Annotated in this window: 56 protein-coding genes, 3 tRNA genes and 1 pseudogene (2 of these 60 cut by a window edge); 27 read left to right on the forward strand and 33 right to left on the reverse strand. The window is 67.2% G+C overall.

Annotated elements, in window-relative coordinates:
- Window positions 1-182, forward strand: the final stretch of a protein-coding gene (gene mtgA / locus PYV00_RS13220) for a monofunctional biosynthetic peptidoglycan transglycosylase (RefSeq protein WP_275228842.1). 484 nt of this gene lie to the left of the window's left edge; 182 of the gene's 666 nt are visible here — the last part of the coding sequence; the start codon falls outside the window, past its left edge; the stop codon is at window positions 180-182.
- Window positions 183-230: 48 nt separating this feature from the next.
- Here mtgA and PYV00_RS13225 read toward each other — a convergent pair whose 3' ends face one another.
- Together PYV00_RS13225 and PYV00_RS13230 are read right to left on the reverse strand one after the other, a co-directional pair.
- Window positions 231-839, reverse strand: a complete 609-nt coding sequence (locus tag PYV00_RS13225; protein ID WP_275228738.1) for a carboxymuconolactone decarboxylase family protein — start codon at window positions 837-839, stop codon at window positions 231-233.
- Window positions 840-1035: 196 nt separating this feature from the next.
- A complete protein-coding gene (locus tag PYV00_RS13230; protein ID WP_275228739.1) occupies window positions 1036-3570 on the reverse strand; it encodes a TonB-dependent receptor in 2535 nt (844 codons plus the stop codon).
- A gap of 27 nt (window positions 3571-3597) precedes the next feature.
- Here PYV00_RS13230 and PYV00_RS13235 point away from each other — a divergent pair, with 27 nt between their 5' ends.
- Window positions 3598-3777 (forward strand): hypothetical protein, encoded by a 180-nt coding sequence (locus PYV00_RS13235; protein WP_275228740.1) that lies wholly within the window; start codon window positions 3598-3600, stop codon window positions 3775-3777.
- Window positions 3778-3932: 155 nt separating this feature from the next.
- Entirely contained in the window at window positions 3933-4859 is a 927-nt protein-coding gene (locus PYV00_RS13240; RefSeq protein ID WP_275228741.1) for a cation diffusion facilitator family transporter, read from the forward strand.
- A gap of 157 nt (window positions 4860-5016) precedes the next feature.
- On the opposite strand, the gene PYV00_RS13245 is transcribed toward PYV00_RS13240, so the two are convergent.
- Window positions 5017-5874: a VOC family protein gene (locus tag PYV00_RS13245; protein WP_275228742.1), complete on the reverse strand. Its 858-nt coding sequence runs from the start codon at window positions 5872-5874 to the stop codon at window positions 5017-5019.
- A gap of 152 nt (window positions 5875-6026) precedes the next feature.
- On the opposite strand from PYV00_RS13245, the gene PYV00_RS13250 reads away from it, so the two are divergent.
- Window positions 6027-6644, forward strand: a complete 618-nt coding sequence (locus tag PYV00_RS13250) for a nuclear transport factor 2 family protein (protein WP_275228743.1) — start codon at window positions 6027-6029, stop codon at window positions 6642-6644.
- Between the two features lie 99 nt (window positions 6645-6743).
- Here PYV00_RS13250 and clpX read toward each other — a convergent pair whose 3' ends face one another.
- Window positions 6744-8006, reverse strand: a complete 1263-nt coding sequence (gene clpX / locus PYV00_RS13255; protein ID WP_275228744.1) for an ATP-dependent Clp protease ATP-binding subunit ClpX — start codon at window positions 8004-8006, stop codon at window positions 6744-6746.
- 111 nt (window positions 8007-8117) lie between these two features.
- A complete protein-coding gene (gene clpP / locus PYV00_RS13260) occupies window positions 8118-8807 on the reverse strand; it encodes an ATP-dependent Clp endopeptidase proteolytic subunit ClpP (protein WP_275228745.1) in 690 nt (229 codons plus the stop codon).
- Between the two features lie 220 nt (window positions 8808-9027).
- Here clpP and PYV00_RS13265 point away from each other — a divergent pair, with 220 nt between their 5' ends.
- Window positions 9028-10557 (forward strand): hypothetical protein, encoded by a 1530-nt coding sequence (locus tag PYV00_RS13265; RefSeq protein ID WP_275228746.1) that lies wholly within the window; start codon window positions 9028-9030, stop codon window positions 10555-10557.
- 67 nt (window positions 10558-10624) lie between these two features.
- Here the strand turns inward: PYV00_RS13265 and tig are convergent, their stop codons facing one another.
- Both tig and PYV00_RS13275 read right to left on the reverse strand, forming a co-directional pair.
- Window positions 10625-12205, reverse strand: a complete 1581-nt coding sequence (tig, locus tag PYV00_RS13270) for a trigger factor (protein ID WP_275228843.1) — start codon at window positions 12203-12205, stop codon at window positions 10625-10627.
- Between the two features lie 58 nt (window positions 12206-12263).
- Window positions 12264-12348 (reverse strand) — tRNA-Leu (locus tag PYV00_RS13275).
- A 125-nt stretch (window positions 12349-12473) separates the two neighbouring features.
- Here PYV00_RS13275 and PYV00_RS13280 point away from each other — a divergent pair.
- Window positions 12474-12647 (forward strand): hypothetical protein, encoded by a 174-nt coding sequence (locus PYV00_RS13280; protein WP_275228747.1) that lies wholly within the window; start codon window positions 12474-12476, stop codon window positions 12645-12647.
- On the opposite strand, the gene sppA is transcribed toward PYV00_RS13280, so the two are convergent.
- Window positions 12634-14535: a signal peptide peptidase SppA gene (gene sppA / locus PYV00_RS13285; RefSeq protein ID WP_275228748.1), complete on the reverse strand. Its 1902-nt coding sequence runs from the start codon at window positions 14533-14535 to the stop codon at window positions 12634-12636. The two genes, PYV00_RS13280 and sppA, sit on opposite strands and share 14 nt — an antisense overlap.
- A 123-nt stretch (window positions 14536-14658) precedes the next feature.
- Here sppA and PYV00_RS13290 point away from each other — a divergent pair, with 123 nt between their 5' ends.
- On the forward strand, window positions 14659-15639 hold the full coding sequence (locus tag PYV00_RS13290) for an aspartate carbamoyltransferase catalytic subunit (protein WP_275228749.1): 981 nt from the start codon (window positions 14659-14661) through the stop codon (window positions 15637-15639).
- Entirely contained in the window at window positions 15636-16889 is a 1254-nt protein-coding gene (locus PYV00_RS13295; RefSeq protein ID WP_275228750.1) for a dihydroorotase, read from the forward strand. Before PYV00_RS13290 ends, PYV00_RS13295 begins: the two co-directional genes overlap by 4 nt.
- A gap of 52 nt (window positions 16890-16941) precedes the next feature.
- On the opposite strand, the gene PYV00_RS13300 is transcribed toward PYV00_RS13295, so the two are convergent.
- From PYV00_RS13300 to PYV00_RS13310, 3 genes are read right to left on the reverse strand one after another with little or no spacing between them, the layout of a single operon-like run.
- Window positions 16942-18324: an SPOR domain-containing protein gene (locus PYV00_RS13300; protein ID WP_275228751.1), complete on the reverse strand. Its 1383-nt coding sequence runs from the start codon at window positions 18322-18324 to the stop codon at window positions 16942-16944.
- A gap of 21 nt (window positions 18325-18345) precedes the next feature.
- The gene (locus PYV00_RS13305; RefSeq protein ID WP_275228752.1) at window positions 18346-18867 is read right to left on the reverse strand and encodes a hypothetical protein; all 522 of its coding nucleotides are present in this window, start codon (window positions 18865-18867) and stop codon (window positions 18346-18348) included.
- 13 nt (window positions 18868-18880) lie between these two features.
- Window positions 18881-19600, reverse strand: a complete 720-nt coding sequence (locus PYV00_RS13310; RefSeq protein WP_275228753.1) for a ParA family protein — start codon at window positions 19598-19600, stop codon at window positions 18881-18883.
- A gap of 284 nt (window positions 19601-19884) precedes the next feature.
- Between PYV00_RS13310 and PYV00_RS13315 the strand changes: the two genes are divergently transcribed.
- Both PYV00_RS13315 and PYV00_RS13320 read left to right on the forward strand, forming a co-directional pair.
- Complete coding sequence (locus PYV00_RS13315) at window positions 19885-21054, forward strand: SPOR domain-containing protein (protein WP_342803816.1); 1170 nt, start codon at window positions 19885-19887, stop codon at window positions 21052-21054.
- Between the two features lie 4 nt (window positions 21055-21058).
- Window positions 21059-22288 (forward strand): DUF418 domain-containing protein, encoded by a 1230-nt coding sequence (locus PYV00_RS13320; RefSeq protein ID WP_275228754.1) that lies wholly within the window; start codon window positions 21059-21061, stop codon window positions 22286-22288.
- A 38-nt stretch (window positions 22289-22326) separates the two neighbouring features.
- Here the strand turns inward: PYV00_RS13320 and PYV00_RS24435 are convergent, their stop codons facing one another.
- The gene (locus PYV00_RS24435; protein WP_428981636.1) at window positions 22327-22572 is read right to left on the reverse strand and encodes a hypothetical protein; all 246 of its coding nucleotides are present in this window, start codon (window positions 22570-22572) and stop codon (window positions 22327-22329) included.
- Window positions 22573-22599: 27 nt separating this feature from the next.
- Here PYV00_RS24435 and bfr point away from each other — a divergent pair, with 27 nt between their 5' ends.
- Both bfr and PYV00_RS13335 read left to right on the forward strand, forming a co-directional pair.
- A complete protein-coding gene (gene bfr / locus PYV00_RS13330) occupies window positions 22600-23082 on the forward strand; it encodes a bacterioferritin (RefSeq protein WP_275228756.1) in 483 nt (160 codons plus the stop codon).
- Between the two features lie 83 nt (window positions 23083-23165).
- The gene (locus PYV00_RS13335; RefSeq protein ID WP_275228758.1) at window positions 23166-24284 is read left to right on the forward strand and encodes an AI-2E family transporter; all 1119 of its coding nucleotides are present in this window, start codon (window positions 23166-23168) and stop codon (window positions 24282-24284) included.
- Here PYV00_RS13335 and der read toward each other — a convergent pair.
- The gene (der, locus tag PYV00_RS13340) at window positions 24250-25626 is read right to left on the reverse strand and encodes a ribosome biogenesis GTPase Der (protein ID WP_275228759.1); all 1377 of its coding nucleotides are present in this window, start codon (window positions 25624-25626) and stop codon (window positions 24250-24252) included. The genes PYV00_RS13335 and der overlap by 35 nt on opposite strands.
- Before the next feature lie 138 nt (window positions 25627-25764).
- Between der and PYV00_RS13345 the strand changes: the two genes are divergently transcribed.
- A complete protein-coding gene (locus PYV00_RS13345; protein WP_428981638.1) occupies window positions 25765-26367 on the forward strand; it encodes a CHAP domain-containing protein in 603 nt (200 codons plus the stop codon).
- Window positions 26368-26456: 89 nt separating this feature from the next.
- On the opposite strand, the gene PYV00_RS13350 is transcribed toward PYV00_RS13345, so the two are convergent.
- The 3 genes from PYV00_RS13350 to PYV00_RS13360 all read right to left on the reverse strand — a co-directional run bounded on the left by PYV00_RS13350 (window position 26457) and on the right by PYV00_RS13360 (window position 28824).
- Window positions 26457-27503, reverse strand: a complete 1047-nt coding sequence (locus tag PYV00_RS13350) for an NAD(P)H-dependent amine dehydrogenase family protein (RefSeq protein ID WP_275228761.1) — start codon at window positions 27501-27503, stop codon at window positions 26457-26459.
- 70 nt (window positions 27504-27573) lie between these two features.
- Complete coding sequence (locus tag PYV00_RS13355; RefSeq protein WP_275228762.1) at window positions 27574-28380, reverse strand: SDR family NAD(P)-dependent oxidoreductase; 807 nt, start codon at window positions 28378-28380, stop codon at window positions 27574-27576.
- A gap of 153 nt (window positions 28381-28533) precedes the next feature.
- Window positions 28534-28824, reverse strand: a complete 291-nt coding sequence (locus PYV00_RS13360) for a DUF3297 family protein (protein WP_275228763.1) — start codon at window positions 28822-28824, stop codon at window positions 28534-28536.
- A gap of 78 nt (window positions 28825-28902) precedes the next feature.
- On the opposite strand from PYV00_RS13360, the gene PYV00_RS13365 reads away from it, so the two are divergent.
- From PYV00_RS13365 to PYV00_RS13390, 6 genes are all read left to right on the forward strand, one after another.
- Window positions 28903-28977 (forward strand) — tRNA-Val (locus PYV00_RS13365).
- A gap of 123 nt (window positions 28978-29100) precedes the next feature.
- The gene (locus tag PYV00_RS13370; protein WP_275228764.1) at window positions 29101-29292 is read left to right on the forward strand and encodes a YgaP family membrane protein; all 192 of its coding nucleotides are present in this window, start codon (window positions 29101-29103) and stop codon (window positions 29290-29292) included.
- A 46-nt stretch (window positions 29293-29338) separates the two neighbouring features.
- Window positions 29339-30619: a serine--tRNA ligase gene (gene serS, locus PYV00_RS13375; protein WP_275228765.1), complete on the forward strand. Its 1281-nt coding sequence runs from the start codon at window positions 29339-29341 to the stop codon at window positions 30617-30619.
- Complete coding sequence (surE, locus tag PYV00_RS13380) at window positions 30619-31383, forward strand: 5'/3'-nucleotidase SurE (protein WP_275228766.1); 765 nt, start codon at window positions 30619-30621, stop codon at window positions 31381-31383. Before serS ends, surE begins: the two co-directional genes overlap by 1 nt.
- Window positions 31380-32486 (forward strand): LysM peptidoglycan-binding domain-containing M23 family metallopeptidase, encoded by a 1107-nt coding sequence (locus tag PYV00_RS13385; protein ID WP_275228767.1) that lies wholly within the window; start codon window positions 31380-31382, stop codon window positions 32484-32486. The genes surE and PYV00_RS13385 overlap by 4 nt, the downstream gene beginning before the upstream one ends.
- Window positions 32483-33574: a potassium channel family protein gene (locus PYV00_RS13390; RefSeq protein WP_275228768.1), complete on the forward strand. Its 1092-nt coding sequence runs from the start codon at window positions 32483-32485 to the stop codon at window positions 33572-33574. Before PYV00_RS13385 ends, PYV00_RS13390 begins: the two co-directional genes overlap by 4 nt.
- Here PYV00_RS13390 and PYV00_RS13395 read toward each other — a convergent pair.
- Window positions 33566-33958, reverse strand: coding sequence for a DUF1761 domain-containing protein (locus PYV00_RS13395; protein ID WP_275228769.1), 393 nt, complete (start codon window positions 33956-33958; stop codon window positions 33566-33568). The two genes, PYV00_RS13390 and PYV00_RS13395, sit on opposite strands and share 9 nt — an antisense overlap.
- Window positions 33959-34031: 73 nt before the next feature.
- Between PYV00_RS13395 and rimO the strand changes: the two genes are divergently transcribed.
- Both rimO and PYV00_RS13405 read left to right on the forward strand, forming a co-directional pair.
- On the forward strand, window positions 34032-35402 hold the full coding sequence (gene rimO, locus PYV00_RS13400) for a 30S ribosomal protein S12 methylthiotransferase RimO (RefSeq protein WP_275228770.1): 1371 nt from the start codon (window positions 34032-34034) through the stop codon (window positions 35400-35402).
- Between the two features lie 285 nt (window positions 35403-35687).
- Window positions 35688-36449: a competence/damage-inducible protein A gene (locus tag PYV00_RS13405; protein WP_275228771.1), complete on the forward strand. Its 762-nt coding sequence runs from the start codon at window positions 35688-35690 to the stop codon at window positions 36447-36449.
- Here the strand turns inward: PYV00_RS13405 and PYV00_RS13410 are convergent, their stop codons facing one another.
- The 3 genes from PYV00_RS13410 to rplK all read right to left on the reverse strand — a co-directional run bounded on the left by PYV00_RS13410 (window position 36450) and on the right by rplK (window position 38649).
- On the reverse strand, window positions 36450-37298 hold the full coding sequence (locus tag PYV00_RS13410) for a TauD/TfdA dioxygenase family protein (protein WP_275228772.1): 849 nt from the start codon (window positions 37296-37298) through the stop codon (window positions 36450-36452).
- Window positions 37299-37511: 213 nt separating this feature from the next.
- Complete coding sequence (gene rplA / locus PYV00_RS13415; protein WP_275228773.1) at window positions 37512-38213, reverse strand: 50S ribosomal protein L1; 702 nt, start codon at window positions 38211-38213, stop codon at window positions 37512-37514.
- Between the two features lie 4 nt (window positions 38214-38217).
- Window positions 38218-38649 (reverse strand): 50S ribosomal protein L11, encoded by a 432-nt coding sequence (rplK, locus tag PYV00_RS13420; protein WP_275228774.1) that lies wholly within the window; start codon window positions 38647-38649, stop codon window positions 38218-38220.
- Window positions 38650-38882: 233 nt separating this feature from the next.
- Between rplK and PYV00_RS13425 the strand changes: the two genes are divergently transcribed.
- A complete protein-coding gene (locus PYV00_RS13425) occupies window positions 38883-39395 on the forward strand; it encodes a MarR family winged helix-turn-helix transcriptional regulator (protein WP_275228775.1) in 513 nt (170 codons plus the stop codon).
- Window positions 39392-40081, forward strand: coding sequence for a GNAT family N-acetyltransferase (locus PYV00_RS13430; protein WP_275228776.1), 690 nt, complete (start codon window positions 39392-39394; stop codon window positions 40079-40081). The genes PYV00_RS13425 and PYV00_RS13430 overlap by 4 nt, the downstream gene beginning before the upstream one ends.
- Before the next feature lie 54 nt (window positions 40082-40135).
- Here PYV00_RS13430 and nusG read toward each other — a convergent pair whose 3' ends face one another.
- From nusG to PYV00_RS13450, 4 genes are all read right to left on the reverse strand, one after another.
- Window positions 40136-40672 carry a transcription termination/antitermination protein NusG gene (nusG, locus tag PYV00_RS13435; protein WP_275228777.1) on the reverse strand — a complete coding sequence of 179 codons (537 nt, stop codon included), beginning with the start codon at window positions 40670-40672 and terminating at the stop codon, window positions 40136-40138.
- Between the two features lie 29 nt (window positions 40673-40701).
- Window positions 40702-40896, reverse strand: a complete 195-nt coding sequence (gene secE, locus PYV00_RS13440) for a preprotein translocase subunit SecE (protein ID WP_275228778.1) — start codon at window positions 40894-40896, stop codon at window positions 40702-40704.
- A gap of 170 nt (window positions 40897-41066) precedes the next feature.
- The gene (locus tag PYV00_RS13445; RefSeq protein ID WP_275228779.1) at window positions 41067-42473 is read right to left on the reverse strand and encodes a hypothetical protein; all 1407 of its coding nucleotides are present in this window, start codon (window positions 42471-42473) and stop codon (window positions 41067-41069) included.
- A gap of 113 nt (window positions 42474-42586) precedes the next feature.
- Window positions 42587-42662: transfer RNA gene (locus PYV00_RS13450), tRNA-Trp, on the reverse strand.
- Between the two features lie 126 nt (window positions 42663-42788).
- Here PYV00_RS13450 and aat point away from each other — a divergent pair.
- Window positions 42789-43592, forward strand: a complete 804-nt coding sequence (gene aat, locus PYV00_RS13455) for a leucyl/phenylalanyl-tRNA--protein transferase (RefSeq protein WP_275228845.1) — start codon at window positions 42789-42791, stop codon at window positions 43590-43592.
- Window positions 43593-43627: 35 nt separating this feature from the next.
- On the opposite strand, the pseudogene PYV00_RS13460 reads toward aat, so the two are convergent.
- From PYV00_RS13460 to PYV00_RS13475, 4 genes and pseudogenes are all read right to left on the reverse strand, one after another.
- Window positions 43628-43876: pseudogene (locus PYV00_RS13460) on the reverse strand (DUF2155 domain-containing protein); the annotation flags it as partial.
- A gap of 170 nt (window positions 43877-44046) precedes the next feature.
- Entirely contained in the window at window positions 44047-44448 is a 402-nt protein-coding gene (locus PYV00_RS13465) for an NADH:ubiquinone oxidoreductase subunit NDUFA12 (RefSeq protein ID WP_275228780.1), read from the reverse strand.
- A gap of 13 nt (window positions 44449-44461) precedes the next feature.
- Window positions 44462-45004: a DUF192 domain-containing protein gene (locus PYV00_RS13470; protein ID WP_275228781.1), complete on the reverse strand. Its 543-nt coding sequence runs from the start codon at window positions 45002-45004 to the stop codon at window positions 44462-44464.
- On the reverse strand, window positions 45004-45549 hold the full coding sequence (locus tag PYV00_RS13475; RefSeq protein WP_275228783.1) for a RecX family transcriptional regulator: 546 nt from the start codon (window positions 45547-45549) through the stop codon (window positions 45004-45006). Before PYV00_RS13475 ends, PYV00_RS13470 begins: the two co-directional genes overlap by 1 nt.
- A gap of 147 nt (window positions 45550-45696) precedes the next feature.
- Between PYV00_RS13475 and PYV00_RS13480 the strand changes: the two genes are divergently transcribed.
- Window positions 45697-47457: a fatty acyl-AMP ligase gene (locus PYV00_RS13480; RefSeq protein WP_275228785.1), complete on the forward strand. Its 1761-nt coding sequence runs from the start codon at window positions 45697-45699 to the stop codon at window positions 47455-47457.
- 37 nt (window positions 47458-47494) lie between these two features.
- On the opposite strand, the gene PYV00_RS13485 is transcribed toward PYV00_RS13480, so the two are convergent.
- From PYV00_RS13485 to PYV00_RS13505, 5 genes are all read right to left on the reverse strand, one after another.
- The gene (locus tag PYV00_RS13485; protein WP_275228786.1) at window positions 47495-48757 is read right to left on the reverse strand and encodes an MFS transporter; all 1263 of its coding nucleotides are present in this window, start codon (window positions 48755-48757) and stop codon (window positions 47495-47497) included.
- An 87-nt stretch (window positions 48758-48844) separates the two neighbouring features.
- The gene (locus PYV00_RS13490) at window positions 48845-49285 is read right to left on the reverse strand and encodes a DUF2721 domain-containing protein (protein ID WP_275228787.1); all 441 of its coding nucleotides are present in this window, start codon (window positions 49283-49285) and stop codon (window positions 48845-48847) included.
- 12 nt (window positions 49286-49297) lie between these two features.
- Window positions 49298-50110, reverse strand: a complete 813-nt coding sequence (locus PYV00_RS13495) for a class I mannose-6-phosphate isomerase (protein WP_275228788.1) — start codon at window positions 50108-50110, stop codon at window positions 49298-49300.
- A gap of 10 nt (window positions 50111-50120) precedes the next feature.
- Entirely contained in the window at window positions 50121-51158 is a 1038-nt protein-coding gene (locus PYV00_RS13500) for a mannose-1-phosphate guanylyltransferase (protein ID WP_275228789.1), read from the reverse strand.
- A gap of 51 nt (window positions 51159-51209) precedes the next feature.
- Window positions 51210-51959 carry a TonB family protein gene (locus PYV00_RS13505; RefSeq protein ID WP_275228791.1) on the reverse strand — a complete coding sequence of 250 codons (750 nt, stop codon included), beginning with the start codon at window positions 51957-51959 and terminating at the stop codon, window positions 51210-51212.
- A gap of 107 nt (window positions 51960-52066) precedes the next feature.
- On the opposite strand from PYV00_RS13505, the gene PYV00_RS13510 reads away from it, so the two are divergent.
- A complete protein-coding gene (locus PYV00_RS13510; RefSeq protein ID WP_275228792.1) occupies window positions 52067-52813 on the forward strand; it encodes a dienelactone hydrolase family protein in 747 nt (248 codons plus the stop codon).
- A gap of 301 nt (window positions 52814-53114) precedes the next feature.
- Window positions 53115-55139 carry the 5' portion of a TonB-dependent receptor gene (locus tag PYV00_RS13515; protein WP_275228793.1) on the forward strand. 522 nt of this gene lie beyond the right edge of the window, so the window shows 2025 of its 2547 coding nt (coding positions 1-2025); it begins with the start codon at window positions 53115-53117; its stop codon lies beyond the right edge, outside the window.

Here is a 55139-nt window from a genome sequence, read left to right on the forward strand (position 1 = left end):
TCGACAAGTCGGCGGCGAAGCTTTCGCGGACCGAGGCCGCGCGCATGGCCGCCGCCCTGCCCAGCCCCAAGAAGCGCGGCGTCAGCAACCCGCGCGGCTTCACGCGCCGCTATGGCAACACCATCGCCGCGCGCATCGGCGCGGTGCGGCGTGATGGGCTGGACGCCTGCATCTATGATTGAAAGGCCGCCCGCCTGATAACATGACGGTGCCGGCTGCCCGGATGGGGTTCAGCGCGCGGAGAGCCCCGGATTGTGATCGCTGAGCGGGGTACGCAGCGTATTCTGGACAAAGGCGGTCATGTGATAATGGCCGACGATCAGCAGCAGCTCGATCAGCTGGCGCGCATCGAACCGGGCGGAAAGCCGTGCCCAGTTCGCTTCGCCCACCATCGCGCGCGCGTGCAGTTCCTCGGCCGCGAGCAGCACGGCCCGGTCCTCCTCGTTCCAGCCCTCGGCGGCCGAGCCCAGCGTCACCCGCTCGATCTCCTCGGAGGTAAGCCCCGCGTCCTTGGCCGCGCGCACATGCTCGCCCCACTGGTAAGGCGCGCCGCATAGCCAGCCGGTGCGCAGGATCGCCAACTCGCGCGTGCGCGGCGGCAGCGCGCTGGAGGCGGTGGCGGCCACGCCCAGGCTCATGAACCCGGCGAAGAAATCCGGGCTGTGCGCCAGCACGCCGAAGAACTGTGACAGCGGAATGCCCTCCGGGTAGCCATAGATGATCCGCAAGGTCTCGATCGCGTCGCGATGCCGGTCATCAAGCCGGTCCTCGCCCAGCGGCTCCACGCGCGGCGGCGCGCCCACGATCTCGGCCATGCGCGCGTGCGTATCCTCGGCCATCGCCGCCTTCTCCCTCTGGTTCGCGCCCCTGCGGCGTTGTCCCGGGGCCAAGCCTATGGGCGGGCGGGCTGGCACCGCAAGGGATTTCCCGCGAGAATCCGCTCCCGCGTTGCCCGCGCGCGAACCGCGCGCAAGCGAAAGGGGGAGGAAGCCCGCGCTTCCTCCCCCTCGCATTTTTTCAACCCTGAAGGATCGATCAGAAGCCGAAGCTGATCGAACCGATGAACGTGCGCGGCGCGCCGATCTGGGCGTTCGGGACGCTGCTGGTCGAAGTGCCGGCACCGTCGAAACCGCCGACATAGAGCTTGTCGAACACGTTGATGACGTTGAGCTGCAAGAACGTCTTGTCGCCAAGGCCGATGAAGTCAAGCTTCACGCGCGCGTCGAGATCGACCAGCGTATAGGCCGGCGTACGCTTGCCATAGACCTGCACGCCGCTGGCGACGATCGGCAGGTTCTGGTCGTTCACATAGCGCGGGCCGGTGCGCTTGGCCTGGACCCCCAGTTCGACCGGACCAAGCTCGCCGTTGACGCGCACGCCCAGGGTGTAGACCGGAGCGCCCGCTTCGCGCTTGCCCTTGGTGGCGGCGAGGATCGCGTTGCCCTGCCCGTCCTTGCCGATCTCGATATCTTCCTTGATCTTCGACTTGAGGTACGAACCGAAAGCGTAGATCGAAAGCTGCGGGATCGGGCGGACGGCGACGCTGCCGTCGATGCCGTACTTATCGACGCGACCCAGGTTGCGGTAGATCGTGACGTCGAGGTCACGGTCATACGACGAGGCGAGACGATTGTGGTAGATCGTCCACCAGCCGGAAAGCTGGGCCTGGACGATGCCGGTCGAATAGCGCAGGCCGAAGTCGAAGTTGTCGGTGGTTTCCGGCCCCGGGCTGGCCGACGGATCGTCCAGCGGGAACCAGAACGACTGGTAGAGGTTGTCGGTGCCGGGCACCTGGATGCCCTTCGAGTAGTTCACGAACAGGCCCGTCGTATCGGTCACGTCATAGACGAAACCGGCGCTCGGCAGGATCTTGTTGTAATCGAACACACGGTTCTGCGGCGCCTTGTAGGTCGGGTTGGCCGTGGCGTAGACCGTCTGCGAGGCGGTATCCTCGGTAAAGCAGTCGACGAAGCCCGAATTCGAGGTGGCAAGGCAGTTGTTCGTCAGGTTGCGGCGGAAGAACGGTGCGCGCAGGCCGATATTGACGTGCAGCGTGTCGTTCATCAGGTCGCCGCTGTATTCGCCCGAGACCTGGTGCAGGATCGCGTAGGACAGGCGGTCACGCTTCTGCAGGACATTGCCGTTGACGTCGACCAGCGGATTGTCGACCGGGAACGGACTTGCGCCGAAGCCGTTCGGCTGCAGCAGGCCGGTTTCGCCCGTCTGCTTGTGCCGGCCGCGATCGTACGAATAGGCGATACGGACGCGGTTGTGTTCGTCCAGATCGTAACGCAGCGAAGCGATCACGCCGATGCGGTAGGTCTGCGTCTGGCTGGGCGCGAGAATGCGGACCTGATCGAGCTTGTCACCGTCACCGTTGAGGTCGACGCCGTTGAAGTAGGGCGAACCGCCGATGTAGCCGGCGATCGGCGTGGTGATCGCGCCGCGCGTGGCATTGGCCGTCTGGGTGTAGCCGTATTCCTGCGCCACGACCGAGCCGCCGCCGTTGGCCTTCACGTACTGGAAGCTCGGATCGACGGTCAGCGTCAGCTTGTCGGACAAGGTGAACTTCGAATTGACGCGGATATTGCCCGTGTCCGACGGGTTGTAGCGATATTCGAAGTCCGAGCCGCAGCCGCTGGCCGCATCCTTCACGCCCGAGACGCCGGCCGGGATCTGGCAGCGCGCGACCTTGTAGAAACGCTCGTCCTTGGTCATCGGGAAGCGGTTCGACGACGCGCCGCCGACGACGCGGCTGGGATCAAGGCGCAGCGGCACCGAGCCGAAGAAGTTGTTGCGGTTCTTGTTGAAGTGGCCGGCGATCGAGATGAAATCGCCGTTATCGCCAATCGGCTGATAGATCTTGGCGTTGTACTGCTGCTTGTCGATCTTGCCGATGCCGCCGTAGATCGTATCGTTGTCCGCCTTGCTGGCGGCAAAGAAGGCTCGCGTGCCCCAGGGCGTGAACACGCCGGTATCAAGCTCGCCGAACATGCGGAAATAGTTGAAGTCACCGACCGAGCCGAGCAGGCGCGCGCCGAATTCCTCGCTGGGATTGCGCGTGCGGTAGTTGACGGTCGAACCCGTGGCCGCGGCCGTCGGCGAGTCGACGTCGGTAGTGCCGAGGTTGACGTTCACCTGCTCGATCAGCTCGGGATCGAGCTGCTGGTTGGTGTAGAGCGCGTAGTTGCCGGTGTCGTTCAGCGGAACGCCGTCGAACGTCTGCGAGATGCGGCCGTCATCGAAACCGCGGATGGTCAGCGTGCCGCCAGCCGAACCGAACGGATCGTTGTTCTGGAAGCTGACGCCCGGAACCAGGTTGATGATGTCGTTGATCGTCTGGCCTGGGGCCTGCGACGAGATCACTTCCTGCGTCAGGACCTGCTTGGCCTTGGGCGTATCGGGCAGCCGGACGCCCGCGACATCGCGCGAGACCACGCCGGTGACGACGATTTCCGAGTTCTCGAAGTCGACCGAGCCGGTCGATTGCGCGAAAACCGGCGCGGAAAGAAATGCGATGCCGACCGCGAGCGTGCTGGTCGCAGTTGTCAGAACCGATTGCAATTTCATGGTTTGGCCCCCTGGGTTGTGCCGAACATGGTTGTTGTGGTGCGAAAGGATATCCCGCCGCAAGCTTTGCTGCAGCCGCTAAGAGCAGCGCCTTATGACAATATCCTGACAGTCGGGACTCGAATCAAAACCCTGCGATGCGGTTTTTTTGCCGCGCTCCCGCCAAAACGTGATACTGATCGATATTATCATTTTTTATCAGTATGATGTATCGGAAAAAGCGCAAATTATGTGCGGCAAAAATGTCACGACAACGGATCATTTCCCCGCCGGGCGCCAAATTGTGGATGCATGGACTTCAGACTGTAATGTTACCATGTAGCTTGCTACCCGGCTCCCGCATGTGCGAACGGCTGCTTTCCATGAGTGCCGGTCACGATCATCACCACCATCACCACCACGCGCCGGCCGGTCAGGCGGGGCATGGGAAGGCCTTCGCGCTGGCGGTCGCGCTCAATCTCGGCTTCGTCGCGGCCGAAGTGGCGGCGGGCTTTTTCAGCGGGTCGATGGCGCTGCTGGCCGATGCCGGGCACAATATGTCGGACGTGCTGTCGCTGCTGCTGGCCTGGGCGGCAAACGTGCTGGCCGCGCGCCCGCCTTCGGAGCGCTTCACTTATGGCCTGAAGAGTTCCTCGATCCTGGCCGCCATCGCCAATGCGGCATTGCTGTGGGTGGCCATCGGCGCGATCCTGGTGGAGACGATCCGCCGCTTCGGCGATCCGGCGCCAGTGGCGGGGATGACGATGATCGTGGTCGCGGCAATCGGCATCGCGGTGAACGCGCTGTCCGCGCTGCTCTTCGCCAGCGGCAGCCAGTCCGACCTCAACTTGCGCGCCGCTTTCGTCCACCTGATGGCGGATGCGGCGGTTTCGGCCGGCGTGGTGCTGGCCGGGCTGCTGATCCTGGTGACCGGGGCCGAACTGATCGATCCGGCCACTTCGCTGATCATCACCGCGGTGATCGCCTGGTCAAGCTGGGGGTTGCTGCGCGACTCGCTGCACATGGGGATGCTGGGTGTGCCCGAGGGCATCGCGCTGGGCGAAGTGCGCCGCTTCCTCGAAGCGCTGCCCGGGGTCGAGCGGGTGCACGATCTCCATGTCTGGCCGATGAGCACCACCGAGTCGGCGCTCACCGCGCATCTCGTGATGCCCGGCGGCCTGCCCGGTGACCGCTTCCTGCACGATCTGGCCCACGAGATGCACCACCGCTTCGGCATCGGCCATCCGACGATCCAGATCGAAACCATGCTGGACGCCGATTGCGCGCTGGCCAGCGAGGCCGTGGTCTAGGGATTTTGTCGGGCGATGCGGCTATCGGCGCAGGACGGCACCAGCCCGCGCCCCCACCCGGCCTCCCACGGAAGTATACTTGATGGGAGGCCGGGTGGGGGGCGGGCTGGTGCCGCCATGAAATGCGCTCTTCCGCGCATTTCCCGACAATCCCCCCTTACCCCGCGACGAACTCGTGGCGCGCGCCGAGGAAATCGGCGGGTTCGATCGCGAAGCCCGGCGAAACGCAGCCGTCCAGGGTCAGCCGCAGTTCCAGCTTGCCGGCGAAGTGCGCCCTGGCCCCTTCGGCATCGGCCACGGCCCACACCAGCGCGTAGATGCCGTTCTGCTCGCTGGCGAGGAACGCGCCGAGCGGGCCCGAGCCGGGATCGTCGGGCTGGATGAACGCGACTCGCGTGCCGCCCAGTTCGATCAGCACGCGGCGGCCCGGTTGCGGCAAGGTGATGGGCGCATCTTCCAGCACCCGGCCATCGACCAGTTCGGTGAAGAAGCGCAGCGCCGCCGCCATGTCGCCGGTGACGCAGGCGATGTGATCGAGCGATTCGACCGCGCAGGCGTGCCCCACACCCACCCTGGGGCCCCAGTTGGGCCGGTCATAGGGATCGTTGGGCATCGCCAGCTCGCAGACTTCGAGCAGCACGCCACCGGTCGATTCGGGCCGGACGAAGAAGAACACGCCATAATCGCTCGCCACGCGGCAGCCGGCATCGCGGAAGGCCTGGCTCGCCGCCGCGCCGTCCGCCACCTTGATCTCGAACGAGTGGAATGCCTGGCCGATCCTGGCCGCCATGCGGGCATAGGGCTTCGTCATGTCGTCGGGCGTGCGCGGCGCCATCGGCTCGACCATGTGATCTGCGACATAGAGCAGCGCCGCGTCGCGGTCTTCGGCGGGGAAATAGTTCTCGGAAAAGACCAGCCCGCCCAGCGCGTCCTGGTAGAGCAGGCGGCACTTGTAGATATCGGTGGTGGCGTGGATCGTGTGGATGATCCGGGAAACGGGAACGCGCGTGGTCATGCCTCTCTCCTGAGCCTTTCGCCAAAGTCTGGACGCGGGGGGCCCGCCTGCCAAGCGGCGAGACGCGGCGGCGCGTGAAGATCGCCATTGCGGTGCCGGCGGTTGCTGCTACCACTCATGGCGGGGAAGGAGGAACCCGAGGACCACAGTCCATGACCCACAATTCCAGTCGAAAAATCCTCCTCGCGCTGGCCATGGCCGGCGCCGCGCTGCCGTCGCTTGCCTGGGCCGATACCAAGGCCGATCTCGAGGCGCGCTATACCGAGCTCAAGGCCGCGCTCGACACGCGCGAGCCGGACAAGATCAAGCCCCTGCTCACCCCCGATTTCACCGACATCGCGCTCGACGGCCAGAAGCAGACCGCCGACGACATGATCGACCGCCTGTCGATGATCCCGGTCGACCCGGAACGCAAGGCCACCGTCTCGATCGAATCGGTGCAGGAAGACGGCGGCACCGCCCAGGTCATGGTGCGCGAGGCGACCAGCGGCTCACGCGAAGGGCGCGACGGGCAAGTCCACGCGTTTGCCATGTCGCGCCTCTCGCACGATACCTGGGTGCGCGGCGACAAGGGCTGGCAGCTCAAGTCGATCGAGGCCGAGGAAATGAGCATGTCGCGCGACGGCCAGGTCATGCGCACGCTGAAGAAGGGCGATCCCATGCCGATGGGCCGTGGCATGGGCGGCCGGGGCCGCGGCGGCAATGGCCCCGGTGGCGGGCCGGGCGACGGGCCGATGGGCCCTCCTCCCGGCGGCCCCGAAGGTCAGTAAGCCCCCCAGGCAACCCCATCACGGCAAAAAGGCCGCCCGCTTGCGAGCGGGCGGCCTTCGATGCATTCGCTTTGTCCGCTGGCGCGTGCGCGGCCCCGGTCAGGCCGCTTCTTCGGCCTTGTCGCCCTTGAGCACGCGCACCGGCTCCTTGCGGCCATCGACCACGTCCTTGTCCACCACCACTTCGGCGATGTCGCCTTCGGTCGGCAAGTCGAACATGGTGTCGAGCAGCAGCCCTTCGACGATCGAGCGCAGCCCGCGCGCGCCGGTCTTGCGTTCGATCGCCTTCTGGGCGATCGCTTCCAGCGCATCGTCGGTGAACGACAGCTCGACGTCCTCCAGTTCGAACAGCTTGGCGTATTGCTTGACCAGCGCGTTCTTCGGTTCCTTGAGGATCTTCACCAGCGCGGCGATATCCAGATCCTCCAGCGTGGCGATCACCGGCAGGCGGCCGACGAATTCGGGGATCAGGCCGAACTTCAGCAGATCCTCGGGCTCGGCCTTCTGGAGCAGTTCGCCCACGCGGCGTTTGTCGGGATCGGCGACATGCGCGCCGAAGCCGATCGAACGCTTCTGCAGGCGGTCCGCGATGATCTTTTCCAGGCCCGCGAAAGCGCCGCCGCAGATGAACAGGATGTTGGTCGTGTCCACTTGCAGGAATTCCTGCTGCGGGTGCTTGCGGCCACCCTGCGGGGGAACGCTGGCGGTGGTGCCTTCCATCAGCTTGAGCAGCGCCTGCTGCACGCCCTCGCCCGAAACGTCGCGCGTGATCGAGGGATTCTCGGCCTTGCGGCTGATCTTGTCGATCTCGTCGATATAGACGATGCCGTGCTGCGCCTTCTCGACGTTGTAGTCCGACGCCTGCAACAGCTTGAGGATGATGTTCTCCACATCCTCCCCGACATAGCCCGCCTCGGTCAGCGTGGTCGCGTCCGCCATGGTGAACGGCACGTCGAACGTCTTGGCCAGCGTCTGCGCGAGCAGCGTCTTGCCCGAGCCGGTCGGCCCGACCAGCAGGATGTTCGATTTCGACAGCTCGACATCGCCGGCCTTGCCGCTGTGCTTCAGGCGCTTGTAGTGGTTATGCACCGCCACCGAGAGCACGCGCTTGGCGCGGTCCTGGCCGATCACGTAATCGTTCAGCGTCTCGCAGATCTCGCGCGGGGAAGGGACGCCGCCGTCCTTCTTGCCGGCGATGCCGGCCTTGGTTTCCTCACGGATGATGTCGTTGCACAGCTCGACACATTCGTCGCAGATGAAGACGGTGGGGCCAGCGATCAGCTTGCGCACTTCGTGCTGCGACTTGCCGCAGAAACTGCAGTAAAGGGTGCTTTTTGCGTCAGATCCGCTCAATTTGGTCATTCTCTGTATCGGGCCCCTGGGGTGAGGCGACTCGCCGTTCTTACTCTGCGTAGGGCCTGTTTATCAATCCTGACCGACAAATGCTTACGCAAGCTTTGAGCCGCCTATCCGTTAATCCTTGCCATCCGATTGCTTTTCGGCATCGGGCCGGCTTTCGAAGACCTTGTCGACAAGGCCGAAGGCAAGCGCTTCTTCCGCTTCGAGGAAGGTATCGCGATCCATCGCCTTTTCCACCTCGTCAAGGCTCTTGCCAGTGTACTTCACGTAGAGATCGTTGAGCCGCTTGCGCATCCGCAGGATCTCGCGCGCCTGGATCTCGATGTCGGCCGCCATGCCGCGCGCGCCGCCCGAAGGCTGGTGCACCATGATCCGCGCGTTGGGCAGCGCGATGCGCATCCCCGGTTCACCCGACGCGAGCAGGAAGCTGCCCATCGAGGCGGCCTGGCCGATGCACACGGTCGAAACGCGCGGGCGGATATACTGCATGGTGTCGTGGATCGCCAGACCCGCCGTCACCACGCCGCCCGGCGAATTGATGTACATCGAGATGTCCTTCGACGGGTTCTCGGATTCGAGGAACAGGAGCTGGGCCACGATCAGCGAGGCCATGTGATCCTCCACCTCGCCCGTCACGAAGACGATGCGTTCGCGCAGCAGGCGCGAGAAGATGTCGAAGCTGCGTTCGCCCCGGCTGGTCTGCTCGACGACCATCGGCACCAGCGCGCCGGTGACGGGATCGGCGGTGAACTTGCCCTGGGTTCCAAAAACGCTTGCGCCGGAATGGCCGAACAGATCGATCATGAAGGTCCTCTTGTGTCTGGCCCGCCTATGTCGCGTGCCACCCGCCGATGTTCAAGAGCTTTAACCCTTCATCCGTGTGGACGGTTTAAACGAAAGCCCGCCCGGCTGTGCCAGCGCAGGGCAATCCGCGCGCGCCGGTTGCGCCGGGGCGCACGACGCGTAGGCACCGGCCTGGTCCGATACCTGGTCCGACACAATGCGAGGCGATGCCCAGGATGCAATGCCCACGATGCCGGAGATGACGCGCGGCGGCCCCGGCCCTCGCGGGATCGACGGGGCGATCGGCGCGATGATCGCGCTGGCGCTGCTCGCCCTCGCGGTCGCGCTCGTCTGGACGGACCTGCATCGCGGCCCCTGGTACGACGAGTTCTATACCGACTATGTGACGCGTGGCGGCCAGAGCTGGCTGCGCCAGCTGCGCGAAAGCTGGCTGGCCGACAATCACCCGCCGCTGTTCTACATCCTGGCGCGCGCCAGCGCCTGGCTGGGCGAGATCGAGACGCGCCGGCTGCTGAACCTTGCCTTCGCGGCGCTGGCGCTGGCGGGCGGCGGCCTTGTCGTGCGCGACGCGCCCCGGCTGTTGCCGGCCGCTGGCGGACTGGCGCTGCTGCTGGCCGCCAATCCCTGGACGGTGTGGGCGGGGAGCGACCTGCGATCCTATTTCCTTTCGCAATGCGCGGGCGCGGTGCTCGCGCTCTCGCTCGCGGCCTTGTGGATCGAAGGTACGCCGGGTTCGCGCGGGCGGCGCGCGGCATACTGGGGGGCGCTGTTCTTCGCGTTCAACACGCATATCATCACCACGATCATCGCCGGGGCGCTCGTCCTCGCGTTCCTCGCCGGTGCCGCCTGGCGCAAGGACTGGCCGCAGCTGCGCGCGCTGCTGGTGCCGGCGCTGGCCAGCGCGGCGCTGTTCCTGGTGGTGAGCGCCATCCAGTATCCGATGTGGGAGGCCAATACCCGCGTCTTCTGGCTCGCCCCCGGCTTCGATTCCGCCCGATATGCCATCGAATACGCGGTGCAGCGCACGATCGGGGCGAACCCGGTCGTCCTGCTGGCCGCGCTCGCCGGGTGCGGGCTGCTGGCCCGCGAAGCCGTGCGGAGCCGGACGTTGCCCGGCGAACTCGGCGCGCTGCTGCTGCTGGCCACCGGCGTGGCGATCGCCGTGGCGGGGCTGATCGCGATCCACCTGCTGCGCCCGATCCTGATCGAGAAATACCTGTCCGCCCTTACCGCCACCGTCGCGGCCGGGGTCGCGCTCGGCTTCGGGCGGGCGCTGGTGGCGCTGCCCGCCCGCGCGGCGCAAGTGCTGCTGCTGGCGGGCCTGGCCTGGACGCTCTACGCGCTGGCCGGCAATGCCGAACGGACCGTGGCGCGCAACAGCTGGCTCGGCACCGGGCGCCTGATCGCGCGCGAGGCGGCGCGGTGCGCGGATACCGCCGTCCACACCGACGGCTTCTGGAACGCGGACGTGATGGCGATGTCGCCGGCGGACAACCGGCTGGTCGCGCCTTATGCCTATCGCAGCGTGGCCCGCCGCCTGGGCTTCCGCATCGAGCGGGACGGTTCGCGCCGGATCTCGGCCCGCTGCCCGACGCTGTTCTGGGCCGAGCACGATACCCGGCACCGTTTCGACGAAGCCGCGATCCTGGCGCACCTGCGCAACCGGGGCTTCGCGCTCGATGCGATCACGCTCTATCGCATCGGCGACGGCTGGGTCGCATCCGACCGGCCGCTTTCCCCCGCACCCTGAAGCGCGGGGCAAGCGGCACCGCCGCCGAAACGGCGCCGGCCGGGGCCTATGCCGAGGGCGAGCGCCCTCAGCCTTCGGACTTGGCGGTGGCTTTCTTGGCCGGGGCCTTCTTGGCCGGAGCCTTCTTGGCGGGGGCCTTTTCCTCACCGTCGGCGGCCTTGGCGGCGGCCTTCTTCGCGGCGGGCTTCTTGGCGGGCGCCTTGTCGCCGGCCTCTTCGGCCTCGGCGGCGGCTTCCGTCTCGGCCGGGGTGTCGGCTTGCGTCACCGCTTCGGCCTCGGCGGGCTCTTCGTCCTTGGCCGGCTTGGCTTCGGAGCGGATTTCGTCGCTATCGGCCTCGATCGCGGCCTGAAGCTCCTCGCGGCTCACTTCGCGTTCGGTCACTTCGGCCTGCTCGATCAGGAAATCGACGACCTTGTCCTCATACAGCGGCGCGCGCAGCTGGGCGGCGGCCATCGGATCGTTGCGCACGTATTCGACGAAGCGCTGGCGATCCTCGGGGCGATACTGCTGCGCGGCCTGCGAAAGCAGCATCGACATTTCCTGCGCGGTCACGTCCACGCCGTTGGCCTGGCCGATTTCCGACAGCAGCAGGCCCAGCCGCACGCGGCGCTCGGCGATCTTGCGGTAATCGTCCTTCTCGTCCTCGATTTCCTTGAGCGCGGCCGCGGCATCGTCCTCGTGGCTGGCTTCGTGGGTGAGCTGCGCCCAGATCTGCTCGAACTCGGCATCGACCATCGAGGGCGGAACCTCGAAATCGTGGCCGGCGGCAAGCTGGTCGAGCAGCGCGCGCTTCATCTGGGTGCGAGTGAGGCCGGCGGTTTCCTGCTCAAGCTGGCCGCGCAGCAGGGTGCGCAGCTGCTCAAGGCTTTCCAAGCCGAGCTGCTTGGCGAAATCCTCGTCGATCGTGGTTTCGACCGGCGCCTTCACTTCATGGACGGTGATGTCGAACGTGGTTTCCTTGCCCGCCAGCTCGGCGGCCGGATAATCCTCGGGGAAAGTGACGGTGATGGTGCGCTGCTCGCCCGCCGTGGCGCCGACGAGCTGCTCCTCGAAGCCGGGGATGAGGCGGCCCGAACCGATCACGATCGCCTGGTTCTCGGCCTTGCCGCCATCGAATTCCACCCCGTCGAGCTTGCCGACGAAGTCGCACAGCACCTGATCGTCGGTCTGCGCGGCGCGTTCGACGGTCTCATAGCTCTTCTGCTGGCTGGCGATGCGTTCCACCGCCTCGTCGACCTGCTCGTCCTTGACCGGGACCACCAGCTTTTCAAGCTTCAGCCCTTCGAGCGAAGGCGCCTCGATCCGGGGCAGGATTTCCAGGCTCACCGAAAGCTCGGCGTCCTTGCCTTGCTCATAGCCCTCGCCCAGCGCGACTTGCGGCTGCATCGCCGGGCGCAGCGCCTTTTCGCTGACCAGCTGGTCCATCGCCTCGCGGATCGTCGTGTTGAGCGCGTCCTGATGCAGCGAATCGCCATGCATCTTGCGGATCAGGTTGGCGGGCACCTTGCCGGGGCGGAAGCCGGGCATACGCACCTGCGGCGCCAGCCGCTGGACTTCGCCTTCGATCCGCGCGGTGATTTCCTTGGCCGGGATGGTCACCGTGTAGGCGCGCTTCAGGCCCTCATTGCTGGTTTCGACGATCTGCATGTTCAAGAAGCCTTCCTGCATTCTTCCGTTTGTGCCTTGTCGTTCTCGGGAAGCGAACTGGTGCGGGCGAAGGGACTCGAACCCCCACATCTTGCGATACTGGAACCTAAATCCAGCGCGTCTACCAGTTCCGCCACGCCCGCGGACAAAGCCTGAATCTCAAGGGACGTGCCCTTATAAGCACAGGGCGAAAAGGGCAAGCGCCGCGGCTTGCGCGCGGGCCGAGCCATGCCCACGTTGCCTTGCGGCAACATGAAAGGCGCGCCCGATGGCAACTCCACCCACTCCCCCGCCCGACCAGGACGAACCGCAATCCCCTCCCGAAGTGCCGCCGCAGGCGCCCGAGCCGGGTGAGCCCTTCCCGCCTGACGAAGACCCTGAAATGCCGCCCGATTTCGATCAGCCCGATGTCGGGCCGGACGAAATGCCTACCTTGCCGTGACCCCCGCCAGCACCGCCAGCCGGCCGAGCAGCGATGCCGGCACGGCCGGCGGCGGTGTTGCGGCCCGTTCGATCCGGGGGCATTCCAGGCAATAGGCCTGCACCCCCCGGACCGCGACGAGCGCCTGCGCCTGCCCGATCGCCTGTTCCAGCAGATCCTGCTGCCGCCGGGCGAACAGCGCGGCGATATCGCCGCCGCCCGCGCTCGCCTCGCCGCCGGCCTCGCGCCGGCTCAGCCCGGCCAGGAACTGGCTGAAGGGGTCGGTCTCCTCGCCCAGAAACGCCGCGTGCCACTTGCCGTTGCCCAGCTTGGCCGCTCGTGCCGCATAGGCCAGCGCGGCATCGAGATCGCCGAATTCGTCGACCAGCCCCAGCCGCCGGGCGTCGCTGCCCGCCCAGGGCCGCCCCTGCGCCACCGCATCGACCTGCCCGGCCGTCTTGCCGCGCGCCTGCCCCACCAGGCCCAGGAACTTGCCATAAGTGTTCTCGACCGAGGCCTGGATGACTCCCGACACTTCCGGGGCAAGCCCGGTAAACAGGTCCGGCTGGCCCGAAAGCGGCGTGGTCTTCACCCCGCCGCCGGTCACGCCGAGATCGGCCAGCGTGCGCTCGAAGCTGGTGAGCACCGCGAAGACGCCGATCGAGCCGGTGATCGTGCCCGGATCGGCGAAGATCCGCTGGCCGGGCGTCGCGACCCAGTAGCCCCCGCTCGCGGCCAGATTGCCCATCGAGACCACCACCGGGATCTTGCGTTCGCGAAATTCGGCCAGCGCGCGGCGGATCCGTTCCGACGCCATGGTCGATCCGCCGGGGGAATCGATGCGCACCACCAGCGCCTTGAGATCCTGGTCCAGCGCCGCGTCAAGCACTTGCGCGATCCGGTCTCCGCCCGCGCTGCCCGGCCCGGCATCGCCATCGACGATCTCGCCGGCGATCGTGACGACGCCGATCGCGTCGCCGTCCTGCTGTTCGGGGTGGGCCGCGATCCAGGTGTCGAACGGGGTGTGGGCGAACTTGCCGCGCGTGGCGTCAAGCGGATCGTCACCGGCCAGCTGGGCGACGCGTTCGCCGAATTCGGTCTTGCTGCCGATCCGGTCGACCAGCCCGGCCGCTTTCGCCGCTGCGGCCATGTCGCCGCCCGATGCCTTCAGCCAGCTGACCGGATCGGTGGTGACAAGCGCGAGGTTGGCCTTGGGCCGCGCCTTGGCGACATCGGCCTTCCAGGCCGCGAACAGCGCGCCATAGATCGATTCGTAAGCCTCGCGCGCGGCTGGCGAAGGCCCTTCGAGCATATAGGGCTCGACCGCGCTCTTGAACGTGCCGACGCGGTAGATATGCGCGTCGATCTTCAGCTTTTCGAACAGCTTGGCGAAATAGAGGCCATTGCCGCCGGGCCCGGTGACGAAGGCCCCGCCCATCGGATCGAGCCAGGCCTCGCTAGCATGGGCGGCCAGCAGTACCGAATCGTCGGCATAGGCATTGGCGAAGGTCAGGATCGGCTTGCCCGAGGCGCGCACCGCGTCGAGCGCCTTGCCGATATCGTGCAGGTTGACATAGCCCCCGCCCAGGAAGCGCGACAGGTCCAGCACCACTACCTTGATCCGCTTGTCCTTCGCGGCGGCGCGCAGCGCGCGCTCGATATCGCGCGAGCGGAACTCACGCGTGGGCGCCCGGGCGGACAGCAGCAGGCCGATCGGATCGACATGGCTGGGCTCTTCCACGATCACCCCGTCAAGATCGAGCAGCAGCGCCCCTTCCTGCACCCGGCCCGGCGCCGGCCGCGCCGCGAGCACTGCGTAAAGCCCGCCGAAGAACACCAGCAGCAGCAGCAGCGCCAGCCCGTCCTTCACCGCGACCAGAAGCTTCCAGACCTTGCGCGCGAATTCCATGCCATCACCTGCCTTCCAGGCCCTTGCTTCTAGCCGCAGGCGGCATGGCTTGGGAAGCGCGGCGGCCATGACGCCGGAATTGGCTTGAGCGCGGCCGCCCGCTCCCGTAAGGCGCTGTCTTCAATGACATCGCCAACATTCCAGTATCCGGCGGGCTCGGCGGCCTTCCCGCATCGCGGCCTGGTCGGCATCGCCGGCCTCGCGCCGCACGAGATCATGTTCCTGCTGGACGAGGCGGAACAGTGGGTGCAGCTCAACCGCCACGCGCAAAAGCACCGCAACCTGCTGGCCGGCCTGACGATCATCAACGCCTTCTTCGAGAATTCCACGCGCACGCTGCTCAGCTTCGAGATCGCCGGCAAGCGCCTGGGCGCCGACGTGGTCAACATGCACGCCGCGCAATCGAGCGTGAAGAAGGGCGAGACGCTGATCGACACGGCGATGACGCTCAACGCCATGCATGCCGATGCCATCGTCATCCGCCACGGCAGCTCGGGCGCGGTGCGGCTGATCGCCGGCAAGGTCGATTGCCCGGTGCTCAATGCCGGGGACGGCCAGCACGAGCATCCCACGCAGGCCCTGCTCGATGCGCTGACCATCCGCCATGCCAAGCGCGCCTTCAACGGCCTCACCGTGACGATCTGCGGCGATATCCTGCACAGCCGGGTCGCCCGGTCCAACATCCTGTGCCTCACGTCGCTGGGCGCCGACGTGCGCGTCTGCGCCCCGCCCGCGCTGATGCCCGAGGCGATCGAGGCGATGAACGTCACGCCGTTCCACGATTTCGACGCGGCGCTGGCCGGCGCCGACGTGGTGATGATGCTGCGCCTCCAGCTCGAACGGATGCAGGGCCAGTTCATCCCCTCGCCGCGCGAATACCGCCACCTTTACGGGCTGACGCTCGACCGGCTGGAGCGGGCCGCGCCCGATGCGCTGGTGATGCATCCGGGCCCGATGAACCGGGGGGTGGAGATCGACAGCAATGTCGCCGATCTGGTCGGCCGCTCGCTGATCACCCGGCAAGTGGAGATGGGCGTCGCCATCCGCATGGCCTGCCTTGACGTGCTGACCCGCAAGGCGCGCGGCCTGGAGGGCTGGGCATGAGCAGCGTCACCCCGCTGACCATCACGGGCGGCCAGCTCGTCCTGCCCGACGGCGGCGTGACGCCGGGCGCGATCCGCTGCGTGGACGGGCATATCGTCGCGCTGGGCGACGTGGCGCCCCAGCCGGGCGACCGCGTGCACGATGCCGCTGGCAAGGTGATCGCGCCGGGGCTGGTCGATATCGGCGTCTTCGCGATCGACAAGCCGGCGTTCCATTTCGGCGGCATCACCCGGGCCGCGCTGATGCCCGACCAGGACCCGCCGCTCGACGTGCCGGCGCGCGTGCGCTTCGCCGCGCAATCGGGCAAGCCGGACTTGTGGGTCCACCCCTTCGCGGCCGCTACGCGCGATCTGGCCGGCGATCGCCTGGCCGAGATCGCGCTGATGCGCGATGCCGGTGCGCGCGCGATCGCCACCGGCCGCGCGTGGATCGCCGATTCGGGCACGATGCTGCGGCTGCTGCAATACGCGGCGATGCTCGATCTGGTGGTGTGCACCCATACCGAGGATGCCGGGATCACCGGCTGCGCGGTCGCCACTTCGGGCGAGATGGCGACACGGCTGGGCCTGCCCGCCGCGCCGGCGGCGGCCGAGGCGCTGGCTATCACGCGCGATCTCGCACTGGCCGAACTGGCCGGCGCGCGCATCCATTTCCGCAACGTGACGACGGCGGCCGGGCTCGATCTGGTGCGCGCGGCCAAGGCCCGGGGCGTGCCCGTCACCGCCGGGGTCAGCCCGGCCTATTTCATGCTTTCCGACCTTGCCATGGCCGAATTCCGCACGTTCATGCACTTGTCGCCGCCGCTGCGCTCCGAAGCCGATCGCAAAGCGGTGCTCGCCGCCGTCGCCGACGGGACGATCGACGTGATCGGTTCGGGCCACGATCCGCGCGGGCCGGAAGACAAGCGCCTGCCTTTCGCCGATTCCGAACCGGGCATGGCCGGCGCCGAAACGCTGCTGCCGCTCACGCTCAGCCTCGTGCGCGATGGCGTCATCACGCTGGGCCGCGCTTTCGCGCTGCTGGCGGCGAACCCGGCGCGGCTGCTGGGTGTGAACGCCGGGCGGCTCGAAGTGGGCGCGCAGGCCGATCTGGCGGTGATCGACCCCGATCGCCCGTGGATCGTCGATTCGGACAAGATGGCCGCCAGCGCGGGCAACACGCCGTTCGACAAGCAGCCCGTCCAGGGCCGCGTGCTGGCGCTGTTCAAGGGCGGATCGCCCGTCGGCGCCAAGAAAAGGGCCGCCTCCTGACGGAAGCAGCCCAAGGCTGTGCAAGAGGTCTTGTGGAAGGAAATGCCCCGGTTCAGCGCCTTGCGCGGTAAGGTGCGGCACTGGCGACCGCAGGCCATGGGGCGGTCGCCGCATAGGCGAAGCAGCCCCGGCCCTGGCTCTTGACGTAAGAACACATCGAGCGGGCCGAAGTGCCGTCAAAGCCGGCGGCGGCGACGCGCCAGTACGTCTTGCCGCGCACCACCGCCTTGGTGATGCGCATGTCGTGCTGCTTCAGCGCGGGATTGCGCGCCTGGAAGATCTTCACCGCGCGCCTGGCGTTCTCGGGCGAGGAAAACGCGCCAAGCTGCACCAGGTGCGTCGGATTGGCGGCCACGCGGGCATAAGCGCGCGCGGGGCTGGCCGGCGCGGGCTTGCGCGGCGACGCGGGCACGGCCTGCTCGACCGGCTTGTAGACATAGGGCGTCGGCGCGGGATCGGCGGCGAAAGCCTGCGCGACGGTCGGCTGCGGCTCCTGGGGCTGCGCCGCCGGCGGGGCGGCCGGCGTGGGGGCCGGAACAGCGGCTTGCGCCACTTGCGCCGGGGAACCGCCCCAGAAGCTTTCGCCGCTCTTCACCGGCGGCAGTTCCTGTGCTGGCGCGGGGGCGGGCGGGGGCGCTGACGCCTCCGCCGGCACTTCATCACCCCCGGCCTGCGGCGCGGTGAGCGCGGCCAGCGCGGGCTTTTCCGTCGTCGCGGCACGCAGCGCGAGCGCGGCCGGCTGGCCGGGATCGGCCCGCAGCGGCGCGCCCAGCAGGCCGGCGACGCGGACGTTGTAATCCTCCGGCTTGCCTTGCCGCGCCCATTCGCTGATCCGCGCGTCGAGCAGGTTGGCCGGCACATCCTGCGCCGCCATCAGGCGCGCTTCGCTCCAGCGCCCGTCCAGCGCATAGGCATAGGCCAGGTTCTGGCGCAGCTTCGGCGTGTTGTCGCCATTGCGCAACGCATCGGTCAGGATGGTGACGCCCTGCCCGGTCTGCCCGGCCAGCGCGAGCGCCAGGCCAAGGTCGCTGGCCGGCAGCGATTCGCGCCATTGGTTGAGCACGGTCACGGCCTCGTTGCCACGGCCCGCGCCGATATAGGCCAGCGCCATGCCCAGCGCGGTGCGCGGCGAGGCATCGCCCAGCGCCACCGCGTCCTCGAAGGTGGTCGCGGCCGAGGCGAAGCGGCCGACCGAAAGGTAGGTTTGCGCCAGATCGGCGCGCGCCTGCGCGTTATCGGGCATCTTGGCGACGGCGCGCTCGGCCTGCTTGACCTGCTTTTCCACGCGCGCTTCGGACGTCGCGGCGAAAGCCGGGGTGGCGATGACCTGCGCCCAGTCCGACTGGCCGACGCCGGCGGTGACGATCACCGCCGCCATCGCGGTGCACATGGCAAGCTGGCCGGGCCTGATCTTGCTGGCGGTACGATGCATCATGATCCCCCCTCAGTGGGTGTGCTAGCCGCGCTTGCGGATCTTGCCCGCAAGCGTGGTGATTTCGGGCATTTCAGCGAGATACTGTTCGAGCGCGGCCGTCACGATCGCCTGCGCGCTCTGGTTCAGCACGGTGCTGGCCAGCCGCAGGCGCAAGTGGCGATCGGCATCGAGCCGCAGCGTGAACGCGGCCCGGCGGCCTTCGGCCAGCGCGGAACGGCGCGATCCGGCCGGCCGCGCGAAGCGTTCGACAATGGCCTCGCGCTGGCGCACCACTTCGGGCAGGCCGTCCTTCGCGGCCCGGGCGCGCTGGCTTTCGTCAAGCGGGACGACTTCGGCACCCTGCTCGGCCCCGTGCTGTTCCGCCCCGTGTCGCTCGGTATCGTGGCCCATGTCATTCCAGCCCAGATCGTCCTCGGCCGGCCGCGAGGCGGCTTCCTGGAACTCGTGCAGCGGCTGGACTTGCGGGCGCATCGCCGGCCGGGCCGCGCCCTTGCGGGCCAGCAGGCTGGGAGAGAGCGAGGCGAATTCCTTGTGATCGCGCATCGGGCCGTCTCCTTCAGGAGCCGGCGACGCGGCGGCCGAAGCCCCCGACGGGTCGGTTGACGCCGGGCAGCATCGGCTGGGCGGCAGGGCTGGCGAACACGGTGCGACGGAAGTTCTTTTCCAGCCGATCGGCCACATAGTTCCACAACGCGACCACTTCCTGCGAGGAGCGGCCATTGGGATCGACTTCCATCACCGTGCGCCCGTCGATCATCGAGGCGGCGAAATCGGTGCGGTGGTGCAGTGTGATCGGCGCGACCGTGCCATGCTGCGACAGCGCGACGGCGGCCTCGCCCGTGATCTTGGCCTTCGGCGTGGCGGCGTTGACCACGAAGATCAGCGGCTTGCCCGCGCGTTCGCACAGATCGACGGTGGCGCCCACTGCGCGCAGGTCATGCGGGCTGGGCCGCGTCGGCACGACGATCAACTCGGCGACGGAGATCACGCTCTGGATTGCCATGGTGATGGCCGGCGGCGTGTCGATCACGGCCAGGCGGAAACCCTGCTGGCGCAGCACCTGCAGATCGCTGGCGAGCCGCGCGACGGTGGTCTGGGCAAAGGCGGGCAATTCGGCTTCGCGCTCGTTCCACCAGTCGGCCAGCGAGCCTTGCGGATCGATGTCGATCAAGACCACCGGCCCCGCGCCGGCGCGCTGCGCCTGAACGGCGAGATGACCGGACAAGGTGGTCTTGCCCGAGCCGCCCTTCTGCGATGCCAATGCCAGTACGCGCAATGCAAGCTCCCCACCAAGCCAGAACGGAAAATGCCGCAAACGGAAAATGCCGAAACGGAAAATGAATGCGTCTGTCCGGGGGATCGCAGATCGTTCCTAATTTTAGGTTAACACTGCTTTATCGCCCTCGGAAAACGGGCAATCGGCATGATAAAGGTTTTGCTAATGCGTTCTTCACTATGTCAGTTAGGCAAGACGGCGCGCGGTTGACGCGGGCCGGTGGTTCTTGCCGGCGGCAACAGGTGCGATGCCCCGCAAACCGGGCGGGACGTGGAGGCAGGGTGGTGAGCGTAATCGGCTTGAGGCGGTATCTTTCCTCGATCGCGCTGCTGGGCGCGGCGCTGGCGGCGCCCGCCATGGGCGATGTCAAGGCCGGCGTCGATGCCTGGGGCGCGGGCGATTATGCCGCCGCGATCCGGGAATGGAAGGTTCCGGCCGAAAAGGGCGATCCCGACGCGCAGTTCAATCTCGCCCAAGCCTACAAGCTGGGGCGCGGCGTGCCGCAGGATCTGGCCAAGGCCGAGGCGCTGTTCGAGCAGGCGGCCGCCAAGGGTCATCTGCAGGCGGCCGACAACTATGGCCTGCTGATGTTCCAGCGCGGCGCGCGGACCAAGGCCATGCCGTTCATCGAAGCCGCCGCCGGCCGGGGCGATGCGCGCGCGCAATACATTCTGGGCCTGGCCCACTTCAACGGCGATATCGTGGCCAAGGACTGGGTGCGCGCCTATGCGCTGATGAGCCTGGCCCAGCAGGCGGGCCTGCCGCAGGCGGCCGGCGCGCTGGCGCAGATGGACCAGTTCATCGCGCTGGAAGACCGGCAGAAAAGCGTGCCGCTCGCCGCCGAGCTCTCGGCCAAGGCCGAGGCCACCCGCGCGCGTCAGGTGGCCGCCGCCGATCTGGGCGCGCCGCCCGCCGGCAACGCGCCGCGCGCGCCCGCGATCGTCTCGGCCGAGGATGCCGTCGCCGCCGCCGCGCGCGCGGCCGGCACCGACAGCCCGGCGCAGGCCGGCGCGGAATATACCTGGAAGGGCCCGCCCACCGGAATGCGTGTCGAACCCGCGCGGCCGATCCCGGTGCCGCGCGTCGCCACCGTGCTCGATCAGGCGACCCCGGCGCCCTCCAGGCCCGCGCCGAAACCCGCCACGCCCAAGCCCACCCCTCCCAAACCGGCCCCGAAGCCCGCACCGGCGGCGACCGCGCCGGCCCCGGCCACCACTGGCGCGACGGGCGGCTGGCGCGTGCAGCTTGGCGCGTTCGGCGTGCCGGGCAACGCGCAGAAGCTGTGGGACAAGGTGAAGAACCGCCCCGAACTGGCCGGCCATGCCCGGATGCTGGTGCCGGCCGGGCGGCTGACCAAGCTGCAGGCCGGTGGCTTTCCCAGCCAGTCCGCCGCCGAGGCTGCCTGCGGCAAATTGCGAGCCGGCGGAATAACCTGCATCGCCGCGCGGGATTGACCGCTTGGACCAGGCCGCGCCGGATCGCGTCGCGGCGCTGGACCTGATCCGGGGCGTCGCCGTCCTCGGCATTCTGGCGATCAACATCGCGGGCTTTGCCGGGCCGGCCATCACCGCCCTGTCGCCCGGCGCGATCCTGCCCGCAACCCCGGCCGACGAAGCGGCCTTCGCCTTCGCCTTCCTGTTCTTCGAAGGCAAGATGCGCGCGCTGTTCTCGCTGCTGTTCGGGGCCAGCATGATGCTGTTCATCGAAAGCGCCGAAGCGCAAGGGCGCGATGGCGATATCCTTCAGTTCCGCCGCCTGTGCTGGCTGATGGTGTTCGGCCAGCTTCACTACCTGCTGTTCTGGTGGGGCGATATCCTGTTCTCCTATGCGGCTTGCGGCATCGTCGCGCTGCTGCTGCGGCGCATGGCGGTGGGGGGGATGATCACGCTCGCGCTCGCGATCTTCACCGGCACCCACATGTGGGCCGCGTTCACCGGCTGGCCGGCGGTGGTGGCCGAGGAAGCGGTGCGGCTGGGCGCCGCCAGCGCAGGGCAGGCGCGCGCGCACGCCGATATGCTGGCGCCCGCCTTCCGCTTCGCCAACACCGAGCTGGCCCGCTATGGCGCCGATTTCGGCACGATCGCGCTGGCCAAACTGCGCGAGCGGCCGTTCTGGCTGTTCGAGATGACCGCGCAGAACCTGGGCGAGACGCTGCCGCTGATGCTGATCGGCATGGCGCTGTACCGCACCGGCTTCTTCGCCGGGCGCTGGCCGGCCCATGCGATCCGGGCGGCCGCGATCGGCGCCGGGACGCTTGGCCTTGGCGCGACGCTGGCGGTGCTCGCCTGGATGTGGCCGCGCCATTTCCCGATCATCGCAATGGGCCAGGCGATGCTCTCGTTCCTGGCCTTCCCGCACCTGCTGATGGCCTTTGCCTATGCCGCGCTGCTGGTGATCGCCGCGCCGCGCCTGTGCGCCAGCCCGCCCGGCCGCTGGCTCGCCGCCGCCGGCGCCATGGCGCTCAGCAACTACATCGCCGCCAGCGCGGTGATGACCGCGATCTTCTATGGCTGGGGGCTTGGCCTGTTCGGCACCGTCGGCGCGGCGGGGCAATGGGCCTTCGTGCTGGCCGGCTGGGCCCTGATGCTCACGGCCAGCGCCGCGTGGCTGGCGCGATACCGCTATGGCCCGCTCGAATGGCTGTGGCGTTCGCTGACCATGGGGCACATTCTTTCGAACCGGCGCTGATTGCTATTGCGATCTATTCGCAAATGCGTATGTTGGCCTCATAGAGAGGTGCCCGCATGTACATTTGTATCTGCAATGCGATTCGCGACATAGAGCTTCGGGCCGCCGCCCGGGAGCGTTGCGGCGATGTGGAAGCGATCTACCATTCGCTCGGCTGCCCGCCGCAGTGCCGCCAGTGCATTGATGAAGCCGCGGAAATCATCGACGAGGAGCGTTTCGCGCAGGATCTCCCCAACAGCATCGCCGCCTGACTTGCCACCCCACGTCACACCGCCCATAATCATGGTGCGGGCGATACAGGAGTGCGGGCAATGCAAGGGGACCGTCAGGTCATCGATTTTCTCAACAAGGCGTTGTTGAACGAGCTGACCGCCGTCAATCAGTACTGGCTGCATTACCGGATGCTCGACAACTGGGGCATCCACAAGCTGGCCGAGTATGAGCGCCACGAATCGATCGACGAGATGAAGCACGCCGATACGCTGGCCGAGCGTATCCTGTTCCTCGAAGGGCTTCCCAATTTCCAGGCGCTGGGCAAGCTCAGGATCGGCGAAGGCATCGAGGAAATCCTCAAGTGCGATCTGGCGCTGGAACATGAAGCGGTGCCGCTGCTGCGCGAAGCCATCGCCCATTGCGAGGCGGTGCGCGACTACGTCAGCCGCGAAGTGTTCGAACGCATCCTCGAAAGCGAGGAAGAGCATATCGATTTCATCGAGAAGCAGTTCGAGATGATCGCGCGGATGGGCCTGCCGAACTACGCCCAGCTCCAGAGCAAGGCCGCCGAAGGCGCCTGACGCCGGAGCCGGGGCGCGATGCCCCCGCGAAAGCATAACGCGGTGGATGGATTCCGCCGGGAATCTGCTATCACCCGAGCCTGATGACTGGGAACCACTTGCGCGGATTGAGGCTTGAGGACGGCGGCTTTCTGGCCGTGGTTCTGATTGTCACGCTGGCTTTCGGCTGGCTGATCGCACCGTTCTTCGGCGCGATCCTGTGGGCGCTCGTCACCGCGATCTTGTTCGAGCCGCCCACGCGCAAGCTGGCGGCGCGGCTGGGCGGCCGGCACAACGTCGCCGCCGCGCTGATGCTGCTGCTGATCCTGACGCTGGCGATCGTCCCCGCCCTGCTGCTGGGCATCAGCCTGGTGCAGGAAGCGGCCAGCCTTTATGTGCAGATCAACGAAGGCCACATCGATTTCGGCACGATCTTCGAACAGTTGCGCGATGCCTTGCCGCGTCGCCTGTCCGAACTGGTCGATACTTATGGCCTGGCCGATATCGAGACGCTGCGCCGTCTGTTCGGCGGCGGCGTGGCCAATGGCCTGCAGGAAATCGCCGCGCGCGCGCTGGTGTTCGGGCAAGGCGCGCTCAGCTTCCTGGCGGCGCTGGGCGTCATGCTCTACCTCTCGTTCTTCCTGCTGCGCGATGGGCAGCGCATGGGCGAATTCATCAAGGCGGCAGTGCCGCTGCGGCCGGAGCTGCGCGACGCGCTGATCGGCCACTTCATCGTCGTGGTGCGCGCGACGATGAAGGGCACTGTCGTCGTCGCGCTGATGCAGGGGCTGGTCGGCGGCGTGATCTTCTGGCTTCTGGGGATCGAGGGCGCGCTGCTGTGGGGCGTGCTGATGGGGTTCTTCTCGCTGCTGCCGGCCGTCGGCACGGGCATCATCTGGGTGCCCGTGGCGATCTACCTCTTCGCCACCGGCTCGTTCTGGCAAGGCGCGGTGCTGACCGGCTGCGGCTTCTTCGTGATCGGCCTGATCGACAACCTGCTGCGCCCGATCCTGGTGGGGCGCGACACGCGGATGCCCGATTTCGTGGTGCTGATCGCCACGCTTTCGGGCCTGCAACTGTTCGGCCTCAACGGCTTCATCGTCGGCCCGGTGATCGCATCGCTGTTCATCGCGGTGTGGAAGATGGTGGCAGAGCTGCGCAGCCCGGCCTTGCCCGCCGAAAGCGCGGCTACTTCGGATCGAACGGGTTCTTCGGGCTCCTGAGCGTCAGGCGGATCGGCACCGAGGCAAAGCCCAGCTCGCGGCGGATGCCGTTGATCAGATAGCGCTTGTAGCTTTCGGGCAGCATGTCGAGCCGCGTGCCGAACAGCACGAAGCCGGGCGGGCGCGTCTTGGCCTGGGTGATATAGCGCAGCTTGATCCGCCGGCCGCCCGGCGCCGGCGGCGGATTGGCGGCCAGCGCATCGTCGAACCAGCGGTTGAGCGCGGAGGTCGTCACTCGCCGGCTCCATGCCTCGCGGATGTCGAAGGCGGCGCGCAGCATCTCGTCCAGCCCCTTGCCGGTGCGCGCCGAAACCGCGAGCAGCGGCACGCCGCGCACTTGCGCCAGGCCATCGTCAAGCGCCTGGCGCACGCCGTTGAACAGCTTCGACGCGTCCTCGGCCACGTCCCACTTGTTGATCGCGATCAGCAGCGCGCGGCCTTCCTCAAGCACCATCGAGGCGATCTTGAGATCCTGGTGCTCCAGCCCCTGCGTCGCATCGAGCAGCAGCACGACCACTTCGGCGAAATCGATGGCGTGGCGCGCATCGGCCACCGCCAGCTTCTCCAGCTTTTCGACCACGCGCGCGCGCTTGCGCATCCCGGCGGTGTCGATCAGCCGCACGGCGCGCGGCTCGCCCCCCGCCGGATCGGTCCATTCCCAGTCGATCGCGATCGAATCGCGCGTGATGCCGGCCTCTGGCCCGGTCAGCAGCCGGTCCTCGCCCAGGAAGCGGTTGATCAGCGTGGACTTGCCCGCGTTCGGGCGGCCGACGATCGCCAGCTTGAGCGGCCCCTTGAGCAAGGCCTCCTCGTCGAACTCCACCGGCTCTTCCTCGGGCGGCTGAAGCGGTTCGAGATGCGGCAGCAGCGCTTCGAACAGATCGCCCATGCCCTCGCCATGCTCGGCCGAGATCGGCACCGGATCGCCCAGCCCCAGCGAATAGCTTTCCAGCAACCCGCCCTCGCCCGCGCGCCCTTCGGCCTTGTTGGCCACCAGGATCACCGGCACCGGCGATCCGCGCAACCAGCGGCTGATCTCTTCATCGAGCGGCGTCAACCCGGCGCGCGCGTCGATCACGAAGAGCGCGAGATCGGCGGTTTCCAGCGAGGCTTCGGTCTGCGCGCGCATCCGGCCGGGCAGGCTCTGCGCGTCGTCGTCTTCCCAGCCGGCGGTATCGACGATGGTGAAATCGAGCCCGAGCAGATGCGCCTCACCAAAGCGGCGGTCGCGCGTCACGCCCGGCTGGTCGTCCACCAGCGCGACTTTCTTGCCGACGAGCCGGTTGAACAGCGTGGACTTGCCGACGTTCGGACGCCCGATGATGATGACCTGCGGAAGCATGGGCTTCGCGAATTGGGCGCGGGAAAGCGCTTTGGCAAGCGAAACGGCAAAATCTTGCCGGTTTGTTTACCAGACTTTGCAGGATCGCTCTAACCTTGGCCCGCCAATACGGTCAACATGAAGGGTTACCGGACAGCAATCTTGATTGGCCTGCTCGCCGCGGCGGGCGCACAGGCGCAGGCCCGCAGCAGCAGCATCGATACCGACAGCGCCGAAGGCGGGTCGGACGAGCGGCGGGCAAGCGGCGGCGGCTACCTGCAATGCGTGCCTTACGCCCGGCAGATCTCGGGCATCCAGATTCGCGGCGACGCGCATACCTGGTGGGGCCAGGCGGCAGGCCGCTACGCGCGCGGCTCGAAACCCAGGGTGGGCGCGGTCATGGCGCTGGAACCGCATGGAAATTCCCGGCTGGGCCATGTCGCGGCGGTCAGCCGCATCGTCGATGCGCGCACGATCCTGATCAGCCACGCCAACTGGTCCAATCGCGGCCAGATCGAACGCAACGTGACCGCCATCGACGTTTCGCCCGCCAATGACTGGAGCGAAGTGCGCGTGTGGTACGCCCCGATCCGCAACCTGGGCGGCTCGCACTGGCCGGTGGCCGGCTTCATCTACAACGAGAAGCCCGGCAAGGGCGGCGACAAGGTAAACAGGCCCGCGCTGGCCAAGGCGCAGAAGCAGGCCCGGGCGAAGGACCGCAAGAAGGACCCGATCGGCGCGATCATCGCCGGAAACTACTGACGCGCGCTGGCCACAGGCGGCTCGCCGCGAAGCGATTCGCCCGCCGCCGCCTGTGCCTCAGACGGCCACCCCCCGCCCGAAGCCGCCAGTCACGGCCGCACCAGCCCTTGCGGGCGCACCACGCCCAGATCGAAATGCGTCACCATGCCGGGCGCCGCCTCGCAGACTTGCGGGATGGCGGTGGCGCCCAGCAGCCCGGTCCAGGTGATCCCCAGGAAAGGATGGCGCCCGTCCGCATCGGCTGTGGCCATCAGCGTCAATTCCATCGCCGGATTGCCTTCGATCACGATGCGGTGGCGGCTGTCGCCCAGGTTCCACGCGGGCTCCATGTCATCGCCCATCAGGTAATAGAGGTGATAGACGATCAGCGGCGCGCCATCCGCCCATGCCGTCCATTCCCAATGCTGGCCGGCCACCGTCCCGGCCCGGATGACGCCGCCGGGATAGGCGATGTCGTTCCGGGCAGTGGCGATCTCGTGCTTTTCGGTCAGGTTCTCGATCGTCTTGCCCAGCCCTTCCACCACCAGCGCCATGGACTGGGCGAAAGCATACATCGCGCCCTCCATGCAATTGGGCTGGGTGCTCAGCACTTCGGGATCGAGGCCGAAGCCCATGAACTCGATATAGACCGAGGGATTGCGCAGCTTGTCGGCGATCTCGTAAACCTGGATGCGATCGATCCGGTCCATCAGCCGCGTCAGCGTCATCGGCAGGATGTCGCCCACGAAGCCGGGGTGGATGCCGCAGCCGTGGAACGAGGTTCCCCCGTCCTTGCAGGCGGCCTCGATCTTCTCGACATCGGCGCTGAAGGCCGGCGTGGGATAGACCGGCCCGACGGGCGAGACGACGTTCTTGCCCGAGCGCAGCAGGCGGCAGACCATGTCGATATCCTGCACCAGCGGCGCGAAGTGCACGCAGTCCGCCTCCAGCGCCAGGATCGCCTCGACATCGTCGGTCGCCAGCACGCCGGTCGGCGGCAAGCCGATGATGTCGCCGGTATCCTTGCCCACCTTCTCCGGGTTCGTCACCAGCACGCCGACGAGTTCGAAGGCCGGATTTTCCACGAAATGCCGCAGCGAGACCTTGCCGACCGTGCCGGTGGCCCACTGGATGACGCGATAGGTTTTCTGAGACATGGGATGTACCTTCCTCAACCCGGCGTGCCGGGCTCTCTGGCCTGGGATCGGGCTCTGCTCCGGCGGGAAATCACAGAACCGCGCGGACCTGCCCGCCATCGACGCGATAGTTCGATCCGGTCACGAAGCCCGATCGCGGGCTGGCGAGCATACAGACGACCATCGCGATATCCTCCGGGGTTCCCAGCCGCCCGGCGGGGGGAACCTCGAAAATCCTGTCCCCGGCCATGCGGGCGGTGATTTCCTCGACCGTCATGGCGGGATTGCCGTATTGCTCGCGCGCCCAGCGGATCAGCCCGTCCATCATGATCACGCCCGGCGTGACCGTGTTGACCGTGACGCCGGCGCCGTGCAGCGATCCGGCCAGGCTGACCGTGAAATTGTTCAGCGAGGCTTTCGCCCCGGAATAATCCGGGCCCAGGTTGTTGGGCTGCAGCGCCACCGCGCTCGAGATCTGGATGACGCGGCCGAACCCGGCCTCGACCATGGCCGGCACGGCGTGCAGGATCATCCGCACCGCCGCCAGCGTGTTGCCCTGATAATTCGCTTCCCATTCGGCCAGGGTGATGTCCAGCGGCGGGCGCGCGGTGCTGTCGGTCGTGCTGCCGCCAGCGTTGTTCACCAGGATCTCGATGTTGCCGCCCAGCGCGGCACGAGCCTGTTCATGGACCTGGGCGGCGCTTTCGTCGTTCGAAAGCTCCCCCAGCGCCACACCGGCGGCGTCGATCTCACGCGCGACCTTTTCGGCCCGTTCGCGGTTGCGGCCATGCACGACCACCGCGCATCCTTCGCTGGCCAGCATCCGGGCAATGCCTTCGCCGATCCCGCTGCTGCTGCCGGTGACGAGCGCACGCCGCCCTGCCAGATCCAGATCCACGCCATCTCTCCATCTTGTGTTATAGGCCTTGCCCGGCGCCAGCATTCCTGCTGCCACCGATCCCTCGATAGTCTGCTTGGGCCAGGCACTATATTCCCAGATGGGAACGGAAAATCCTGCGGGGCTCACCCGATCATGCGCGAGCCGGGCGAATCAGTCCCTGCTGGCGACCGGCGCGCCTTCGCCCAGATCCTCGTACCAGGCTTCGACCGGACCATTGAGCTTGATCGTCAGCGGATTGCCGTGGCGATCCATGGACTTGCCCGCCTGCACGCGCACCCAGCCTTCGGAAATGCAGTATTCCTCGATATTGGTGCGCACCGTACCCTTGAAACGGATGCCGATGCCGCGCTGCAGCTTTTCGGCATCGAAAAAGGGGCTCCTCGGATTGATCGCGAGGTGATCGGGCGGGACGTCGGGGCCGCTGGTGTTTTCTTCGCTCATGGGTGCGCGCTTTAGGCAGCGTTGACCGCTTGTCAATTCGCGCCGCTTGCCTTAAGGGCGCGCCTTCCGCAGCGTAGCGGGCGCGTAGCTCAGTGGTAGAGCACACCCTTCACACGGGTGGGGTCGCAAGTTCAATCCTTGCCGCGCCCACCATTTCCGCCGGTTTCCCCAGCGGGTGGAACGGGAACCCTCCATTCCGAATCGGCACTTGATCCGAATCAATGCCCCCGCCTTGCAAGGCGCGCAGGACTGGCTTCTTCGCAGGAGAAACAGGCCATGCTTCAAACCAACATCGGCACGCTGGACCGGGCGTTTCGCATCGTGCTCGGCCTCGTGCTCATCGCGCTTGTGTTCGTCGGGCCGAAGACGCCTTGGGGCTGGGTCGGGCTGGTGCCGCTGATCACCGGGCTGCTCAGCAGTTGCCCGCTTTACACCCTGCTTGGCATCAAGACCCGCAAGACGCCGTAGCCTTCTCCGTTGCGCGGGCGCGCGTGAAACGGCATAGGCGCGGCCCATGCATGACATCCGCCTGATCCGCGACGACCCCGCAGCTTTCGACGCTGGCCTTGCTCGCCGCGGGGTGGCCCCTGTCGCCGCCAGCCTGCTTGCCCTGGATGGGCAGCGCCGCGCCATCGCGACGCGCACCCAGGAGGCGCAGAACCGCCGCAACGAGGCATCGAAGGCGATCGGCAAGGCGATGGGCCAGGGCGATGCCGCCACCGCCGAGGCGCTGAAGGCCGAAGTCGCCCAGCTCAAGGACACGCTCCCCGCGCTCGAGGCCGAGGAGCGCGAGCTTTCCGCCCGCTTGCACGACGAACTGGCGCGCCTGCCCAATATCCCCCTGGCAGAAGTGCCCGATGGCGAGGACGAGGCGACGAACGTGGAAGTGTCGCGCTGGGGCACGCCGCGCGAATTCGCTTTCACGCCCAGGGAGCACGCCGATATCGGCCCCGCGCTCGGGCTCGATTTCGAGACCGGGGCGATGATCTCGGGCGCGCGCTTCACGTTCCTGCGGGGCCCAATGGCGCGCCTGCACCGCGCGCTGGCGCAGTTCATGCTCGACACCCAGACCGCGACCCACGGCTACATCGAATGCGCCCCGCCGCTGCTGGTGCGTGACGAGGCGGTGTTCGGCACCGGCCAGCTTCCCAAGTTCGCCGAAGACCTGTTTCGCACCACCGACGGGCGCTGGCTGATCCCCACCGCCGAAGTCTCGCTGACCAACGCGGTGCGCGAGCAGATCCTCGATCCCGCCGCGCTCCCTTTGCGCATGACCGCGCTGACCCCTTGCTTCCGGTCGGAGGCGGGCGCGGCCGGCAAGGACACGCGCGGCTTCATCCGCCAGCACCAGTTCGAGAAAGTGGAGCTTGTGACCATCTGCGCCCCCGAGGATTCGCCCGCCGAGCACGAACGCATGGTGAGCGCCGCCGAAGCGATCCTGCGCGCGCTGGACCTGCCCTATCGCAAGATGCTGCTGTGCGCGGGCGACATGGGCGCGACCGCGCGCAAGACCTTCGACCTGGAGGTCTGGCTGCCGGGCCAGGGCGCCTATCGCGAGATTTCCAGCGTTTCGAACTGCGGCGACTATCAGGCGCGGCGCATGAACACCCGGTTCAGGCCCGAAGGCGCGAAGAAGACCGAATTCGTCCACACGCTCAACGGCTCGGGCCTCGCGGTGGGCCGCACGCTGGTGGCGGTGCTGGAGAATTACCAGCAGGAGGACGGCTCGGTCACGGTGCCCGCCGCGCTGGCCCCCTACATGGGCGGCCTCACCACGCTGGCGGTGGCCGGCTGATGCGCATCCTGCTGACCAACGATGACGGCATCAACGCGCCGGGGCTCTATGTCCTGGAGAAGATTGCCGCCAAGCTGTCCGACGATATCTGGATCGTCGCGCCGTCCGAAGAACAGTCGGGCGCGGGCCATTCGCTCACCCTGACGCGCCCGGTGCGGATGCGCGAGCACGCGCCGCGCCGCTTCTCGGTCACCGGAACGCCGACCGACGCGGTGACGATGGCGCTGCGCAAGGCGCTGCCCGGGCCGCCCGACCTGATCCTGTCGGGCGTCAATCGCGGGGCCAACCTGGGCGACGACGTGACCTATTCGGGCACCGTCTCGGCGGCGATGGAAGGGGCGCTGGCGGGCATCCGCTCGATCGCGCTCAGCCAGGTCTATGCCAAGGAAGGCATGGGCAACGCCGTATCGTTCGACGCAGCCGAACACTGGGGCGAAAAAGTGCTGCGCCCGCTTGTGGATACCGCATTTGCCAGCCGCACCTTGGTTAATGTAAACTTTCCGCCGATCGGGGCTGGGGAGGTCAAGGGCATTCGCGTGGTCAGGCAGGGATTCCATGATTATGAACGCGGTTCGGTGGTCGAAGGCACCGATCCGCGCGGCTTTCCCTATTTCTGGTTCGGCCTGCACGGCATCCAGCACACGCTGGGCGCGGACACCGATCTGGAAGCGATCGACGCGGGCTATATCTCGGTCACGCCGCTGCATGTCGATCTGACGCACGAGGCATCGCTGGGCACACTGGCGGAGCGTTACCGGGCATGAGGGCGATCCTCGCCTGCGTCGGCGCCGCGCTGCTGATGGCAACGGGCGCCGCGCGGGCCGCCCCGCCCGAGGAAGAAACCGTCCATGTGGTGCAATCGGGCGAGACGCTGAACGGCATCGCCAACCGCGCCAAAGTCTCGCGCGAGGCGATCATCAAGGCGAACAACCTCAAGGAACCCTACGGCGTGCGCGTCGGCCAGAAGCTGGCGATCCCGCGCGCGGTAAAGCCGGCCGGCAAGCCCAGGCCGGCGCCGCTGCCCAAGCCGCCCGCCGTCACCACCAAGAGCACTGGCAAAAGCACCACCGGCGCCGCGACGTCCGCCGAGCAGGAGACCCAGCACGTCGTGGCGCCGGGCGAAACACTGGGCGGCATCGCCAGCCGCGCCAAGGTGCCGCGCGTGCTGATCGCCGAAGCGAACGGGCTGGCCCCGCCCTATGACGTCAAGGTGGGGCAGAAGCTGGTGATCCCGCGCACCCGCCACCACACCGTCAAGGCCGGGGATACCGGCTTTGACGTTTCCTACCAGTATGGCGTGCCGTGGCGCGATATCGCCGTGGCCAACGGGCTCGATCCCGATGCGCCGCTGCCGGCGGGCAAGGATCTGCTGATCCCCACCGTGCTCAATCCCCCGCCGATCCCGACCGTGGCCGCCACGCCCGCACCCGCGCCGGCGCCTGCCCCGACGCCCGCCGCCCGGCCCGCCCCGGCGGCCGTCCGCTTTGCCTGGCCGGTCAGCGGCCCGGTCCGGCGCGGCTGGAAATCGCACGCGACCACCGATTTCCATGATGGCCTGGACATCACTGCCCCGCGCGGCGCGACCGTGCGCGCCGCCGCCGCCGGCACCGTGCTCTATGCCGCCAGGGAGAAGGAGCAGTTCGGCAACCTGGTGGTGCTCGATCACGGTGACGGCTGGTACACCGCCTATGCCTTCCTCAGCCGGATCACGGTGAAGAAAGGCGTCAAGGTCGTGCGGGGCGAACGCATCGGGCTGGTCGGCGACACCGGCATGGCCAGGGGCAACGAACTGCACTTCGAAGTGCGGCGCAACGGCAGCCCGGTCGATCCCCTGCCCGAACTGCCCGAGCCTCCCAGGACGCCATGACGCGCCGCCGCGCGCCGGCCATCTTCGAGCCGTTGCGCCGCGCGGTAGCGGTTCCGGTCTGGGCGGATATCGCGATCCGGCTAGGCGCGGCGCTTGGCCTCGTCTTCCTGGTCATCATGGTCCACTGGGCGGATCGCGAAGGGCTGAAGGACACGCACGACGGCACGATCAGCTTCCTCGATGTCGTCTATTTCACCATGATCTCGATCACCACCACCGGGTTCGGCGATATCGCCCCGGTCAGCGATCGGGCGCGGCTGATCGAGGCGGTGATCGTCACGCCGATCCGCATCGCGGTGATCTATATCTTCGTCGGTACGGCCTATAATTTCATCATCAAGCGAAGCTGGGAGACGTGGCGCATGAAGCGCATTCAGGAACGGCTCGAAAACCACATCGTCGCGCTGGGCTATGGCATCAGCGGGTCGGAGGCGGTGAACGAACTGATCGCGCGCGGCACCGATCCCACCTCGATCGTGGTGATAGACCCCGATGCGGCGCGCCTTGCCCTGGCCGAAGCCACCGGCTGCAACGTGATGCAAGGCGATGCCACGCGCGACGAGACGCAGTCCGCCGTGCGCATCGACAAGGCGCGATCCGTGCTCGTCTCGGCCGGGCGCGACGATACCACCATCCTCATCATCCTGACCGCGCGCCACCTGGCCCCGCACGTGCCGATCACCGCGGTGGTGCGCGCCGCCGACAACGAGCTGCTGGCACGACAGGCGGGGGCCGACAACGTGATCAATCCGGTGCGGTTCACCGGGCTGCTGCTCGCCGGTTCGGCCGAGGGCAAGCACATCTCGGACTATCTGGCCGACCTCGCCTCGGTGACGGGCCGGGTCCAGCTTGTCGAACGGCCGGTCCTGCCGGCCGAGATCGGCCAGCCGATCGACGCGCTCGCCAGCGGAGGCAAGGGCCTCAGGATCTATCGCGAAGGCAAGGCGATCGGGTTCTGGGAAGCGGCGGCGAAAAGCCTGCGCGCCAGCGACGTGATCGTGGAGATCCTGCCGACCGCCGCCACCGACGAAGGGGCCGCCGACGAAGGGGCCGCCGATGGAGCCTCAGCCGACGAAGCGTCAGCCTAGCACCCAGAAAACCAGGCCCATGCCCAAGTAGGCGATCAGCCAGAAGCCGCAATCGACGATGCGGCGATAGGGCTCCGATCCCACGCGCATATGCGTCAGCCAGATCGCCGGGATGACGAAGGCGATGGCGATGCCGCCGGTCTGCATGAAATAGAGCCAGGGCTTGGCATCCAGCGTGGCCGCGCCGATCCGCGCGAAATTGTGCCCCAGCATCGCCGATGCCAGCAGCATGATCACGCCCACCACCCAGAACTTTCCGGTTCGCTGCGAATGGCCCGGCAGCAGATCGCGCCCGGTGCGGAATATCGGCCCGTTCCAGACGATCCCGAGCGCGACGGCAAGCGCGGCCGCGAGCACGACCGCCAGCCAGTTTATCGGACCCATAGACATCCCTTCCCGTTCACATGATCCGTCACGGTAGCGGAAAGACGCGAAGCGGTGTAGGGGGCGCGTCCTGATGACAGTCGAACTCCCCTCCCCGCGCAAGGTCGGCATGGTCAGCCTGGGCTGCCCCAAGGCGCTGGTCGATTCCGAACGCATCCTCACGCGCCTGCGCGCCGATGGCTATGCCATGAGCGCGGACTACGAAGGCGCCGATGTGGTGCTGGTCAACACTTGCGGCTTCCTCGATTCCGCCAAGGAAGAAAGTCTGGCCGCGATCGGCGAGGCGATCGCCGAGAACGGCCGCGTCATCGTCACCGGCTGCATGGGCAACGAGGCCGAGGCGATCCGCGCGAAATTCCCCGAAGTGCTCGCCGTCACCGGCGCGCACCAGTACGAGGCGGTGGTGGAGGCGGTGCACGATGCCGCCCCGCCCGAGCTTGGCCCCTTCATCGACCTGATTCCGCAGCCCGACGTCAAGCTGACCCCGCGCCACTATTCCTATCTCAAGATTTCGGAAGGCTGCAATCATTCGTGCAGCTTTTGCATCATCCCGCAACTGCGCGGCAAGCTGGTCAGCCGGCGCATCGACGCGGTGCTGCGCGAGGCGGAAAAGCTGGTCGCGGCCGGCACGCGCGAACTGCTGGTGATCAGCCAGGATACTTCGGCCTATGGCGTCGACATCGGCCATGAGGCGCGCGATTTCCACGGCCATCCGGTGCGCGCGCATATGACCGATCTGGCGCGCGAGCTGGGCGGGCTGACCACGCCCGACGGGACGCGGCCCTGGGTGCGGCTGCACTATGTCTATCCCTATCCGCATGTCGACGCGGTCATCCCGCTGATGGCCGAAGGGATTCTCACGCCTTACCTCGATATCCCCTTCCAACACGCCGCGCCCGGCGTGCTCAAGGCGATGAAGCGTCCCGCCAATGAAGCCAAGGTACTGGAAAGATTGCGCCAGTGGCGCGCGATCTGCCCCGATATCGCCATCCGCTCGAGCTTCGTGGTCGGCTTTCCCGGCGAGACCGAGGCCGATTTCGCCTATCTGCTGGACTGGCTCGACGAAGCGCAGCTCGACCGGGTGGGCGCTTTCCGCTTCGAGCCGGTCGCGGGCGCGGCGGCGAACGCCTTGCCCGGCGCCGTGCCGGAAGAGGTGAAGGAAGAGCGCTTTGCCCGCATCATGGAGCGGACCGCCGCGATCAGCGCGGCGAAGCTGGCCGCCAAGGTCGGCCGCGTGCTGCCGGTGATCATCGACGATGTGGGCGAGCCGGACGAGGATGGCGACATTGGCGCAACCGGGCGCTCGCAGGCCGATGCCCCGGAAATCGACGGCAATGTCTTCCTGCGCGATGTCCCGGGCGACCTGCAACCCGGCGATATCGTCGATGTTGTGGTGGAAGATGCCGATGCGCACGACCTGTTCGGCGTGATCGCGCAGGCGTGACAGGCATCCCATCAGCGATATCATAGTTGCAAAGCTTGCAACTACCAGCACTCTTTTCGCACTTGCAGCAAACCGGGTCGGACGGCATACGGAGAGGGCCTTTCAGGCATCCTCTCCCAAAAACTTCCTACGGGCCGGTCGCAAGACTGGCCCTTCTTTTTTGCCCTCTTCGCACGTGCGGCATGGCGCGCGTGGTCTGGCCGGCATGAGCACCGCCCATCCCTCCCGAATGCCCGATGGCGCGGCCAGTAGCGGCACGGCGGCAATTGTCCTAGGCCATCGATCATGGCCGAATCGCTTCGCATCTACACCGCCGCGCTGGTCGTGATCGGCGACGAGATCCTGTCCGGCCGCACGCATGACAAGAACATCGCGCAAGTCGCCGCATGGCTGGGGGTGCAGGGCATTCGCCTGGCCGAAGTGCGCGTGGTGCCCGATGTCACCGCCGCGATCGTCGAGGCGGTGAACACGCTGCGCCTGCGCAACGATTATCTGTTCACCACCGGCGGCATCGGCCCGACGCATGACGATATCACCGTCGATGCCATCGCCGAGGCGTTCGGCGTGGAAGTGGTGGTGCATCCGCAGGCCCGCGCGATCCTGCAGGAGTATTACGCGACGCGCGGCGGCCTGACCGAGGCCCGCCTGCGCATGGCGCGCGTGCCCGAAGGCGCGGACCTGATCCCCAACCGCTATACCGGCGCGCCCGGCATCCGGTTCGACAATGTCTTCCTGATGGCCGGCGTGCCGCAGATCACCGCCGGGATGCTCGATGCGCTCTCGGGCACGCTGCCGGGCGGCGCGCCGCTGCTATCCGAAACGGTCGGCTGCTGGGTCCCCGAAAGCGAAGTGGCCGATCTGCTGCGCGAGACCGAAAAGGCCCACGCCACGTGCCAGATCGGCAGCTATCCGTTCTGGCGCGAAGGCCGGACCGGGGCCAATTTCGTGATCCGCTCGGTCGATGCGGAGGATCTGGCCGCCTGCACCCGCGCGCTGATCCGCGGGCTGCAGGCGATGGATCGTCCGCCCTATCCCGGCGGCATCTGATCAGGCGGCGACCGCTTCGGTCCCCGCGATAGAGGTGCGGTGCATCATGCGGCCGGTCGACTGGTCGTAGGGGATCGCGCGGTGCATCGCGCCGGTATTGTCCCAGATCACGAAATCGCCCTTGGTCCACTTGTGGCGCAGCGAATAGGCGGGCTGCGCGGCCCATTCCTGCAGGCGGACCAGCAGCGCGCGGCCAGCCGGGATCGGCATCCCGACGATATGATCGGCCGTGGTGCCGATCACCAGCGACTTGCGCCCGCTTTCGTGCGTCCAGACCAGCGGATGCTCCTTGACCAGCCCGATGCCCAGCACGCGGTCGCGGTGCTTTTCGGGAATGGCATCGGCGATCGGCGAAAGGCTGGCCTTGACCGAATGCACCGCCTTCAGCCCTTCCAGCGCCTGCTTCTCGTCCTCGGGCAGCCCTTCGTAGGCCGCGTAAGTGCTGGCGAACTCGGTCTCGCCGCCCTTGTCCGGCGCGATGCGGCAGGACAGCAGCGTGGCGAAGGGCGGCGGCATATCCACCGTGATGCCGTCCATGTGCCAGAAGAAGGTGCCGAGCACGTATTCGGGCTGCGGATTGATCCTGGGATCAAGCGTGACCTGGTAGATGTCCTCGTCGTTGTCCTGGACGTTGGTCTTGTTGGTCAGGCGCACTTTCTCGCCCATCGCCTCGGTAATGCGCAGCTGCTCGGCATCGGTGAGGTTCAGCTCGGGGAAGACGACGACGGTGCGCTCTTCCACCTTGGCGCGAATCGCGGCGGCGGCTTCGGGCGTGAAGATATCCTCGCGATCGTCCCACACGACGCGCGAACCGATGAATTCCTTGATGTTCTCAAACCGGATGGCCATGGCGGCTGCTTCTCCCGACAACACATTGAACAGGTGTTCAGCACGCCGATACACATCGCGGCGCGATCCGTAAACGGCTTTTGCGGTCAGGTCTTCCTCCCCTTTCAAGGGGAGGTGGCAGCCCGTGCGGCCGGGTTGGCAGACGCCATCACCAAAAGCAAAAGGGCCGGAGGTTTCCCCCCGGCCCTGCTTGATCCGTCGTGACGGGCGCGATCAGACGCCGGCGACTTCGGTCGTGTCGATCTTCAGGCCCGGCCCCATCGATGAGGACAGGCCGATCTTGCGCACGTACTTGCCCTTGGCGCCCGAGGGGCGGGCCTTGACGATGGCATCGACGAAAGCGTCGAAGTTCGCCTTCAGCGCGTCATCGCTGAAGCTCATCTTGCCGATGCCGGCGTGGATGATGCCCGCCTTCTCGACGCGGAACTCGATCTGGCCGCTCTTGGCGTCCTTGACCGCCTGCGTCACGTTCGGCGTGACCGTGCCCAGCTTCGGGTTCGGCATCAGGCCCTTGGGGCCCAGCAGCTTGCCGAGGCGGCCGACGACGCCCATCATGTCGGGCGTGGCGATCACGCGGTCGTAATCGAGGTTGCCGGCCTGCATGTCTTCCATCAGGTCTTCGGCGCCCACCTTGTCGGCGCCGGCGGCCAGAGCCTCGGCCGCCTTGTCGCCCTTGGCGAAGACCGCGACCTTGACGTCCTTGCCGGTGCCCGAAGGCAGCGAGACCATGCCGCGCACCATCTGGTCCGCGTGGCGCGGATCGACGCCCAGGTTCATCGCGATCTCGACCGTCTCGTCAAACTTGGTGGCCTTCAACTCACGCAGCAGCGTCAGCGCTTCGCCCAGGCCATAGAGCTTCTGGTTTTCGCCCAGCTTGCTGGCGAGCGACTTCTGCTTCTTGGATTGCTTTGCCATGGAATCAGCCCTCCACAACCTGAAGGCCCATCGAGCGGGCGGAACCTTCGATAATCTTCGTCGCCGCCTCGATGTCGTTGGCGTTGAGATCGGCCATCTTCGTCTGGGCGATTTCCGCCAGCTTCGAACGTGCGATGGTTCCGGCCGAAACCTTGCCCGGCTCCTTCGAGCCCGACTTCAGGTTGGCGGCCTTCTTGATCAGGTAAGTCGCCGGCGGGGTCTTGGTGACGAACGTGAAGCTGCGATCCGCATAGACCGTGATGATGGTCGGGATCGGCATGCTCTTTTCGAGTTCCTGCGTGGCAGCGTTGAACTGCTTGCAGAACTCCATGATGTTCACGCCGCGCTGACCGAGCGCGGGCCCGATCGGCGGAGAGGGATTGGCGGCGCCCGCGGGCACCTGCAGCTTGATATAGCCTTCGATCTTCTTGGCCATGAGGCCACTCCTTTTCACACTGTCGTATCCGCCGCAGCGCATACTCATGTTGAGCGGTACCGACGGAAGGGCCCGGCCCTTCCTCCCGCACGGATCGCGCCCGGTTGCCCGATTCGCGAAGCGGTGCCCCTAGCCCAAGCCAGCGGGTTTGAACAGGGGCAATGGCCGGTTCCCGCGCGCTTGGCATATCCATAGCGTATTATATAACATGCAATGGAAAAAGGAGAGGCGCAGTGAGTCGGACAGCAGACCGGGATCTGATCGCGGAACTGGGATATCTCACGCTGGGCAGCCGGTTCCGCCGGCTTGGCGAGCGGCTGCAATCGGGCGTGGCCGAACTGGCGCGGGCCGAAGGCATCGCCGCGCAACCGGCGCAGTTTCCCGTGCTCGCCGCGCTGGCCGAAAAGCCGATGACGATCGGCGCGCTGGTCGAACGGCTCGATCTCAGCCAGCCGGGGATCACGCGCAGCGTCGGCCGGCTGGTGGCCGATGGCCTGGTCGAGCCGCTGGCCGGCGACGGCGGCGACATGCGCCAGCGCACGGTGGGGCTGTCGCCGCGCGGGCGCGCCCTGCTCGATCGGGCCAATGCGCGCATCTTCCCGCATGTCGAACGCGCGGTGGCCGCGATGTGCGCCGGGACCGGCCTGGACCTGCTCGGCTATCTGGACCGGCTGGATGCGGCGCTGGCCGAAACCCCGCTCGACCAGCGGGCGCGGGCGCTACGCGATGGGAAGGGCAGCGAATGACACCCGATCCGCTCGACCGCGCGGTGTGGCACGCGTTGACCGGCGAGCACGCGGGCTTCGCGCTCGGCACCGGGCGCGCGCGGCGCTATCACCCCGATATCGGGCCGCTCGCCGCGATCCATGACACGACGCCCGAGAGCCTGGCCGATCTGGGCGAGCTTGCGCGCCAGACCGGGCCGCTCGCGCTGATGCAGGATGGTGACGCCTTGGCCGTGCCGGGCACCGATGTGGCCGCTCGCGCCGAAGGCGTCCAGATGGTCTTCGCGGGAATGCCCGACCCGGCGATCGCCGAAGACAGCACGATCGTCGCGCTGGGCGAGGAACACTATCCGCAGATGCACGCGCTCGCCGCGCTGACCCAGCCCGGCCCGTTCGCGGCGCGCACAGGCGAGCTTGGCCAGTTCTGGGGGATTTTCGAGGAGGGGCGGCTGATGGCCATGGCCGGGCAGCGCCTGCGCCTTGCCACCCATGTCGAGATGAGCGCGGTCTGCACGCACCCGGAGGCGCGCGGGCGCGGCCATGCCGCACGGCTTTCGCGCCGGGTGGTCGCCGCGATCATGGCCGAAGGGCGCGTGCCGATCCTGCACGCCTATGCCAGCAACGAACCGGCTCTGGCGATCTATCGCCGGCTGGGCTTCGTGCTGCGCGCCAGCGCCTGGCTGACGGTCTACGCCCCGAGAGGCTGAACGACCGTCCGCCGGCGCGGCGAGACCGGCCGCCCGTGCCTGCTTGGCCCGCGCTTACTTGCTGAGTTCGACCTGCTCGAAATCCAGCTCGACCGGCGTGGCCCGGCCGAAGATCGAGACCGAGACCTTGACCCGGTTCTTGTCGAAATCGAGTTCCTCGACCACGCCGTTGAAGCTGGCGAAAGGCCCGTCGAGCACTTTCACCGAATCGCCGATCTCGTAATCGATGTTGATCTGCTTGCGCGGCGCGGCGGCGGCGGCCTCGGCGGCGCCGAAATAGCGCGCGGCCTCGGTTTCGCTGATCGGCTGCGGCTTGCCGCTCGATCCCAGGAAGCCCGTCACCTTCGGCGTGTTCTTGACGAGGTGGTAGACATCGTCGTTCATCGCCAGCTTAGCAAGGACATAGCCGGGCATCGTCTTGCGCTCGACCTGGATTTTCTTGCCGCGCTTGACCTCGGTCACGGTCTCGGAAGGCACCTGCACTTCCTCGACAAGCTGCGACAGGCCCATCCGCTCGGCTTCGGAAAGGATGGCTTCCTTCACCTTGTTCTCGAAACCGGAGTAGGCGTGAATGATGTACCAGCGGGCCATGGTTCTCTCTAACTTGTCTTGCCGGGCGATCAGATGAGCGACAGGAGCCAGCGCACGATCATGCCGAACAGGGTGTCGATGCCAAGGAAGAAGACCGCGAGCATCAGCGTCATCAGGCCGACGAACACCGCCGTCGTCACCGTTTCCTGGCGCGAGGGCCAGTGGATCTTCGATGCTTCGCTGCGCACCTGACGCATGAATTCGTTGGGACTGGTCTTGGCCATCGCTACTGCCCTTTGCCCTTGCCTTGCTTTCGCGCCTCTGCCTCGGCGCTTGCCTCGGCCTTCTTGTTACTCGGCATAGTCGTTACACGGCTTCCGCCTAGGGGGCATCGCCGCCCCGGCCGGGGCCGGGAGGGGCAATGTGGTTCCTCTTGTCGGAAGAGCTAGGCGAATTAGCGAGACTCGGCCCGTTTTGCAAGACGGGCCAGAAACGAGTTCGGCGTGCTGTAGAGAATGCGCGCGCCATCGGGCAGCGCCACGGGCTTCACCGTGCCGATATACCACAGGAAATCGGCATGGCGGGCCGGCCGGAACCGGCGCAGGTCGATCCGCTGCTTGGGCGAATAGAGCACGCGCTGCGTCGGATCGGCAAAGCGCACCGAACGGTCGCGCATACTCAGCATGTGCACGTCGGGCAGCGCGAAGTTCGAATTCTCCATCGCGCTGCGCCGCACCACGGCATAGCTGCCGAAATGCTCGAAGCTGCCGAAATCCCAGCGGCGCCGCGGGATCGCCACGGCCGTGGCCACGCGCGCGCCTTCGGGCACATGGTCCAGCGCGGCGATCATCTGCGTGGCGGTGCGCGAATCCTCGTACCAGCTCTGCGTCGTCACGCCGAGCCGCACGAAGAACAGCGCCGCCGCCAGCGCGACGCCCCAGCGCGGCGCCGGCCAGTCGATCGCCAGGCAGGCGACCAGCAGCGCCGAAGTGACAAGGCGATAATCGGCATAGTCGCCGCCGAAGATATGGCGCGGCATCGCCATCGACAGCAGCAGCAGCAGCAGCGCGCCCCAGCCCAGCCGCCCGTCGATCCGGCGCGCCACCAGCGCGGCGAACAGCAGCAGGACGACGACCGACAGGCTGGCGATATCGAGCCAGTAATCATGGCTGCGCATCGACTTGTAGAGGATCGCCCATTTGTATTCGAGCAGGAACCGGCCGTAGGACATCTTCGAATTGCTGCCCATGCCCAGGAGCATCGGCAGCATCGGGAAGATCAGCGGCCACGGCGCGAGGAACGCCGGCCAGCCCTTGCGCCAGCTTTCGCGCCGGCTCCATTCATAGCCGAACACCATCACGCCCAGCACGCCCCAGCCGGAAACGTGGCACAGCCAGACGACAAAGCCGATCGGCACGAACACCGCCGGACGCCAGCGCCAGCCCTCCAGCCTGACCCAGAGCGCGAAGGCGAACAGCGCGAGCGCCATCGACAGCGAGAAATTGAGGAAGCCCATCAGCAGCGAGGGCGACCAGATCATCGCGAAGGCCAGCAGGGCCCCCGCCGTCACGCGGCCGCGCAGCGTCCAGGCGACGGCCAGGATGCTCAGCCCGGTCAGCAGCGGAATCAGCCCGGCGATGATTCGCCCCGCCGTTTCCAGCCCGACGACCCGCGAGAGCGGCACCATCGCCAGTTCGGCGCCGAGATTGCCGGTCCATTCCCAGTCGAACGCGAAATACTTGGTGAGAAACGGATCGCGCCCGTGATCCAGCATCACCTTGAAGCCGGCCAGATGCGAGGGATAATCGGTCATCTGCGGGGCCCAGGCGACGATCACCGGCAGGCTGGCGGCGAAGGCCATCAGCAGGCCCAGCCAAAACCCGAGGTCTCGCCCGCCTGAGCGAAATTCAGCCGTTTTGCCCGATTCGAGCTGCGCGGTACCGTGCATCTGCGCCTAGATCTTCCCGGAATGGCTGGCAGGAGTGGAGGGACTCGAACCCACGGCCCTCGGTTTTGGAGACCGATGCTCTACCAACTGAGCTACACTCCTACGGGCGCCGGTGCCTCTAGTCGGGGAAGAGGCGGATGACAAGACAAGCTATGCAACATATTCGAGGCCATCGCGATTTGCTACAATTTCGGCCCAGGGTCCAAAAAAGCCGTGCACGCCCCCGCCATGCTCCCGATCATCGAGCCCGAACTGCTCATGCTCGCTTACCGCAGCGGGATTTTTCCCATGTCCGATGCGCGCGACGATCCCGAGATCTTCTGGATCGAGCCCCGGCTGCGCGCGATCCTGCCGCTCGACGGGTTCCATTTGTCGCACTCGCTGGCGCGCACGCTGCGGCGCGGGCGATTCGAAGTGACCTGCAACACCGCGTTCGACGCGGTGATGGATGCCTGCGCCGCGCCGCGCGGCAACGATGACGGCGGAAGCTGGATCAGCCATCGCATCCAGGCCAGCTACGAACGGCTGCACGCGCTGGGCCATGCCCATTCGATCGAATGCTGGATGACCGATCGCCTGGGCGATCGCAGGCTGGTCGGCGGGCTCTATGGCGTGGGCTTCGATCGGGTATTCTGCGGCGAAAGCATGTTCTCGCGCGCGACCGACGCTTCGAAGATCGCGCTGGCCTGGCTGGTGGCGGCGCTACGGCAAGGCGGCGCCACGCTGCTCGATTGCCAGTTCATCACCCCGCACCTTGCCTCGCTGGGCGCGGTGGAAATCCCGCAGAAGCGCTATCTCGCCTTGCTGAAGGAGGCTCAGGTCGCGGGTGCGGCCGGCGGCGCTGCGCTCGCCGACGGCACGGGGGCCGGCGATGGCGCGGGCGCGGCGGTCGGTGAGGCCGAAGGCGCGGGCGCCGGGGCGGTGCTGGCATTGCCCAAGGCTTTCGGCGCATTGCTGGCCGAGGCCGCCGGGGCCGGGCTCTCATCCTCGCCAGGGAAGCTCATCGCGCATTTCTTGACCCAGACGTCATAGACCGGGTGCTCCACCACGTTGAGCGCGGGCGAATTCTTGAACAGCCAGCCCGAGAACACCTTGTGCCAGGCCAGCTGCTCCTGCGCGGTGGCGCGTTCCTGCACGAAGACCTGCACGAAAGCGCCTTCCTCGGCCGGCCGTTCCCACGGCAGCGAGCGCTCGCACGCGGCGAGCTTGACCACGACATTGCCGATGCGGCGCGCTTCGCCCGGCTTCATCACCAGATCCTGCGAGATGTTGTTGCGCTTGTTGAGCAGTCCCAGCGTCGCCACGCGGTCCTTCATCGGCGTGCCCAGCGGCTTGCCGCCGGCCGGCGGGCCGGCGCGCGGCGCGGTGGAAGCGATCGCATCGGGCACCGTGGTTTCATCCGGCGAAGGCGTATCGGCCCCGCGCCCGCAAGCCGCGAGCAGCGCGGCGAGCGCAAGGGCCCCTGCCCGCTTCACCGGCCGGCCCCTCAGCCTTCCGGGGACCAGGCTTCGTAATCGCCGGTCGCGCGCGCGCGCTTGCCACCGCGCTCCAGCGCGCCTTGCGGGCGATAGGCCATGGCCGTGCCGGTCGCGTTGGGGGTGTAATCGGCTTCCCAGATCCGCGGCGGCGGCAAATGGCTTTGCGGCACGTCGTCATAGCTGTGATGCAGCCAGCCGTGCCATTCGGACGGGACGTGGCTGGCATCGTTGGCGCCATCATAGATGACCCAGCGCTTTTCATACCCTTCGGGCGTCTTGCGCCTGGCCGATCGGTAATACTTGTTGCCCTGCGCATCGGTGCCGACGTGCTCGCCGTTCATCGTGCTCCACAGCATCGTGCCGATGGTCGCGCCATCCCACCAGGTGAAGATCTTAGAGAGGATTCCCATGACGCCTCGCGCGTTACCCTTGTTGCGGCCCGATGCCAAGCGGCTTGGGCAAGTTCCATTCCACCTTGTCGCCCGGCTTGATGCCCAGCTCGGCCGCGCGGCCGCCGTTCAGTTCCAGCACGGCGGCGGCAAGACCGGCCGACGGCAGGCGATCCTCGCTATAGGGCACGGCGTTGGCGGCGATGTTGAGCACCCGGTGATCGGGGCCGATGAACAGCAGGTCGAGCGGGATCACCGTGTTGCGCATCCAGAACGTCGCCTGGCGCGGCGGGTCCATCGGGAACAGCATCCCTTCGTCCGGCCCCATGGCGGTGCGGAACATCAGCCCCCTGGCCTGCTGCGATTCGGTGCGCGCCACCTCGACGCGGAATTCGTGCGCCTTCCCGGTAGCGCCGGTAGCGCCTCCGGCGCGCACGGTGAGCGCGATCACCGGCAGGCCGGATTCGGGATGGACGGCGGGCGCCGCGGTGGCGGCGCTGGCGGCGGCGTTCTGCGAATCGGGCGAACAGGCCACGATCGCCAGCGTCATGGCCAGTGCCGCGTGCAACAGGCGCATCAATCTTCTCCTTCGGCCGACTCGGCCCAGGCCAAGGCGGCATCCGCATCGGGCGCATCGACGATTTGGCGCGCGTTGTCGAGTGAATGCCCCGCGCGCAGCATCGCGGCCACTTGCCGGTCGCGCGCCGGCCGGTCGAGCGGCGCGGCGCCGAACGGGCCCAGCCGCCGCCGCCGCGCCAGCGCCAGCGCCGCCTGCCGCTCCGCCGCCGCGCCGGGGTTCACTTGCGCGCGCAAGTCCCCGGCGATGCCGGCCGCCTGCAGCGCCTCGCCCACCCGGCGCCGGCCATATCCGCGCCGCAGCAGGCTGTCCGCCTTCATCCGCGCATAGGCCGCATCGTCGATATAGCCGGCCGCGCCGAACCGCGCGCCCAGCGCCGCCACATCGGGCTCGCGCGCGCCGTCCCAGCCCCGTTCGCGCAGCTTGCGTCGCAGGTAGGATTCCAGCCTGGCGCGCGTCGTCGCGAACCGGGCAGCATAGGCAAGCGCCAGATCTTCTAGCCTTTTTTCATCCAGCGGAGGCGATTTGCGACGGGTTCGGGACATCTTGCCCTATTCGTGCCACACTCGCCTCCGAATGGGGAGTGCCCCGAAAGAGGGTTAAGAGCATATCTATGCAGGGTTCAGGAACCTACGGCTAATGGCCCAGGAATTCGCGGGAATATCGGATCAACAACAACAGGTTATCCTTGAATGACCGACACCATAAAAATGGTGCCGAAGGCGAAGGAGACGCTCCTTCCCACGCCGAACGAAGATACCCTGCCTCGCAGGCTGGCGGATTTCGGCACGTTTTGCGAAGCGCTGGATTATGCCGCCACCGGCCAGCGCGGACTCAATTTTCACGACCCGCGCGGCGTGCTGACGCGCGCCTATCCCTATCGGGAACTGCGCGAGGATGCCCTTGGCGTCGCTTATGACCTGATCGCGCGCGGGCTGGTTCCGGGAGACCGGATCGCCCTGATCGCCGAGACCGGGCCGGATTTCGCCGCGCTGTTCTGCGGCGCGATCTATGCCGGCGTGTGGCCGGTGCCGCTGCCCCTGCCCACCAGCTTCGGCGGCAAGGACAACTATATCGAGCAGCTCGCGGTCCAGTTGCAGAGCGCGGACCCGGCGCTGCTGGTCGGCCCGGCCGAAATCGCCGAGATGACCGCCGCCGCCGCCGCGCGGCAAGGCTGCGGCCATGGCACCTGGGAGGAATTCACCAGCGGGGGCGCGCCCGCCCGCGACCTGCCCCGGCCCGATCCCGAGGATATCTGCTACCTGCAATATTCCAGCGGATCGACCCGGTTCCCCCACGGCGTCGCGGTGACGCACCGCTCGCTGCTGTCGAACCTGGCCAGCCACAGCCATGCGATGAAAGTGATCGAAACCGACCGCTGCATCTCGTGGCTGCCGTGGTATCACGACATGGGGCTGGTCGGCTGCTTCCTGTCGCTGATCGCCAACCAGCTTTCGGGCGACTACCTGCGGACAGAGGATTTTGCGCGGCGCCCGCTTGCCTGGCTCGATCTCATCACGCGCAACCAGGGCACCTCGATCTCCTATTCGCCCACGTTCGGCTATGACATCTGCGCGCGGCGCATTTCCAGCCAGAGCCCGGTGTCCGATCGGTTCGACCTGTCGCGCTGGCGGCTCGCGGGCAATGGCGCCGACATGATCCGGCCCGACGTGATGCAAAGCTTCGTCAACGCCTTTGCCGACGCGGGCTTCAAGGCCAGCGCCTTCCTGCCCAGCTATGGCCTGGCCGAAGCGACGCTGGCCGTCACCGTGATGCCGCCGGGCGAAGGCATCCGCGTAGAACTGGTGGAGGAAGAGCGGCTTTCGGGCTCTCCGCGCGACCTGTCGCGCCCCGCCCGCTACCGCGCCATCGTCAATTGCGGCAAGCCCGTGCGCGACATGGAAGTGGTGATCCGGGGCGAGGACGGCAAATCGCTGCGCGATCACCAGATCGGCAAGGTCTGGTGCCGGGGCACCAGCGTGATGCATTCCTATTTCCGCGATCCCGAAGCGACCGCCGCCTGCCTGGTGGATGGCTGGCTCGATACCGGCGACATGGGCTACATGGCCAATGGCTATCTGTTCATCGTCGGCCGGGCGAAGGACATGATCATCATCAACGGCAAGAACCACTGGCCGCAGGACATCGAATGGGCAGTGGAACAATTGCCGGGCTTCAACCATGGCGACATCGCCGCCTTCTCGATCGAGATGGAAAACGGCGAGGAAACCCCGGCGGTGCTGGTCCATTGCCGCGTGTCCGATCCCGACAAGCGGATCGAGCTGCGCGACCTGATCCGCGACAAGGTGCGCTCGATCACCGGCATGAACTGCGTGATCGAGCTGGTGCCGCCCAAGAGCCTGCCACGCACCAGCTCGGGCAAGCTGAGCCGCGCCAAGGCCAAGAAACTTTACCTTTCGGGTGAGATCGAGCCGTTCAAGCTCGCCGCCTGACCGCTATTGCCAGTTACCCAACGAAGCCGGTCGCGAGTCAAATCGCGGCCGGCTTTTCCCATTTCGGATAGGCCGGCAGGCTGACCAGCAGCGCCCCGCCCAGCGTGCAGCCGATCACGCCGGCCCAGAGGAACGGCTCGTAACCCCCGGCCCTGTCATAGACCATGCCGGCGATCATCGGCCCCAGCCCCGATGCCAGCGCCACCAGCGCGGACATGGCACCATAGATCGAGCCGAAATTGCGCATCCCGGCATAGCCCACGGTCAGGAAGCCGCAGATCTGCGTCTTGGTGCCGGCGGCATAGCCATTGACCAGCATGGCGCAGATGATCGCGGCGGGGGAACGCATTCCGTCGATCAGCAGGAAGAAGGTGACGGCGGTAACGCCCATGGTCACGCCGCCGATCCAGTTGGGCCGGAACCGATCGAGCAGCGCGCCGGTGGCCAGCTTGCCCACGATCCCGGCCACGCCCGAAAGCGAGGTCAGCCATGCGGCATTGGCGCGCGAGACTCCGGCTTCGGTCAGGATCGGGAATAAGTGGATGCCAAGGCCGATGGTCAGCACCATGACCACGAAAGTCGAGAGGGCGACGCGCCACAAGGCGGTATCGCGCAAGGCCTGCGCGCGGGTGAGGCCCGGCAGCTCGACCGCGCCACGCACCGCCGCGACCTGCCCATCGCGCGCGGCCCGCGCCTTTGCCCGGTCATGCGCATCGAACAGGAACAGCCAGCACAGCAGCAGCGTCAGCCCGCCCCAGCCGATCCCGAGCCAGACGAACGCGGCGCGCCAGCCGAATTCGCCGATCAGGAAATTGCCGAGCGGCGGCACCACCGTTTGCGACACGGCCGTGCCGGCGACCGTCAGGCCCAGCGCCAGGCCGCGCCCTTTCTCGAACACGCCCACCACGGCCGCGCTCCAGATCGTCGATTTGATGCTGGTGGAGATCAGGCCGAACAGCACCCACAGGCCGATCCATTGCGCCGCCGATCCGCTGGCGAACGAAAACAGCGCCACCGCGCCCATGGTGAGCACGATCCCCGGCAAGGCCAGCCGGCGCGAGCCATGGCGATCGATCAGCGCACCGTAGAACGGCGAAAGGATCGCCGTCACCGCCGTCGCGATCGAGGGGCCGGCGGAAAGCAGCGTGCGGCTCCAGCCGAATTCGCCCGCCAGCGGCCCCATGAACAGGCCCGTCGCCGAAAGCAGCACGGAGAAGAACGAAAAGCCGACCGAGCAGGCCAGAACCAGCGTCCAGCCGGATTTCCACTCCTGCGCCGCGCTCACCGTCGCTGCGTTCATGTCCCATCCTCCCCTGCGTCTGTGCGCGCAAGAGACAGGCTGTGCGGGCCTGCGATGGCGAAAGCAAGCGGCGGTCCGCCGCCGGGGCTAGAGATCGCGGTCGAGTTCGAGGTAATCGCGCGGAATGCGCAGCGCGGCCGCCGCGATCTGGGTCTCGCGCAGGAACTGCACCAGCCCGCCCATCAGCAGCGTCAGCGCGACAAGAAAGGTCGCAGTCGCAGCCATTTGCAGGTTGAACTTGGAAATCTCCTCGAAGAACAGCACGGCCACGGTGGTGCCGATCATCAGCGCGGCGATCACCATCAGCCTGATCGCCCCGGTGATGAGTGCGATGCGCCGGTCGATCACGCGGATTTCCACCACGATCATGTCGTGATCGGGGCCGCTGGTCTCCACATGCCGATCCTGCAGCGTCCGCGCCCGGTCGACGATCCGCCCCAGCCGGGTGGACAGGATGTTGAGGATATTGCCGATCGCCACCAGCACGAAGACCGGCGCGAGCGCGAGCTGGATGGTCTGGGCGATCATCGCCCACCCCGCTCAGGACACGCAGGGCCGCGCAAGCAGGCATACTCCGGTGCGGGCGAACTCCACTTCATCCAGGCTGCGCGCCAGCCCGCAGCCGCCCGGCGCGATTTCCTCGCCGGCGATGTGCACCGGCCCTTCGCGCGGGATCACCAGCAGCGCGCCGTCATACCGGGCCGCCACGTCGGCCGAGGGCGCGCCTTCGACCTGGTCGAGCCGGAACAGCGGCCCGTCTACCAGCACTTTCGATCCGCGCGGCGGCGCCCGGTCCCGCCAGGCGGGCGGATAGGGCTCGCCATGCGCCACTTCCATGCCTTCCTTCAGGTGCAGCTCGCGCGGCCGGCCATAGTCATAGAGGCGATAAGTGATGTCACTGTTCTGCTGCACTTCGATCAGGCTGACGCCCGCGCCGATCGCATGGACCGTGCCGGCCGGAATGTAGAAGAAATCGCCGGGATGGACCGTGTGCCATTCCATCAGCCCTTCGATCGATCCGTCCATCGCGGCGGCGCGCATCGCCTCGGCCCCGATGGCGTGGCGGAAGCCGATGCCCAGCGTCGCGCCCGGCTCGGCCGCAACGATCAGCCAGCATTCCTCCTTGCCTTGCCGGCCCAGCCCCCGCGCCATGGTCTCGGCATCGGAGGGGTGGACCTGGATCGAAAGCTTCTCGCTGGTGAAGATGTACTTGACCAGAAGCTGCGGCAGTTCGGGCGGCGGTTCGAACCAGATCTCGCCGATGCGCTGGCCGGCGGGCGCGCAGAACGGCGCGGGCAGCACGTCGCGCCCCCAGGGCTTTTCCACCTGGCGGATCGGCAGGCCCGCGCTCATGCCCGCAAGCTCACTGGTTCACCGCGCCCGAAAGCTTGCCGACCTTCTGCACGCCGGCGGCCGAGGTGATCATCACGTCGTTGCCGTCGATCACCACGATCACGTCCTCCAGCCCGATCACCGAGACGGTTGGGCCGTCGCTGTCCACCAGCACGTTGCAGCAATCGACCAGTTCGGCCTTGCCGCGCACGCTGTTGCCATGCGCGTCCCGCTCCAGCGCGACGTGGAGCGCCTGCCAGTTGCCGATGTCCGACCAGTCCATGTCGGCGGGCACCATCGCGGCGCGCGCGGTGTTTTCCATGACCGCGTAATCGACCGATTCGCTTTCGACCTCGGCGAAGGCGCCGGCATCGGGATGGAACCGCGCACCGTCTTCGCGCCCGCCCGCGACCGCCTTGCGCACGGCGGCGGCGATGGCCGGACGATACGCCGCAAGCTCGTCCATGAAGTCCTTGACGCGGAAGGCGAATATCCCGCCGTTCCAGGCGTAGGTGCCTTCGGCGATGAACTGTCTGGCCCGCTCCAGATCGGGCTTTTCGACGAACTGGGCGGTGCGGAAGCCCCGGTCGCCGATGGGCTCGCCGCGCTTCAGATAGCCGAAGCCGGTTTCCGGCGCGCTGGCCTCGATCCCGAAGGACACCAGCCAGCCCTCCTCGGCCAGCGCGGCGGCGGCGATGGCGGCATCGGCGAAAGCATCGGGCCGGCCGATGTGATGGTCGCTGGGGCAGACCAGCATGATCGCATCGTCGGGCAGCCGGCAGGCGGCCAGCGCGATCGCGGCGGCGGTGTTCCGGGCGGCCGGCTCGACGATGATCGCGGCGCCGGAATTTTCGCCAAGCTGATCCTCGACATGATCGAGATGCTTGCTTCCCGTCACCACCACGGGTGGATCGAACCCGCGCGAGGGCGGGCAGCGCCCCACGGTCGCTTCGAACAGCGTGCTATCACCCACCAGCGGCAGGAACGGCTTGGGCTTGGCGGCCCGGCTGCGCGGCCAGAGGCGGGTTCCGCTGCCGCCGCACAGAATCACTGGAACGATCTTTGGCATATCCGCGACGGTATCGACCAACTCGATACGAATCCTAAACAAAAAATCCGCTCAGTCGCGCCCCGGATAGAACCAGCGCTGCTGCCAGCCATAGACCGATTCGACCGGCTGGCCCGAAGCGTCCGTGGCGGGACGGAAGCGGAAGCGTTCGCTCGCCAGCCGGCAAGTGATCCGATCCGCCTCGGGATCGCGGCTGGGGCGGTGCACGCGGCAATCGCGCACGCGCCCATCCTTGCCGACGGTCAGTGCCACCACGACATAATCGCCGATGCGCAAGTCACGGCTTTCACGCGGATAATCGCGCGCGGAATTGATCTCGCCCGAAAGCTTCACCGCTCGGGCCGCCGCGCCGCCGCCCTGTCCGGTGCCACCCGCCCCGGCGCCGGTGCCTTGCCCCGCGCCGCCCGCACCCGTGCCGGCACCCGCCTCACCCGCGCCCGCGGCATCGGCGGCGCCCTTTGCCGCGACCGGCGGCGCGGCGGGCGATGCCAGCGTGATCCGGGGGCGCGGCGCGGCGGCTTCCTTCGGCACGGCCTTGGGGGCCGCCGGCGCCGCCGCGCCTTGCGGACGGGCGGTGGACGCTTGCGGGCGCGGCTCGGGCGTCGGCGTGGGTTCGGGCGGGGGTTCGGGCGTGGTGATCGTGACGGTCAGCGCATGACCCAGCCCGGCCACCACCGAAGCGGAAAAATCGGGCGCGAAGGCCCGCACCAGTGCGCCAATCGCCAGCAGATGCAGCAGGACGACAAGCAATCCCACAGCCAGACGCACACGGCGCGGCGGTGTCAGATCGGCCTGGCTCATGCGCGGGATATGCCACGCCGGGCACGATTTTGACAGCGGCGCGCCGGCAAGCCATCCACAGGCGGCAGACAGACCGGCAACATGCCAGCAAGGGAGAGATCACGCCGATGCCCGAATTCGAAGCCATGACCATCGACCATGCCGGCACGCGCCTGCAAGGCTTCCTGGCCCACCCCGAAGGCGCGGCGCGCGGCCCGGCGGTGTTGATGTTCCCCGGCGCCACCGGCCCCGGCGCGACCTTTTGCGCAACCGCGCGCGAACTGGCCGGCCTCGGCTATCTCGCGGTGGGCGTGGACATGTACGGCGCCGATGCCGACATCGCCACGCCGCAGGCCGCCGGGGTGCATTTCGCCGCGCTGCTCGAAGCGCCGGACCGGCTGCGCGCACGCGTTGTCGCGTGGTTCGAGGCGGTCGCCGCACGCGGCGATGTCGATCCCGCGCGCGTCGCCGCGATCGGCTACTGCTTTGGCGGCAAGTGCGTGCTCGAACTCGCGCGCAGCGGGGCGGACGTGAAGGCGGCAGTCGCCTACCATGGCTTGCTGACCACGCACGCCCCGGCCCGGCCGGGCGCGGTGAAAGCGCAAGTCGCAGTCTGGTCAGGCGGACGCGATCCTTATGCCCCCGTCGCCGAGCTGGACGCGCTGCGGGCCGAACTCGATGCCGCCGGCGCCAGTTACCAGGCCACGCTGTTCAGCTATGCGCAGCATTCGTTCACCGATCCCGACCACGATACGATCGGGCTGGAAGGCATCGCCTATCACCCGTTGGCACATCGCGTGTCCTGGGCAGGCACACTTTGCCTGCTGGAACAGACGATCGGCAGTTGCCCCGGCAGGGCGCCCAACAGGCCGTAGAAATACTAACCTTGTTCAACTTTTCGACGCCATGTTCACTATTGTGAAGCCATAAATGTTACGTTAGGTTCTCATTTGCTCGCCTTTCCGGCGGGCAATTGCAGAAGCCGAAACGGCTCGACGAATATGAGGGATGGATGGGCTTGAGATGGCTGCCACATGGCGTCGTGCGTCCGCGTGACCAATACCTGCGCAAAGTCCCCGAAGAACGTTGAAGCTTCCGAGAAGCCGGTAACACCGGCCCAAGGCCGCGTTCGCGCGCGGTTACAAGAAAAAAGCAAGGTTTTTGGAGGAGTTCGACATGCTTGGAAGAGGATTGAAAACCAGCCTGATGCTCGGCGTCGCCTTTGGCGGCATGAGCTTTGCCGCACCGGCGCTGGCGCAGAGCGCCGCCGCAGACCCCGGCGACATCATCGTCACTGCCCGCCGCACCGAGGAACGCCTGCAGGACGTTCCGATCTCGATCACGGTCTATAACAACGAAGCGATCGAAAAGCGCAACATCGTCGTCGCTTCCGACCTTGCGACTTATACGCCATCACTTTCGGTCAACACGCGCTACGGCGCGGAAAAGGCCAGCTTCTCGCTGCGCGGCTTCAACCAGGATCAGTCGACCGCGCCGACCGTGGGCGTCTATTTCGCCGACGTGGTGGGCGTGCGCGCGCAAGGCGGCACGACCTCGGGCAACTCCGTGGGCGCCGGCTCGTTCACCGATTTGCAGAACGTCCAGGTGCTCAAAGGCCCGCAAGGCACGCTGTTCGGCCGCAACACGACGGGTGGTGCGATCCTGCTGGTCCCGGCCAAGCCGACCGACAATCTCGAAGGCTATCTGGAAGGCACTTACGGCAATTTCGATCAGCGCCGCGTCCAGGCCGCGGTCAACGTGCCGCTGGCCGATACCTTCAAGATCCGCGCCTCGATCGACCGGAACGAGCGCGACGGCTACATGCGCAACCGTTCGGGCATCGGCCCGAAGGACTACAACGACACCAATTACTTCTATGGCCGGTTGAGCATCGTCGCCGATCTCACCCCCGAACTCGAGAACTACACCATCTTCCACTACAGCCGCTCGGACACGAACGGCTATGCGACGCATTATGAAAGCTGCGACCGCGCGGCGAGCCCGGCGGCTTTCACCCGCTATTTCACCGCCAATGCCGCCTGCGAGCAGGTTGACCGGCAGACCGCGCGCGGCGACGGCCCGCTCGACGTCGAGATCAGCAATCCCGATCCGCGCTTCCTGCTCAAGACCTGGCAAGTGATCAACACCACGACCTGGCAGGCGAGCGACAACCTGACCGTCAAGAACATCGCCAGCTACGGCGAATTCACCGAAGATTCCGCGTTCAACCTCTACAGCGACAATTTCCGCGTTCCCAACACGCCGGTGACACAGGCGCTCGCCGCGGCCGGAACGTTGACGATCGGCGCGCCGCTCAACTACATCCAGCTCGATACGCAGCCCGGCTTCCACGCGGCGGCGGAATCGACCGTGACCGAGGAACTCCAGCTTCAGGGCCGCTCGTCCGACGGCAAGTTCAACTTCGTGGTCGGCGGCTACCTCGAATTCAGCCGTCCGCTCGGCTGGAACCAGCAGCGCACCGGTATTTACGGGAACTGCACCGATCCGGGCACGCTGGCCTGCACCGGCGGCGTGCCGCTGATCCCGCTTCCGGCCGGCGCCCTGTTCCCCAACTCGCCAGCGATGACGCTTCCGGGCGCGATCATTTCGGAATCGCGCACCAAGCTGTCGTTCGACAACCACGGCATCTTCGCGCAAGGCACCTACAACTTCACCGACCAGCTGGCGCTGACGGCTGGCGGACGCTGGACCTTCGACAAGATCGTCGGCTATTCGGAAAGCAACCGCTACGTCTTCGGCACGTTCCCGGCCGCGCTGGGCGGCACGACGCGGCTGTTCTCGCGCGTCTGCAACGATAACCTCAACCACCCGACCGTCAACCTGATCACCAACGGCGGCGATGTCACCGCTTGCGGCACGCGCATCACCAACAAGTCGAACAAGCCGACCTGGCTGATCGATCTGGATTTCAAGCCGACGCCGGACACGCTGCTTTATGCCAAGTACTCGCGCGGCTACCGCCAGGGCGGCGTCAACTTCACCAATCCCGGCCTGGAAACCTGGAAGCCCGAGAAGGTCGATACGTATGAGCTGGGCGCCAAGCTGACATTCCGTGGCGGCGTGCCCGGATACTTCAACATCGCCGCCTTCTATAACGACTTCAGCAACCAGCAGGTATTCGGCGCGCTGGTCGCCAAGCCGGACAGCGGCCTGGCCGGCGGCGCGGCGATCATCAACGCG

Source organism: Novosphingobium album (ex Liu et al. 2023) (assembly GCF_029076845.1).
Lineage (GTDB): Bacteria > Pseudomonadota > Alphaproteobacteria > Sphingomonadales > Sphingomonadaceae > Novosphingobium.

Coding starts and splice junctions, on each gene's coding strand:
- PYV00_RS13410 (WP_275228772.1), bottom strand. CDS start 37,298: ATGGCCATCCGGTTTGAGAACATCAAGGAATTCATCGGTTCGCGCGTC.
- rplK (WP_275228774.1), bottom strand. CDS start 38,649: ATGGCCAAGAAGATCGAAGGCTATATCAAGCTGCAGGTGCCCGCGGGC.
- PYV00_RS13245 (WP_275228742.1), bottom strand. CDS start 5,874: ATGACCACGCGCGTTCCCGTTTCCCGGATCATCCACACGATCCACGCC.
- tig (WP_275228843.1), bottom strand. CDS start 12,205: ATGCAGATCGTCGAAACCAGCAATGAGGGCCTGAAGCGCGCCTACACG.
- PYV00_RS13500 (WP_275228789.1), bottom strand. CDS start 51,158: ATGCCAAAGATCGTTCCAGTGATTCTGTGCGGCGGCAGCGGAACCCGC.
- rimO (WP_275228770.1), top strand. CDS start 34,032: ATGACAGTCGAACTCCCCTCCCCGCGCAAGGTCGGCATGGTCAGCCTG.
- PYV00_RS13480 (WP_275228785.1), top strand. CDS start 45,697: ATGACCGACACCATAAAAATGGTGCCGAAGGCGAAGGAGACGCTCCTT.
- rplA (WP_275228773.1), bottom strand. CDS start 38,213: ATGGCAAAGCAATCCAAGAAGCAGAAGTCGCTCGCCAGCAAGCTGGGC.
- PYV00_RS13230 (WP_275228739.1), bottom strand. CDS start 3,570: ATGAAATTGCAATCGGTTCTGACAACTGCGACCAGCACGCTCGCGGTC.
- PYV00_RS13280 (WP_275228747.1), top strand. CDS start 12,474: ATGGCAACTCCACCCACTCCCCCGCCCGACCAGGACGAACCGCAATCC.
- clpX (WP_275228744.1), bottom strand. CDS start 8,006: ATGACCAAATTGAGCGGATCTGACGCAAAAAGCACCCTTTACTGCAGT.
- sppA (WP_275228748.1), bottom strand. CDS start 14,535: ATGGAATTCGCGCGCAAGGTCTGGAAGCTTCTGGTCGCGGTGAAGGAC.
- PYV00_RS13465 (WP_275228780.1), bottom strand. CDS start 44,448: ATGGGAATCCTCTCTAAGATCTTCACCTGGTGGGATGGCGCGACCATC.
- der (WP_275228759.1), bottom strand. CDS start 25,626: ATGCTTCCGCAGGTCATCATCATCGGGCGTCCGAACGTCGGCAAGTCC.
- clpP (WP_275228745.1), bottom strand. CDS start 8,807: ATGATCGATCTGTTCGGCCATTCCGGCGCAAGCGTTTTTGGAACCCAG.
- PYV00_RS13250 (WP_275228743.1), top strand. CDS start 6,027: ATGACCCACAATTCCAGTCGAAAAATCCTCCTCGCGCTGGCCATGGCC.
- PYV00_RS13430 (WP_275228776.1), top strand. CDS start 39,392: ATGACACCCGATCCGCTCGACCGCGCGGTGTGGCACGCGTTGACCGGC.
- PYV00_RS13510 (WP_275228792.1), top strand. CDS start 52,067: ATGCCCGAATTCGAAGCCATGACCATCGACCATGCCGGCACGCGCCTG.
- PYV00_RS13405 (WP_275228771.1), top strand. CDS start 35,688: ATGGCCGAATCGCTTCGCATCTACACCGCCGCGCTGGTCGTGATCGGC.
- PYV00_RS13335 (WP_275228758.1), top strand. CDS start 23,166: ATGACTGGGAACCACTTGCGCGGATTGAGGCTTGAGGACGGCGGCTTT.
- PYV00_RS13395 (WP_275228769.1), bottom strand. CDS start 33,958: ATGGGTCCGATAAACTGGCTGGCGGTCGTGCTCGCGGCCGCGCTTGCC.
- nusG (WP_275228777.1), bottom strand. CDS start 40,672: ATGGCCCGCTGGTACATCATTCACGCCTACTCCGGTTTCGAGAACAAG.
- PYV00_RS13485 (WP_275228786.1), bottom strand. CDS start 48,757: ATGAACGCAGCGACGGTGAGCGCGGCGCAGGAGTGGAAATCCGGCTGG.
- PYV00_RS13475 (WP_275228783.1), bottom strand. CDS start 45,549: ATGTCCCGAACCCGTCGCAAATCGCCTCCGCTGGATGAAAAAAGGCTA.
- secE (WP_275228778.1), bottom strand. CDS start 40,896: ATGGCCAAGACCAGTCCCAACGAATTCATGCGTCAGGTGCGCAGCGAA.
- PYV00_RS13385 (WP_275228767.1), top strand. CDS start 31,380: ATGAGGGCGATCCTCGCCTGCGTCGGCGCCGCGCTGCTGATGGCAACG.
- PYV00_RS13235 (WP_275228740.1), top strand. CDS start 3,598: ATGGTTGTTGTGGTGCGAAAGGATATCCCGCCGCAAGCTTTGCTGCAG.
- PYV00_RS13505 (WP_275228791.1), bottom strand. CDS start 51,959: ATGAGCCAGGCCGATCTGACACCGCCGCGCCGTGTGCGTCTGGCTGTG.
- PYV00_RS13240 (WP_275228741.1), top strand. CDS start 3,933: ATGAGTGCCGGTCACGATCATCACCACCATCACCACCACGCGCCGGCC.
- bfr (WP_275228756.1), top strand. CDS start 22,600: ATGCAAGGGGACCGTCAGGTCATCGATTTTCTCAACAAGGCGTTGTTG.
- PYV00_RS13390 (WP_275228768.1), top strand. CDS start 32,483: ATGACGCGCCGCCGCGCGCCGGCCATCTTCGAGCCGTTGCGCCGCGCG.
- PYV00_RS13305 (WP_275228752.1), bottom strand. CDS start 18,867: ATGCGCGATCACAAGGAATTCGCCTCGCTCTCTCCCAGCCTGCTGGCC.
- PYV00_RS13470 (WP_275228781.1), bottom strand. CDS start 45,004: ATGCGCCTGTTGCACGCGGCACTGGCCATGACGCTGGCGATCGTGGCC.
- PYV00_RS13295 (WP_275228750.1), top strand. CDS start 15,636: ATGAGCAGCGTCACCCCGCTGACCATCACGGGCGGCCAGCTCGTCCTG.
- PYV00_RS13490 (WP_275228787.1), bottom strand. CDS start 49,285: ATGATCGCCCAGACCATCCAGCTCGCGCTCGCGCCGGTCTTCGTGCTG.
- serS (WP_275228765.1), top strand. CDS start 29,339: ATGCATGACATCCGCCTGATCCGCGACGACCCCGCAGCTTTCGACGCT.
- PYV00_RS24435 (WP_428981636.1), bottom strand. CDS start 22,572: ATGATTATGGGCGGTGTGACGTGGGGTGGCAAGTCAGGCGGCGATGCT.
- PYV00_RS13370 (WP_275228764.1), top strand. CDS start 29,101: ATGCTTCAAACCAACATCGGCACGCTGGACCGGGCGTTTCGCATCGTG.
- PYV00_RS13300 (WP_275228751.1), bottom strand. CDS start 18,324: ATGATGCATCGTACCGCCAGCAAGATCAGGCCCGGCCAGCTTGCCATG.
- PYV00_RS13495 (WP_275228788.1), bottom strand. CDS start 50,110: ATGAGCGCGGGCCTGCCGATCCGCCAGGTGGAAAAGCCCTGGGGGCGC.
- PYV00_RS13445 (WP_275228779.1), bottom strand. CDS start 42,473: ATGGCCTTCGCCGCCAGCCTGCCGGTGATCGTCGCCTGGGCCCCGCAG.
- PYV00_RS13290 (WP_275228749.1), top strand. CDS start 14,659: ATGACATCGCCAACATTCCAGTATCCGGCGGGCTCGGCGGCCTTCCCG.
- aat (WP_275228845.1), top strand. CDS start 42,789: ATGCTCCCGATCATCGAGCCCGAACTGCTCATGCTCGCTTACCGCAGC.
- surE (WP_275228766.1), top strand. CDS start 30,619: ATGCGCATCCTGCTGACCAACGATGACGGCATCAACGCGCCGGGGCTC.
- PYV00_RS13265 (WP_275228746.1), top strand. CDS start 9,028: ATGCCCACGATGCCGGAGATGACGCGCGGCGGCCCCGGCCCTCGCGGG.
- PYV00_RS13350 (WP_275228761.1), bottom strand. CDS start 27,503: ATGTCTCAGAAAACCTATCGCGTCATCCAGTGGGCCACCGGCACGGTC.
- PYV00_RS13225 (WP_275228738.1), bottom strand. CDS start 839: ATGGCCGAGGATACGCACGCGCGCATGGCCGAGATCGTGGGCGCGCCG.
- PYV00_RS13360 (WP_275228763.1), bottom strand. CDS start 28,824: ATGAGCGAAGAAAACACCAGCGGCCCCGACGTCCCGCCCGATCACCTC.